Raw genomic sequence first — 57671 nt, forward strand, 5'->3', positions numbered from 1 at the left:
AATGGTGGAGTCAACCTAGCAACCGTGCTACAACGACTTAACCCAGTGCTTAGGGGATTTACTAACTACTTCAAAATAGCGAATATAAGCACTATATTGAAAAGATTAGCAACATGGATAAGACGAAGACTGCGAAGCGCACAACTTAACTTGTGGAAGAAGGCAACAAAGCTACATCGCCGACTAAAACAACTTAAGTATGAGCCTCCTTTTAAGTTTATTGACTTGAGTTCATGGCGCAATAGCGCCAGTCCTCTTGCAAGTTATGCCATGCCAAACTGCTGGTTCGACGAAATAGGGTTATAACCCGTAGGCGAAGTGAAAACAGGTGTTCTTGCTTCTAATTACTAGAAATAGTAGATTGCATGAGCCGTATACGAGGTCCGTATGTGCGGTTCTGTGAGAGGGATGAGGCATAAGCCTCACCCTACTCGATTTGCGTGCTATCTATATACGAGAAAAATAGGGTATTACGTCTTTACAACGCCAACGCTGTTTTGATGTCAGCGACAAAATCGTCATTATCTGGTTTTGTAAATGCACTATATGACTCAACTACATTGCCGTTTTTATCCATCAAATACTTATAAAAATTCCATTTTGGCGCTGTACCTGCTTTCTTTGCCAACATTACATAGAGCGGATCTGCATCGTCGCCACGAACAGAAATTGATTCAAACATGGGGAAATTAACGCCGTATGTAAGTTCGCATAATTCTGCAGTTTCTTTCTCAGTCCCAAATTCTTGATTGAAGTCATTTGAAGGGAAACCTAAAACAACTAAACCTGCGTCTTTAAATTCAGTATATAACGCTTCTAGGCCTTCGAATTGAGGCGTAAAACCGCATTTACTCGCTGTGTTCACGAAAAGGACGGTTTTACCTTCATACGCTTCACACATATTTACAACCTCTTGTGAGTTAAGTTTTCTTTTCGCAAATTTTAGTAAATCAGGGCATTCAGAGGCTATCGCTACTTGGCTGCTTACCATCATTGCCATGAGTAGTACCAAGGAAATTACTTTTTTCATTTTTGGTAGTCCTTTTCACATCGTTATAGATTGTGCTTATTTTGATCAAATTTAGGGCGCTTTTGTATCGTAAAATACTAGTTCAGTCACTGTAAGCATTAGGTTAACATGTTAACCTTTAGGTTATTCAGTCTCAGCGGGAAACAAATTTGTCCCTTACCAGCGTAATATAACGTGATAACTACTTTTAAAGAACACTAATAATGACAACATATAAAAAAATAGTTTATACAAGTGTAGGTCTAGCTTTACTTAGTGCTTGTTCTGCAACGGAAACCTCTGTTTCTAGTTCGAGTAAAAATCCAGTTGCTAATTTCCCAATAGAGACGGTTTCTCAAGCAAAAAATACGATAACAACAAGTGGTAAAATTCAACTTAATCTGAAGCAAATTATGTCGGATCCAGATTGGTTAGGCCGTAGTCCCGAAGATGCATTCTGGAGTGCTGATGGTGCTTCAATTGGCTATTATCGCAAGCAAGAAGGTAATCCAATCCGGGACTTGTGGTTAACTGCGCCAAGTAGTAAAGCTAATAGTACTGAAAATAGTACTGAAAATGGTACTGAAAATAGTACTGAAAATAGTACTGAAAATAGTACTGAAAATAGTACTGAAAATAGTACTGAAGATGGTACTGATAGTAGCAACGCCGGAAATGGTCACAAGGTCAGTTTGGCCGATATTCATCAGTATGAGTATGATGAAATTATCAGTGATAAAGACATGGACTTTGTCGCTTGGCTGTTTGAAGGAAATATCTTCGTTCAATCTAAAACTGATAAATCAGTGCGTCAGTTAACTAAAAGTATAGATGGCGCGAGTAATCTTCAGTTTTACAAGCAAGATGGGGTTTCTTTTCAGCGTAATGATAGTTTTTACACCGTCGATGTTAGAACCGGTATGCAGCAACAAACATTGTCGTGGCACTTTGATGATGAATATGAACCGGTTAGTGAGCCAGAAGACTATATTGCTGAAGAACAAATTAAGTTAATTGATTATGTAAAACTGCAACGCAAAAACAGAATGCTACGCCATGATAACGATAATAGCTTAAGAGAAAAAAATAGCAGCCTGATGACATCGTCATTTTATTTTGATGCCGAACATAGAACAGTGCTAGCAAGCTTATCCCCCAATGGCAAGTGGGCTATTGTAGTAACCACTGAAAATAAGCCGAGTAGTGATGATAATGACATTATGCCGGATTACATTGAAGAAAATGGGCGTATTAAGGCGCAAAGCGTGCGTCAGAGAGTTGCTGATGCAGAGCCAATTCAACATGATGTTTGGCTACTTGAAGTGCAGTCAGGTGATAAAACCAAGTTAGACTATAAAGCCTTGCCCGGGTATAACGAAGACGTATTAGCCGCGGTAAAGCGCGAAAATGCAGAAGCCAAAGGCAATACCTATAAAGAGAACCGATTACCTCGCGATATTGGCCTGCTGTTTGATTGGTATGCAACCGAGCCGCCGATTAAGTGGCATGATAACAGCGATAAAGTTGCTGTAATGTTGGAAGCTTGGGATAACAAGGATCGTTGGATAGCAACAATCGATGTTGATGATAAAGTGTTTAAAACCCAGCATCGTATGCATGACCCTGCTTGGGTGAACTACCGATTTAATCAGTTTGGTTGGTTTGATGAGGCTGAAACACTTTACCTTTTATCTGAAGAATCTGGCTATTCGCAGTTATATACAAAACCAGTAAACGGCAAGTTAACTTCAGTAACGCAAGGAAACTTTGTTGTTGATAATGTTGTTCTTACGCAAGACGACAATTACTTTTATTATAAAGCCAATAAGAAGCATCCGGGTATTTACGAAATATATCGTGTGCCTACCGATTCAATGAATTCGAAAGCATTGACCGATTTAAATGGAATGACAGATTACCAATTGTCTCCCGATGAGTCATCGTTATTGCTCACACACTCAAAATTAGTCAGTCCGCCTGAATTGTATTCAATGGATTTGCGTATTGAAAATGATGTACCAGTAAAAATTACAAGTACAATAAGCGATGATTTTCTTAGTATTGATTGGACTTCACCCTCTATTGTTGCGGTTGAGTCGAGTCATACCGGGCAACCGATTTATTCACGTGTCTATGCGCCCCAAGGTCCGGTTAGTAAAAAACACCGAGCCGTCATGTTTAATCATGGTGCGGGTTACTTGCAAAACTCACACTTGGGCTGGTCAGGGTATTTTCGTGAATTTATGTTTCATAGCTTTTTAGTATCACAAGGTTATGTGGTTATGGATATGGACTATCGTGCGTCGGCAGGTTATGGGCGTGATTGGAGAACCGCAATATACCGTCAAATGGGCACGCCAGAGATCCAAGACCTAAAAGACGGAGTTGAGTGGTTAGTGCAAAATGCGAATGTCGATCGCAATAGAATTGGTACTTATGGGGGCTCGTACGGTGGCTTTATGACCTTTATGGCATTGTTCACTGAACCTGATTTATTCCAAGCAGGTGCAGCGCTGCGTCCTGTTTCCGATTGGGCGCATTACAATGATCCATATACTTCTAATATCCTAAATAGACCGGATGTTGATCCTATTGCTTATGAGCGTAGTTCTCCCATTTATTTCGTTGACGGCTTAACAAAACCGCTGTTGATTAACGCCCCAATGGTTGATGACAATGTGTTCTTTGTTGATGTCGTTAGATTAGTACAAGTTCTCATTGAAAAAGAAAAAGAGAATTTTGAAACAGCTATTTATCCGGTAGAGCCACACGGTTTTGTGCAGCCGAGTTCATGGTTGGATGAATATCGCCGCATCTATAAGCTATTTGAAGAAAATCTGTAATGTACGTTTAGCGCAGATACGCATCGCTTCTCAGATTCGGTTGTTTGCAGTGATAGAAGAAAAGATGAAAAGGTGCGACTGATAAGGTTTGCACCTTTTTATCTTTCCCCGAGTGGCAACAGATTATATACATTTTGTATCCAAATCTAAGAGGACAAATCCACCTATTGGTTCAAAAGCATAAGCAGAGTAAGTTAAAAATGTTTGCTCATCAGTTAGATTTTTTACACTGACATAAACTGTATAAACGCCGTCAACTTTATAGCTTGTGTTTAAACAGTGTAACTATACTGCATTCAATCTACATTACGAAAAGGCATTTTGAAGCAATTTGAATTATCAACAAACACCTCGGTGGTTGCAGATCCGATGACTGATGCTCTAGCAAATGGTAATAATTATTTAACAAATCAAGCATGTATTGATCTTTTAAAAGAATCTGAAAGATTGAGATTGGAAGCTTATGAAGGGCCTGGAATGGCAGAACCTTGGTTAATAGGGTACGGACATAAAACCACGGCTCGCTTGGGAATGACAATAACCGAATCTGAAGCAGAACTATTACTCAAGAATGATTTAGTCAGGGTTGAAAGTGCAATACAACGGCTGGTTACGGTTGATCTGAATAATAATCAATTCAGCGCTCTTGCATGTTTTGCATACAACATGGGGACGGGGAATTTCGCAACATCAACGCTGTTAAAAAATCTTAACTGAGGTGATTATGAGAGTGCCGCTGACGAATTTTGGAAGTGGAGGAAAATAGGCTCTACTATCAGTCAGCACTTAGTCGCAAGACGAGAAAAAGAAAAAGCATTATTTAATAGTCAATAAACGTAGTTTTTGGATCGTAGCTGATGTGCGAACACGAATGCTACCAATTGACTGGGCTTGTGCAGTTGATAGTGATTTATTCCAAAGTCCTTAACTGTATTGGCGTCTGGTGCTGGCGATGGAATATGTAGATAACGTGAGTAACAATTCGGTACTAACTTGAAAATAACAATCTAAGCATGTAAAAATTCACTTTGCTGATATTCTATAATGTGTCAAAGTAACGCTAGTGTTTGTCTACTCAAATACGTGCCGGTGCGCGAACGTAAGCTGTTGAGTAATGAGGGAGTTTGATGAGTTTAACCACTGAAGAAATTGCTAATATTAATTATTTAGTCATTATTTTAATAATGAATTTAATTGGTGTTTTTTATTTTTATTTTTCGCCTGCTCGCCGTGCTATCGAACTCAAGCCTTCTGTAGATTGCTTTATGATTATGTTTGCATTAATTGCAGCCGCTTTTGTTATGTTTGCAGCGCGTATTTTCATTCCTGATTGGTTATCGTTAACGCTTGCAAATGGTCTATTTCTTTTATCAGCCTATTATGCCAGAAGGGGTTTTATCTATCGTTCTGGCGGATCACAACCGACTCTCGAAAAAAGTAAGATAATTTGGATAAACATTGTCCTGTTAACTATTGTAAATACAGGCATCTTTTATCTGTATATCGACAACTTTGCTATCCGAGCAACGATTACCAGTGTGAATATAGCGATCGTTTTTTATAGCTGCATTGCCAAAATTCCTAAAAATTTGATACTTAAAACAGATGGCGAAAAAGTCGTGCAATTTGCGGTATACACAACTGTTCTGTTCACGCCTGCTAGTGCCATTTTTTATTGGTTTGAACAATCGTTTTTTGTTTATATGTCGACCTTAATGTTTACTCAAGCGATCGCGGTTACTGGGCTAATAGGTGCTTTTTTAACCTTGTTAATGTCTGACCTAATTGAAGAGCATTATCATAAATCAGTTATTGACCCTTTAACAGGCGTCTATAATCGACGGTTTTTTGAAGAAAAAGCCCTCAAAGTGATTGGGTTCACTCAAAAAAGCCAACATGGAATTATTATGGTGGATATCGATAATTTTAAAGATATTAACGATACTTTTGGTCATGCAGTAGGTGATGAAGTGTTAGTGAAATTTGCTAAAATAGTATCAACAATTGTGAGGGATTCAGATATTGTCACTAGATTCGGTGGTGAAGAATTTGTTATTTTGCAAGCTTCTGCATCGATAATAGAGACTCAGAAGTTAGCTGAAAGGTTATGCGATGAAGTATCTAAATGTTCAATACAAACTCAAGCTGGAAATTTAACAATTACAGCCAGTTTCGGAGTGAGTTCTTTGTCTGGTCCCAGTCAACTAAAAACCAGTTTAAAAATGGCTGATGACGCCATGTATGATGCAAAAAAGGGGGGCAAAAATAGAGTTGTTGTGCGTGATCTTTAACAGCTGATGGCGTGTGAAAGTAGTAGTAAATTTTTTTCTATGTGCAGTATTATGTTCACCCTTAATTTCCAACAAACATTAATTTAAGCCAGCGTATATCTTCTGGCCCTAATCGTGCCGCTTCATGTTTTTTGACGTCTTCGACTACGTCTCTGTATACATTAAAAACTGCTTTTTCCGTGAGGTGTCGCCAACTTTTATCGCCCAATTGAGGGATAGTTCTGGGTGACAGATTAGGATCTAACAGCGGATCATACTGCATCTCAGTTGTTTTAAGGGCATATTCTAGTTGATGTAATATCGGATTAGTTACCTTAAGCGTATTGGCTTCTGAAAACTGTTGAAGTACCTTCTGTTCTGCATCTCTTACTTGGTCCTCTAACTGAGATTGGGTGAGTTTTTCACCTAAGGACCGCAAACCATAGTTCGATAAGAGTCCAGCAACACCCGGAAAAACTGCCTTTACCGCAATGGCACCGCCCACCAAAGGATTAAAAATTGCCGCTATGCCACCAATAATTAATATTCCATAGGTGAGTTTGGAATCTAAAGCGTCTATTTTATTAGCTAACATTTCTAACGAGCTTACATTTTTTCCCCGCTACCATAGGCAATATCTTTAACCGTATTAACCATGTGGACACGCAAGGTTGCCTCGTAGTGCTCATTAGGAAAGTGAAACACTCCTCTTTTTGGCAAATCATTAATTTCGGGGACATGAGCGGGCAGAGACCGCATAGTATGGAGTGAGAAGCCTGCTTCGCATGAGTAAAGTGGAATGATGAAATAATGCTTTTCATCGTATTCTAATTTGAGATCTTTTAATCGTTCTAATGAGACAAAAATAGGCAGGCCATTAACTACGTCCTTTACCATATTCATTCCTGAATCGACTTCACGTGTTAGTTTAATTGCTGCTGTATCAAATATTTTTTACCTTTCTCGAATAATTTCTTCATAATTTAATTCGACACTTCTAGTCTGGTTAGGTAGCAAAACAAAAAATAACTGCCTCATCGGAACCAACCATACACTATCGCAGGTTAGTGATTTTTTCATTGAGCTCATATTTTTTGTCGGACACAATTGCTTCGAATACTTGAATTCTATTGTTATTGATTAACGTTATAATTCTAATAGGAAAAGCAATACGTGAATTAAGAAAATTTCTATATTATTCATAAGTTTAAGAGGATTTAAAAAATACAGTGACAACGTTAGCGAATATTTAGCAATGTCAGCACATTTTTTTGATTTTACTGTGTGTTCCTACCTTCGCTGAAACTTCTGCGAAATTATCGGTAGCTATCTTGATGAAGTTTCATAAAGTAAGTATAGACCTAAATATAGATGGCGCTTAGCTATAAACGCCATTTATTGTTCGAAGTTAAAGGTATTAATTAAACCAAAAACCCGATTGCTTTGGTTGTCAGAAATCACATATGAAATAATATAAATACGGGCTTCAACATCATTATTTAATTCATAACCGATAAAGTTAAACTCTCCTGCCGTTAAATCACCGTCACTGATAGCTGCGCCAGTAGTTATGGGCGACTCAGGAAAGTCGACAAAAGTATCTCCATTATTGGGATCACGATAACCAATATTTATTTGTTCAATATTAAATACTCGATTAGTTAGGTTCCTGACCAGCACAAAGAAGACACTACCTTGTCGAAGCGTATTATTCTCATACACCCCATTTGATCTGCCAGTCGACGAAATGGCATCGGACAGACTATCAGTGCTTGATAGGCCAGACGTCACGGTATAATCACTACTGCTGGCCGACAAAGAAATAAATCCATCATATGAAGATTGCAGCGAATAACTCACTGCACCATTTGTGGTAACTAAGTCTACATTTCGATTCGTAGCACCTTCTGTAATAGTTAATGTTATGGGCGTGCCGTCCGCTATTACGCCACCATCCGCAGTTGGTACTAACACGAGATCAACTTGGGCTGCATCATTGTTATTATTAATTATGATATTGGGTTGAACCCGCATATTAATGGCTTTTGGTAAGTTGGTATTGAGGGTAATTTCGAGCGCAATAGGGGGCGAATCAATACCCGAATAAGACGCTGATATGTCCACAATTCCAACCGATAGTGCGTTGACAAGTCCTTTGTCTAATTCGGTATTACCTACAGATGCAATATTGACATTACTGCTCAACCAATTCACTTGGGATGACACGTCTTGAGTTGACGAATCAGAAAAGTGTCCAATTGCGGTTGCCCGTGCCGATGATTTTACATTTAATTGAGTGCTTACACTGCTGACTTGAATACTGCTTAGCACTGCATCTGTGACATCAATATTAACTCGATCAATGAGCGAACCCCAGCTTGCTGATACCGTTAATTGACCCGCACCAATGGCTCTTAATAAACCTGACTCCGCATTATTATTTGAAACAGTGGCTTTTAGAATATCATCACTCTGCCAGCTCACTTGCTGACTAATATCACGAGTCGAGTTATCGGAGTAAGTGCCGGTTGCAATGAGACGCTGGGTGATCCCGCTTGGCAGCGTTAATTGTGTTGGACTGATCGAAATACTCTGCAAGGTGGCATCAGTTACCGTGATATTCCCCACGCCAGTCAAACTCTCTAAAGTCGCGCTTATTAGTGCGGAGCCGGCCTTCAGTGTTTGCACGGTTCCGTTATTGGCGGAGAGTACATCTACTAAACTAGCATTTGATGAGCTCCATATTACTTTTGATGTTAAGTCAATTTTGGAACCATCCGTATAATAACCGAGTGCGCTAATTTGAGCAGGCGTGCCCTTAGCCACCGCTTGATCAGCAGGTTGAATTTCTATACTACTTAACACTGCATTTGTTATCGTCAAGGATGTATGTTGTTGAATATCGCCTAAAACAGCAGTGAGTGTAACACTGCCTGGGGCAATTGATTCTGCCAACCCGGCTAAAGATCCGGTGTTGCTTATTAATGCCAGATCTTCATCACTCGATAACCACGTTACCTCAGAGCTTACATCCTGAACGCTTGCATCGGTAAACGTTCCTTGAGCGGTGTAAAGCTGTGACCGGCCAAGAGGAATAGACGCGTTGACGGGAGACAGTGAAAGAGAAACAAGTTGAGCATCGGTTACGTTAATTAATAAGTCTGCTTGTTGACCCGAAAGATTAGCAGAAAGGGTTGTTGAACCGGCTAATAGCGCTATCACGGTGGACAAATTATCGCCAATAATTGCTATTTGGTCATTCGAATTAACCCAGTCAACCTGACTGCTTACATCTAACTTAGTGTTATCAGAAAAAATCGCAGTTACAGTCACCCGTTCACTTGAACCTGCCGCTAAGGTAATGTCAGAAGGTGTAATCGCTATGCCACTTACGGTAGCTTGAGTAACAGAAATGGATGCAGCATTGCTTAAACCCTCTTTCGTCGCAATAACCGAGACTGTGCCGGTCTCAAGTGCGGTTAACAAGCCTGTCTCTGGATCTATCGAAGCTATTGACTCGTCAGATACACTCCAGACAACTTGGTCACTTAATACTTGCTCTGTACCATCTGAGTAGAGTCCTTTAGCTGAAAATGGAGAGGTTAAGCCAGCGGCGAGTTGCGATACTGGGGTACTTACCACTATTGATTCAAGCGTTGCAGGGGATACTGTCACACTCAAATTTGTACTTACAGATCCAACACTGGCTGTAATAGAAGTAGTACCTGTTGTAATACCAAGTACTACCCCAGAATTTGAGATGCTCGCCACGTTTACATCTGTCGTTTGCCAAGTCACTGCGCTATCAAATGATTCTGCACTGTTATCGGTATATCGACCGGTTACCCTTAATTGCTCTGAAGACGCTATTGCTAGAGTCAGAGAGGTCGGTGAGATACTCAAATCGGCTAAGGCTTTCACCGAAATACTGCGTTCAACGGTCAGACCTTCATATGCCGCTGTTACCAAAGTTGTGCCGACCGACAAAGCGGAGACTAAGCCTTCACTTGATACGCTCAGTATTGATACGTCAACAACAGACCAAGTTGCTAATGAGGTTAAATTTTGTGTAGAAGCATCAGAATATGTTCCAGTCAACGTCAGTTGAAAAGTGTCGAATATTTTCAGATTTGGTATTACTTCCGTACTTGATAATGAGTCTAAATTTGGCAGTACGGTCACTTGTATGGCGTTACTTAAACCCTGCAAACTAACGGTAATCGTAATCGTGCCAGCAGAGATTGCAAGCACCGAGCCAGACGTTGTGATAGTAGCGATGTTAGGATCAGAAGATTGCCAAGCCACTAAACTATCAACAGCCTCAACACTGTCATCGGTATATTGACCGCTCACATTTAATTGCTGGGAAGAAGCAATTGTCAGAGTGACAGAGGTTGGTGAAATAAGTAATTCAAGCAAGCCTTTAACAGTAATGCTGCGTTCAACTGCTAAGCCTGCATAAGCAGCCGTTACCATGGTTGTACCTGAAGACAAGGCGGTGACTGAGCCTGCACTTGTTACCTTAAGTACTGATGTGTCGGCAACAGACCACGTCGCTGAGGCGGTTAAATTCTGAGTAGAAGCATCAGAATATGTGCCGGTTACAATTAGTTGGAATGTGTCGGACACCTTCAGATTTGACGAAACGTCGTTGATTGATAATGACACTAAATTTGGTAGAACTGTCACTTGTATTGCTTCACTTATTCCCTGCAAACTCGCGGTAACTGAAGTCGTACCAGCCGAGATCGCAATTACCAAACCAGACGTTGAGATAGTGGCAACGCTCGAGTCAGAAGATTGCCAAGTCACTAAACTATCGACATCTTCAACACTGTCATCAGTATATGTGCCGGTCACACTTAGTTGTTGTGACGAGGCAATTGCCAAGGTTAAAGAGGGTGGTGAAATACGCAAATCGACTAAGGCTTTAACTGCAATACTGCGTTCAACGATTAGGCCTTCATAAACAGCCGTTACGATGGTTGTACCTGCAGACAAGGCAGTTACTAAGCCTACACTTGATACATTAAGTATCGCAGCGTCGGCAACAGACCACGTGGCTGACGAGGTTAAATTCTGTGTAGAAGCATCAGAATATGTACCGGTTACAATTAGTTGGAATGTGTCTGACACCTTCAGACTTGACGAAATGTCGTTAATTGTCAATGAAACTAAGTCTGGTAGAATGGTCACTTGTATTGCTTTACTGACTCCCTGCAAACTAACGGTAACTGACATTGTTCCAGCAGAAACAGCAAGAACTACCCCTGATGTTGAGATGCTAGCGACGTTCGGTGCAGAAGATTCCCATGTCACTGAACTATCAACGCCTTCAACGCTGTCATCGGTATATGTGCCGGTCACACTTAATTGCTGAGAAGAGGCAATAGCCAGCGTTACTGAGGTCGGTAGAATACGTAAATCGACCAGCGCTTTGACTGAGATACTGCGTTCAACAGTTAGGCCTTCATAAGCAGCCGTTACTCTGGTTGTGCCTGCAGACAAGGCGGTAACTAGGCCTGTACTTGATATGTTGAGTACCGATGTGTCGGCAACAGACCATGTTGCCAACGAGGTTAAATTCTGTGAAGTAGAATTAGAATAGGTTCCGGTAACAGTGAGTTGCAAGGTCGCTGCTACTTTAAGGCTTGATTCGACAGGATTGACCGCTAAGGAAACTAAAGAAATGACGGGATTAGCACCTTCGCCACCACTGTCGCCACCACCGCCACATCCAGAGAGAAAAAGGGCGAACAAAAAATAGATGGAAAATGAATAGGTAGAACTATTACTTCTTAATGCAGGCATGGTGTAGCGTTCCTATTTTGAATACTAACTCCACGTTAATATTCTTGCTAATAAACCCTATGTTGATAAGCGGTTACTGTGCGGCTTTAATCAGCTTTGTAAACTTATCGATAACATTTGAGTGTAAATCGAGCCTTTATAATTAGCGTATTTGAATAGCATCTAAAAGACATTATTCGGCTAAGGTCTTCTGAAATACGGCTCGACCAGTTGATCTAGAAAAGTAGTCTTATACTAACGCCTACAATATTGCGTTTGCTGCAAAGCAAGTTTATCAATGTTTCCTCCATGTATACCGAGTGAGTAGAGCCTTGACGTCTTTATCCTTGTAGCCTTTAAATTGATTCAGGTCAACTCTATCATTAGAAATACGTATATTTTGTCATCAGTATGCAAGTTACCAAGCCACTAAACTGCCGTTTTATGAATCAATAAGTGGCGTCTCAGCAAGCTAAAAATACCTATCAATAGGCCAATAATGGCACCATATAGATGACTATCTACGGCTACATTAGCATCAATTAGATCAGGCATTAAACTACCCGCACCATTTAGTTGTTCATTTCCTACTTTTAGTGCAAGACCAATCAATAGAAGCCATCCACTGAATAGCTTGTTTTCTAAATCTCTAATACAACCCCAAGCGAATACGCCATGAATTGCGCCTGACAGACCGACGTACCAGGTGATACCTTCAGAAAAGAAGTATAAACAAAGTGAAAGAGCAACACTAATAAGAAGAAATTTTCCCAAATAGGAAACGGCTTTGTAATCGTCGCCATGCAGTGCCCATAATAATAGTAAGCCCAACAGATTAAATAAAATGTGAATGAAATTGGTGTGCAGAAAATGCCCGGTCACTACCTGATAGTAATTTTCTTGTGCCCACCAACTGCGTTCAAGTGCAAAATAGTCTGAACTCATGGGCTCGAACAAAAAGGCGACGACACTAATTAACCCGATGATCAGCGGACCTAAGTATTGATTTGGACGAGTAGGGAATTGGATCATGTGTAGATTGCTTAACTGCGTATAGATTATTTTAATGCTATCTTATCATTAGAAAACAACAATGCGCTCACATAATCTGTTAAATTAATGACAGAGTAAAATTTATGATAAACAGTGGTAAAGCATGATAAACGTTAGTCAAAAAAATGCAGTTTTAACAATTGAAATTGATAGACCTCATAAAAAGAACGCACTGGTCCCTCAGATGTATATGGATATGGCAAAAGCCATTGAATCTGCTAGCGAAAGTGATATAAGAGTGGTCCTGATTCAAGGCTCCCACGGTTGTTTTACTGCAGGTAATGACATCGCTGATTTTATGTCAAAAAGTAATGATCAGGAAGTGAATGAAACTTATCGCTTCATGATGGCTCTGGTTAATTGTCCAGTGCCTGTTGTTGCTAAAGTGGAGGGTTTGGCCATTGGGATTGGAACAACATTGCTATTGCACTGTGACTTTGTTTACTGTGCCGACAACACTAAATTCGCAATGCCGTTTATCAACTTGGGCTTAGTACCTGAATACGCGTCGAGTTATATTCTTCCTCGGATTTCAGGCAATTTGCAAGCCGCTGAATTGCTGTTGTTAGGAGAGACCTTTAGCGCTCAAAAAGCCTTTGAATGTGGTATCGTTTCCAAAGTCGTAAATGAAGAGGCATTACCAGATTTAGTTGCTCAGACCCTAGCAAAATTAATCTCTAAACCTAAAACGGCACTGGTACAATCGAAAGCGCTTTTGCGCAATCAGAATGCTGAAATTGAACAGCATATTATTACTGAATTAGCGGCGTTTGCAGAAGCAATGGTGAGTGAACCTGCGAAAGAAGCGTTTTCTGCTTTTATAGAAAAAAGACCGGTAAATAGATTGATATACAAGTAGCTTGTCAATTAACACAAATATTGTTATCGAAACAGGTAAAAAATGAAAAAATTAGTTTTCGCTATATTAACAATGTTCGCTTCTTCATCCTTTGCTCAAGCAGCAAATCAGGTACGAGAGGATCGCGAACCAGAAGCTGATACAGGAAAAACGCTCAAGCAAGCACATGAATCAAAGGAATATATGGTTGTGGCAGCCAATCCTTATGCCGCTTGGGCGGGTAAAAATATACTTGAAAAAGGCGGATCGGCAATTGATGCCGCTGTTGCGATACAAGCAATGTTAACATTAGTTGAACCGCAATCGTCGGGTATAGGTGGTGGAGCTTTTATTCTATACTGGGATAACAAAAATAAAAAACTGCATACGTTTGATGGTCGCGAAACAGCCCCTCAAAAAGCAACACCTTATATCTTTCTAGAAGAAGGCGAACCTATGCGCTGGATTGACGCAGTGGTTGGTGGCAAAGCAATCGGTGTACCGGGTGTGCTGAAAGCCCTTGAAATGGCACATAAGGAATTTGGCAAATTAAAATGGAGAGATTTATTTGAAGATGCTATTACAACCTCAAGGCAGGGATTTATAGTATCACCTCGATTAGACTCGTTATTAAAATTAGATATACACCCGGGTCTAAATAACTTTGTCGCTTCACAAAACTATTTCAAACCAAATGGTAAACCGCTCGGAGAGGGCGCGCTACAAAAAAATCAACTGCTCGCAAATACCTTACTAAACATTGCTCATCACGGTACAGATTATTTTTATAAAGGTGAGTTAGCAGAGAAGATTGCTGAGGCGGCTCGCACAACGATAATTAATCCTGGCTTTATGACAGCTGACGATCTAGCCCTATATGAGGCCAAGAAACGCGCACCGATATGCGGGAACTATAGAGGTAAGAAAATTTGTGGTATGGCGCCGCCAAGTTCCGGTGGAATATCAGTATATCAAATTTTGAAAATGCTAGAACAATTCGAACTAAAAAAGTACGGGCCAGGTAGTAAAGAATTTATTCACTTGTTTTCGCAGTCTAGTGCGCTCGCATATGCTGACAGAGATCAGTACATTGCGGATACTGACTTTACCAACCTACCAGCAGTATCGCTTATTAATTCAGCCTACTTGTCGCAACGAGCTGAGCTTGTTGGGCTAAATAAACCGTTAACAAAAGCTGAGGCAGGTAAGCCATACATGAACGTAATGGTGGGCGATGATCAGACGCCGGAGTTACCAAGTACCAGTCATTTTTCTATTGTAGATAAGGACGGAAATGCGATTTCAATGACGACCAGCATCGAATTTATGTTCGGTTCGGGTGTTATGGTTGAAGGCTTTTTATTAAATAATCAGCTAACAGACTTTTCATTAGCGCCGTCAAAAAACGGCTATCAAGCATTAAATAGAGTCGAGCCTAACAAACGTCCTCGCAGTTCAATGAGTCCAACGATGCTGTTTAACGAAAAAGGAGAATTAGAATTGATTATTGGCTCGCCAGGGGGAAGTCGTATTATAAATTACGTTGCGCAGACTATTATTAATGTCGTCGATTTTGACATGGATATTCAACAGGCAATAAATGCGCCTAGAATAACTAACCGTAATGATTATACCGCACTTGAGAAAGGAACCGTGCTTACCGAGCTAAAAGCTGACTTAGAAAAACAAGGCCATGATGTACGTGTACTTGACCTAAACAGCGGTTTGCATGGTATCCAGTTGATCGATGGTAAATTAATTGGTGGCGCGGATCCCAGAAGGGAAGGTGTTGCTGTCGGGCGATAATCTGGTGAAAAAAGAATCAGTCTCTTTTCTAAGGGACTGTATTTGATACATCAACGATTTTCCAATCCCCTGATTGTTTAATCATAGAAATTGTTTTTAATTCGGTAATTTTTCTATTGTTGTAAGTGCCAATGATTTTGACATCAACTGTCGCTTCTTTTTTGAATTCTGTCATACCTTCAAAACCACCTGAAACAGGTTCTACCGTCATTTTAGTTAATCGTAAATTCAATATATGGCGCTGAACCCCACTGTTTGTGTGATATGATTTTAGCAGTCCTGCAAATTTATCAGTCGATAATTTAAGTGCATTGTCCAAATTATCATCTTCGTAAATTGCCATTATAAATACGAGCGCTGCATATTGTGGCGTTTCGTCACTCATCATGCCGTAGCGACCCGCCTTTATTTCTCTTTCTGACTTATGACAAGCTGTCATCGTCAATGCAACCAAACATAATAAAATAACTTTGCTAATTTTGTTCATATACTATCGCTGCCGTAATAATTTATCGCGTGTAGACAAGCTTGCTTATTAAGTAAAAGTGTCTATTTGAATCTTAAAATAGACAATATCCGAGTGCTAGTTTGTTTCTTTATAGGCAAAAAGTAAAGAGACTGTAAAGTCCCTTTAAGTTAACAATCGAAATAAAGCGATGTCGATTGTTTGTGCAAGTACATATAGCAGGGTATATGTACTTGCTTAATTTACTATTGAATTTCTTCCAAATCAGAGAATTCACCAGAAAATAATGGGCTACTCAAGTAACGCTCTGTGCCACTTGCTAGTAATACAACAACTATTTTATCCTTATTTTCAGGACGCTCTGCATAACGTTTAGCGGCAACAACCGCAGCCCCAGAAGAAATACCAGCTAAAATGCCTTCTTCTTTCATGAGTCGGTTTGCCATCGCCATTGTTTCTTCGTTGCTTACTTGTTCTACTTCATCAATCAGGTCGATATCTAGGTTACCAGGAATGAAGCCTGCACCAATACCCTGTATCTTATGTGGCCCCGGAGTTAATGCCAAACCGGCTTTAGCTTGAGTAATAACAGGACTGTCGGTTGGTTCAACCGCTATTACCGTAATTGCTTTACCCGCTGTATTTTTAATATAACGGCTCACGCCAGTAATTGTGCCGCCCGTGCCGACACCTGCAACAAATGCATCAACTTTGCCTTCAGTATCTTCCCAAATTTCAGGACCTGTTGTTTTCTCATGAATTTCTGGGTTTGCAGGGTTATCAAACTGATTCAGTGGCACATAACGGCCTGGATCTGCATCCATAATTTCTTGCACTTTAGACAATGCGCCTTTCATGCCTTTCGGTGCATCGGTAAGTATTAAGTTTGCGCCTAGCGCTCTTAACAATTTTCTGCGCTCTAAACTCATGCTACTAGGCATGGTGAGCGTCAATTTATAGCCACGAGACGCTGCAACAAAAGCAAGTGCGATACCCGTATTGCCGCTTGTCGCCTCAATAAGTTCTTTACCTTCAGTCAGCAAACCTTTCTTTTCAGCATCCCAAATCATATTGGCACCAATGCGGCACTTGATACTGAAACTTGGGTTGCGAGATTCAATTTTTGCGTATACGTTACCACCCGTAACTCTATTGAGTTTGACTAGTGGTGTGCGGCCAATGGCGAGTGAATGGTCGTCAAATGTCTTCATTATTGTTCCTCTGTTTAACAATCATCGCGAGTTAACTTATTATTATTGGTTGTTATCAAAAAAAACAACTATCACCGAGAGTTACGTATCGCTATTATTAATCGTTAGTGTTCAGTTAGTCGTAAAAATTTTACAGTGATAAGAGTATGCGCAAACTAAAAAAAACACAGTGCTTTTTTAGCTATATGTTATTTTTATTTAACTTAATCAATAAAAACAAAAGTTGAGGGATCCCATGGGGTTTACTGGTACCAAGAATTATATTGCGAGTAAAGAGCTACAGCTGGCAGTAAATGCAGCAATTACACTAGAAAAGCCGCTTCTCATTAAAGGTGAGCCGGGCACGGGTAAAACAATGTTGGCCGAAGAGTTATCTGCTTCACTGGGCGCAGATTTATTGCAATGGCACATAAAATCAACAACTAAGGCGCAGCAGGGATTGTACGAATATGATGCAGTGTCACGTTTACGTGATTCGCAGTTAGGCGATGCGCGCGTTCATAATATCGGCAATTACATTGTTAAAGGTAAATTATGGCAAGCGTTCACAGCAGAAAAACGTCCTGTACTGTTAATTGATGAAATTGATAAAGCGGATATTGAGTTTCCAAATGATTTGTTACTAGAACTCGATAAAATGGAATTCTTTGTATATGAAACACAAGAAAGAATTGTGGCTAAGCAGCGTCCGATTGTCATAATTACCTCCAACAACGAGAAAGAATTACCTGACGCATTCCTTCGCCGTTGTTTCTTTCATTATATTCAATTTCCTGAAAGAGAAGAGATGACCCAGATCCTTGATGTGCATTTCCCTAATATTAAGAAAGACTTGCTTGAAAAAGCGCTGACATCATTTTTCCAAATTAGGGATGTTGGTGGTATCAAGAAGAAACCGTCTACATCAGAGTTAATTGATTGGTTAAAATTATTAGTAGCTGACGATATTCCTGCTTCGGTATTACAAGACAACGATGCAAAGAATGCTCTACCTCCGCTATACGGTGCCTTGTTGAAAAATGAGCAAGATATACACCTATTTGAAAAGCTTATGTTTATGGCCCGACGTTAATGTTAATCGAATTCTTCTTTAAATTACGTGAATATCGATTAAAGACGAGTATTACTGAATGGTTAGATTTAGTGAATGCGCTTGACCATGATGTTGTACATGCGGATATTGAAGGTTTCTACTTTTTAGCACGCACCGTATTAGTGAAAGACGAAAATCAATACGACAAATTTGATAAAGCCTTTGCCGATTATTTTAAGGGCGTGCAATCGATTAATTTGTTCGATAAAGAAATTCCAGAGGATTGGTTGCGATCCGAAATGGAGAAGTTCTTAAGCGATGAAGAGAAGAAAAAAATTGAGGCACTTGGTGGCCTTGATAAGTTAATGGAAACCTTGCAGGAGCGCTTAAAAGAACAAGAAAAACGACACCAAGGCGGCAGTAAGTGGATTGGTACAGGAGGCACATCACCCTTTGGGGCGAATGGCCATAACCCCGAAGGTGTGCGGATTGGTCAAGATAAAAACCGTAACTTTTCCGCCGTTAAGGTGTGGGATAAACGCCAATTCAAAAATCTGTCTAGTGACGTTGAAATAGGTACGCGTAACATTAAAGTTGCGCTTCGTCGATTACGCAAGTTTGCTCGTACGGGCGCAAGTGAAGAGCTAGATATAAAAGACACTATTAGTTCGACAGCCCGAAATGCGGGTTACTTAGACTTGAAGATGGCACCTGAACGTCACAATGCTATTAAACTTTTGTTATTCTTTGATGTGGGTGGCTCGATGGACGCGCACATTAAGCGTTGTGAAGAGCTCTTTTCAGCGGTGCACACGGAGTTTAAGCATATTGAGTTTTTCTATTTTCATAATTGTATTTATGAAGGTGTATGGAAAGATAATCAAAGGCGAGGACAGCAAACCATGGATGTTTATCAAATAATTCATAAATATGGTACTGACTACAAAGCTATATTCGTGGGTGATGCGACCATGGGGCCATATGAAATTACCTATCCTGGAGGCAGTGTCGAACATTGGAATGAAGAAACAGGTGCGGTATGGATGGAGCGTCTTTTAAATCATTTTGAGCATGCTGTTTGGTTAAATCCACAACCCAAACCATATTGGCATTATCACGCTTCATTGCAGATTATGCAGGAGCTGATGAAAAACCGAATGTACCCACTAACGGTAGATGGTTTAACTGAGTCAATAAAAACCTTGTTGAAAAAGGCGTAAGTTACCTGCTATTCGTTGCATACTGGCGGGTTAAGCTTGTATCATTAGGCGCACTTAATACAGGAAAGCCAAATGTTAAAACGTCTTAATAAATATATCAGTGACTCTGGTTTTTGTTCACGCCGTGAAGCGGATGCCTTAATTGAAAAAGGCAGTGTTGAAGTTAATGGCGTAGTGCCTGAATTAGGAACCAAAGTAAGTTTAGATGACAAAGTAACGGTTAATGGCAAATTGATTGAAGCGGTTGCTGAAGATAAAACGGATCGTGTTTATCTTGCTTACAACAAGCCAGTAGGGATAACGTGCACTACTGAACGCAAAGTGCAAGGTAACATCATCGATGCTATTGGCTTTGCGACCAGAATATTCCCGATTGGTCGTTTGGATAAACCGTCGGAAGGCTTGATATTGCTGACTAGTGATGGGGACATCGTAAACAAGATTTTGCGTGCTGAAAACGCGCATGAAAAACATTATCGTGTGATTGTAAATAGAGTCGTTTCAGATGATTTTATTAGCAAAATGTCATCTGGTATACCCATATTGGATACTGTCACAAAACCCTGTGAACTAAGGCGAGCCGGGAAATTTGGTTTCGATATTATCTTAACGCAAGGTCTAAATCGTCAAATCCGTCGCATGTGTGAATACTTAGGCTATGAGGTTACACGCTTGACTCGCAAGCGTATTATGCACGTGAGTTTAAGCGGAATTAAGCCAGGTCAATATCGACATCTAACGGAGGCGGAAATGACCCAGATGAATATAGCATTGGAATGCTCTACTAAGACGTTTACTCAGGCTCAATAATAGCGGCCTTAAGCAAACGCTTTAACATCATTCGCTACGCGTTTTTGGATAACGCTTACGCGCCAATACATTAATATTGCAGCGCAACTTAGGCCAGAAATAAAGCCTATCCAAAAGCCTTTAGCCGCCATTGCAGGAAACAACCAATCGGTTAGACCAAGCACAACACCAACGGGCAGTCCGACTAACCAATACGACACAAAACTCAATATCAACATGGCTTTTGTGTCTTTGTATCCGCGTAATGCGTTAGCGGAGACAACCTGAATGCCATCGCTGAGCTGAAATAAAGCAGCGAAGAATAAGAGACTAGACGCCATTAGAATGACATCTGTATTCTCAGTATATAGCGCCGATATTCTAGCACCCAAAATTACGGTCATCGTTGCCGTAAATAAGGCAATAAAAATTGCGCATACAAGGGCACAATACACCGATATTTTAGCCTTTAGCGCATCTTCCTTACCCACGGTATAGCCAATACGAATAGCTAGCGCCATGCCAATACTCATAGGTAACATAAACATCAATGAAGAAAAATTCAGGGCGATTTGATGTGAGGCAACAACCTCAGCGCCAAAACGAGCAAGTAACAAGGCAACGACGCCAAATAGAGAGACTTCAAACACAATAGTGAAGGCGATGGGTAAGCCAATTTTTAACTGGGTCAACTGTAAGTCGAGTTTTGGCCAATGAAACTTGGTGAACAACTCATATTTTTTTAATTTCTTGGCCACCATCATATACAGCAATGTTACAAACGCCATTATGTAAATAACAAGTAAAGTGGCAATACCACATCCAGCACCACCCATTTGGGGAACGCCAAACAAGCCGTTAATGAAAATGTAATTTGCCGGAATGTTAACCAGTAAACCAGCAAACATGATGATCATAGTGGGGCGTGTACTGGATAAACCCTCACAACAGTTGCGTAAACTTTGATACAGCGCAAACCCGGGAGCGGCGAGCAAAATATAGATAATATAGTCGACCGTTATGGACCTTACATCGCTCTCCATTTCAATATTTGCTAACAGTGGCGATATAACAAAAACAAACAGCAACGCCAATACGCTTAGCATGAGTGATAACCAAATACATTGATGAAGTGCGTTTGCCACTTTGTTGGTTTGATTGCTCCCTTGTAAACGGCTTATTATCGGCGACAGTCCCAATGTGACGCCTTGAATAAACATTAATATAGGCATAGTAATACTGAATCCAATAGCAACGGCTGCCATATCAGTATAGCTATATCGGCCAGCCATGATGGTGTCTGATACGCCCATTAATGTCTGTGTGACTTGTGCTATCAGCAAAGGCCACGCCAGAGTAAACAGCGATTTCATTTCTGTAAGGAAGGCTTGTTTGGTAATTGTTTGGCTCAAGATGACGTGTCAGTTAGAATTTTCGCCAATGCTACCACATTATTTAGGCAAAAAAAGAGCCACGACATAGTGACTCTTTACTTTACTCCTGGTTCAACGTAATAAGCCACCATCGCGTTAGTGGTTATTTTTGTTATCTAGGCTAAACAGCCTTCTAACCAACAAGATAGGAATTAATAAAAATACCAGTGTTCCCATCGAGCCTCCACCGCTGCTAGAAGACGGCACTGCTGTTACGGTTATACTGACTGCTTGGCTAACCTGATTAATGCCATCCGAAGCAACCACATCAAATCGCAATGTGGTTGGGCTTGATGGTGCGTTGCGAGTCAATACTGTGCCCCTTTGGCCATCAATAGTCACGCTAACGCTATCGTTTTCCGGATCACTGCTGGTTACGCTCACCGTGTAGCTTTGTCCAGCTGTGACTGATGTGGGCGCCGACACAGTAATTGCAGGTGCTTCATTGTTGCCAATGCTCACTGCCACCCTTGCAGTATCAATATTACCTTGTGGGTCCTGCACGCTTACTTCGAGTGTAGCGACTTGGGGTTCCTCAACAGATGGCGCAGTAAAACCAACTGTCGCAGATGTCGTATTGGTTAGTGTGCCACTCGGACCGTCAACTTGACGCCAAGTAAAGGTTATCGCTTCATCATTAGGTTCGACCGCAACAGCTGTGATATTGATCGTTTGCGTTTCAATCACAGCAGCAGTTGCGTTGTTAGAACCATCAATAGTGACAGTCGGTGGAGCGTCGAGTTGAATAACGCTAGATAACATGGATGTTTCGACTTGTGCAGCCTGAATATTCGTAACATCGGACGTAATTGAAAAGCGTAGGTCTTGATCAGTGATGCTTGATGTTGGAATGAGTTCAAAAGTAATGATCTGATTTCCAACCTCAGCAGCCTGTTTGGTAATATTCCAATTTACCTCATTACCGGAAAAAGCACCACCTTGCCCCACAGAGTTTGCATCCAAACTAAAGCCAGAAGGTATTGGCAGGGTAATATCATAATTACGGTTTTCTGGTGAAGATGTGCCTTTGACCAGAATATGAAACTCAGTGTTCTCACCAATATTAATAAAACTAGCAGCGGAGCGTAGTTCAACGTCTTGGCCGCCTTTGGTCAAATTAACCAGACTAACACCAGAGTCATCTGGAGCCCCTGCATTTCCAAACGCAACAATGCCATAAAACTTATCCTCTGTTTGTGCATCACCTAAGTCCCAATTTGCCCGCATATCAAAAGCATTACCAGCAGACACGCTGGAGGGGGCTGAGAACGAAAGGGATGTGTCATCTGTACTCTGATTAACAGCCGCATAAAACAGATTATAGGTGTCTGCTTGCCCTGCAATTCCAGCTTCATAGTTTTGTACCATTACCCAGTATTTTCCAAGCGATAACTCTGTCGTGTCAATGTATTCAATAGAACCACTTGTTGTGCTACGAATAACGACTTCGACTTCCTCAGGAATACCATTACCGTTGGCATCAAAAACTAAATAAAGGTCGATATCAGTGGCGCTGCTTTGAGTAATTTGCGCAACAATCCTTTGATGACTCGAATCGACATCAAATTCAAACAAATTAACCCCTTGTTGAACATCGTCAAAGGCGGCTGCGGGTGTCGAATCTTGCAATATCTGGCCATTTACTTCATTCGCTTTGGTAAACCCAAGCGTTGTCGCTCTGAAGCTATTTTGTGTTTTACTTTTAATGTTTTTGACTAAATACGAATCAGCTAAGCGACCCGCAACTATGCTTAACAACTCGGGTATTGAACCCGCAGTCGGAAATACTGATACAGGTAGATGTAAATCGGGCTGACCATTAGCTGTCATTGTAACAGCACCAAACAGCCAATCTGCACTACTTGCATTGGTTACATCAATAGTGGTGGTAATGATCTGTGTTTCGCCTGCGTTTAAACTAAAAGATGCCGGTGTGCTCGTAATTTGAATGTTAGGTGAAAGAGTCTCGCTATTTACATTCCATGTACCTGATTTAGCTGCAGTAAACGTTCGACTCCAAACACAGGTATTAGCGCATTGGTTATCCGTAATGCTCGGTAAATTAAGTGCACGCGGTTCGCCTCCAATATTGGGATCAGCCGCTGCATAGTTTGCTGCGGTCTCATCCATAATAAGTCCAGCCTCGACAGCCTTATCAACTTGCACTCGACCAGAGCCTGAATCAAACCAATCAGCGTTGGTCACAGCATCTTCTTTTTTTACTGTTCTTGAAGCTGTCATACTTAAAGCTGAACGGATATTGTCTGGTGTCCACGCTGGCCGAGCAGCTTTAACTAAGGCCGCAGAACCAGCGACATGTGGACTAGACATTGAAGTTCCTGACAAATAATTGAAATCACCTGCCGATGGCTCGTGTCCATCATGCCCGAATTGTTGGTCAGCCCAAGCAGCATAAATTTGCACACCGGGACCACCGATCGCGGGTGCTAGTGTGCTAATACTGTTATTCGGACCTTTTGAAGAAAACCCGGCCAACACATCTTGTCGTTGCGGATTAATAACAATGTTGCCAGATGAAGCTGTTATTGTTGCAACATGATTACTGCCAAAAGCTAACCAATTTCGCAACAACGATGCTTGTGCAGATTGAAGATGGATGCCGGCAACAACATACTGATCGTTCGCTAAGTTGTCTGAACCACCAACCACGTTTCCTAATACATAGCCGCCAGCACCGCCATCTCTGACATTCACTGCTTTTTGCACGCGTGCTATTTCGCCTCGGTCACAAACCACAATTTGCCCACTAAAAGTACCTGCAGGAAACGCCTCTAAACATTGTGCTGGATCATTGTTAGGATCATTTGGGTTACTAAAATCACCAGCATAGACAATAGGTGCAGTAATCCCCGGCGAATTACTGGTACCGGTCAATGAACCTAGATTTGTATTACCACCCGAAAAATTAGTTAACTGTTTTTGATAACTAATTGAGCGCCCATGCTCAGAGGCAGCCACAGCGGTATACCATGGTGCATGTTTTACCGTAGAGCCCGCACTTGGACCGCTATTACCTGCAGATGTAGCTACAAAAATACCTGCATTTTGTGCAGCAAGAAAGGCCACTTCGGTAGAGCTATTCCAAGGTTGACCGCCACCACTAATTGAGTAGTTGATGATATCAACTTGATCTTGGATCGCATCTTCTATGGCTGCATTAATTGCCGCACCGGAACAATCTCCATAAGTGTCTCCTGCATCTTCCCGTCCGCCCCAGCATACTTGGTAACTAATGATGTTGGCACGGGGCGCAACACCCGATATTCTATCAAACACAAAGCCAGTTGCTATACCATCGCTCTCTATAGCCCCAAGTTCGGGCAAAGATTCGGGTGTATTAAACAGTATATTACCTGCTACAGTGCTCGCTACATGCGAACCATGACCACCATAATCTTCACCATTACGTGGCAAACCAATACCAAAAACATCGGTGTCTGCATATTCATCTGTGATCACGGTATAGCTATAAACACCAATGAGTTTACTGTTACATAAATTACTAAAGTTACCTGCACAGTCACCTAAATATACCTCCGAACCGAAGGGGTTAATATGCAGGTATCCGTCTCCCGCGACGGCTGAAAATGATGGGTGGTCAGTATTAATACCTGAGTCAATAATACCCACTACAACACCTTCACCATAAGTACCAACACCGCTTTCTTGTGCTGCACCACTCCAAACTGCGGGGGCACCGATAAGACTCGGACCTGTATCGGTGTCAAGCGTGTAAATACGGTCTTTGACTACCTTTAATACACCCGGGAGTTGCGATATTGCACTTGCTTGGTCTTGACTTACCTTTATTGCAAAACCATTAAATGCAAGTTTATAGACTAAAGTGGGCTCAACGTTGACTACTTGTTTTTTTAACAATGCTAAAAATTGGTCATGCTTCGATGTTAGATAGCGGGAATAGGATTCAACTGCGGGGGTATCCAACTGTAATTTTCGGTTGTTTGGTTTTGTCGCCGCGTAGTTTTCTGTGCCACCCTCATACAATGCTATCGGCGCGTCAGCCAAATGCACTAGGTAAAGATGTCGACCTGTCGTATCCTGCGGATTGTGAATAAATGAGGCTGCTGTTAAGTAGCTGGGCGCTGTTTGTTTTTGCACAGACTGCCCATCTTTGTCGTTAAAACCATGCGCCATGAAAGGGCTTGTCGAGATAGCAGCTAAGATTATTAACGTGAATTTATTGTTCAAACGAACCTCCGAGGATACTGATTTGACGAAAATTAAATTCATCGCCGCTTATTTTGTAACGTAGTTCACTACTTATTTTGTGACTTTTTTTCTAACGTTAAGTTATAAATTTTATTTTATAACTTTATTTTAGAGAGAAGTGTAAGCGTTTTATACATTTAACATTTTCATCCTAGCAACATTAGTTTACAAACAAACATATTCGTAGTGCTTTGTTATTTTTTGCGACAACTAAGTGGCTGCGCATCTAAATCGCTGTGTAATGACTAAATACGGAACCATGAATAGAATAAAAATACAGTGATAGTTTTCACGTTTCCGGCTTTATTAAAAGTGTATCGGCAGCACAATATGACGTCTACAGTTTTTATTTTTAGTCCCAAACAGGAACAAAATCCGACGCAAGAGTCTACCCACATGTTGACGTTATATTGCTTGCATTATTTTACGCAAATTTAGCAAATTTTTAACAAATAGGATAATTCATTCAAAAAGTCTCCAAAAATAGGGGTTTTATAATTAGTCGTTTGCAAAATACGAAAGAAATAGCAAAAAAGAAGATCCCACTATTAACTAACATAGAGCCTGATTATAGAATCTAATGGATGTTGAATATGCAAGACAGAAATCACCTTTCTGATGTACAACCAACAAACAGCGTTTGCTTGATTGAAAACGGTCTGATAGAAATACCAATGTTACAACTGCTTGATGAAAACGGACACGAAACTAATAAAGAACAAAGTCCTGAAATTGATGAAGCAACAGCTAAGAGAATCGCAGCCACCATGCAATACATTCGTTTACTAGATGAGCGTATGGTTGGTGCACAGCGCCAAGGTAGAATTAGTTTTTATCTCGCCTGCACAGGCGAAGAAGCGTCGACGGTGGCGAGCGCTGCTGCGTTGTCATCTGATGACATGATTATGTCGCAATACAGAGAGCAGGGCGCATTAGCTTATCGTGGGTACACCACCGAGCAGTTCATGAATCAAATGTTTAGTAATGAGTTAGACCCTAATAAGGGACGCCAAATGCCTATCCATTACGGTGACAAGACACTGAACTTTATGACTATTTCATCACCATTAGGTACGCAGATACCACAAGCTGCTGGTTATGCCTATGGACAAAAAATGTCGGGCAAACCAGCCTTGACGATTTGTTATTTCGGCGAAGGTGCGGCTTCTGAAGGTGACTTTCATGCAGGTGTTAACATGGCTGCCGTATTAAATTGCCCAGTAATATTCTTTTGTCGCAACAACGGTTACGCAATTTCTACACCGGTGGAAGAACAGTTTAAAGGTGATGGTATTGCGTCACGCGGCATTGGTTACGGTGTTAAAACGATTCGTGTTGATGGCAACGATGTGCTGGCGGTTTTTGCAGCTACTAAAAAAGCAAGAGAAGTTGCCCTAGCTCATAATTGCCCTGTATTAATTGAAGCGATGACTTATCGCTTAGCTGCTCACTCTACTTCAGATGACCCTAGCGGGTATCGGTCTAAAAGCGAAGAAGAAAAATGGCATGCTAAAGATCCTGTCGAACGATTTAATAAATGGTTAGATGGCAAAGGTTGGTTTGATAAGAAGGCAACTGACGCTTATCTAGAAAAGTCGAGAGCTGAAATTCTTGCAGCAGTCAAAAAAGCTGAAAAAGTACCTGTTGCATATATCGACGACATTGTTGAAGATGTTTACGATACGCCACCGTGGCACTTAAAAAAACAGCTTGTTGAGTTAAAAGCACATATCGCAAAATACCCTGAGCATTATCCTAAAACATCAGGGAGGGTAAAATAATGGCGCAAATGAACTTATTACAGGCGATTAACAACGCGCTTATTACGGCAATGACCGACGATGAAAAAGTCATGGTGTTTGGCGAAGATGTCGGCCATTTTGGTGGCGTTTTTAGAGCCACAAGTAACCTGCAAGAAAAGTTTGGTAAAGGACGTTGTTTTAACACGCCGTTGACCGAGCAGGGTATTATTGGGTTTGCAAATGGACTCGCATCACAAGGGTCAGTGCCTGTTGCCGAAATACAATTTAGTGACTATATTTTCCCAGCCTTTGACCAAATTGTGAATGAAACTGCAAAATGGCGTTATCGTTCAGGTGGCCAGTTTACCTGCGGCACACTAACCATCAGAACGCCTTATGGTGGGGGAATAGCCGGCGGCCTTTATCATTCTCAATCCCCGGAAGCGTTTTTTGCGCATATACCAGGTATGAAAGTGGTTATTCCGCGTAACCCACGTCAGGCTAAGGGGTTGCTGCTAGCGTCTATCAGAGACGATAATCCCGTATTATTCATGGAACCGAAAAAACTTTACAGAGCCTCTGTAGGCGACGTACCCGACACCGACTACGAATTACCATTAGGCAAAGCTGATATGGTAAAAGAAGGCACTGACATCACCTTATTAGCATGGGGTGCTCAGGTAGAGATCATTGAAAAAGCAGCAGCAATGGCACAAGAGATAGGAGTGTCTTGCGAAGTGATTGACTTACAAAGTATATTGCCTTGGGATGTTGAAACAATTTGTGGATCGGTTTGTAAAACAGGCAGATTATTAATTAATCATGAAGCCCCGTTAACGGGTGGTTTCGCCAGTGAAATTGCTGCAACGGTTCAGGAAAGATGTTTCTTATACCTTGAATCGCCAATAGCACGGGTTTGTGGCCTTGATACGCCATTTCCCTTAGCACACGAAAAGGAATATATGCCTGATCATTTAAAAACTTTCGAAGCTATTAAGCGAACAATGGACTACTAGGAGGCAATAATGAACGAATTTATATTGCCTGATATAGGCGAAGGTATTGTTGAATGCGAGCTGCTTGAATGGCTAGTAAAAGAAGGTGATGTCATTGTTGAAGACCAACCTGTTGCTGAAGTCATGACCGACAAAGCAACAGTTCAGATCCCGGCGATGCACAATGGCGTTGTGCGCAAACTTCATTATAAGGAAGGTGACATCGCAAAAGTACATGCTCCTTTATTTGCGATGGATATCGATGACGAGGCAAGCAATGACACGTCAGTTGAAGAGCTTACTCCTTCACTAAGTGATAGTCCTGCTAGTCAGATGATAATACCCCCTCCAGCGCCAGTTGCAGAAGTAAACGCAGAAAAAATCGAAGCGTTTATTTTACCTGATATTGGCGAAGGTATTGTTGAATGTGAAATTGTAAAATGGTGCATTCAAGAAGGTGACCTGGTCACAGAAGATCAGGTTGTTGTTGAGGTTATGACCGATAAAGCCGTTGTTGAGATACCAGCAAAATATCAAGGCAAAGTGGTGAAGCTGCACTATCAACAGGGAGATATTGCACAAGTACATACGCCGTTATTTGATCAGTTGATTCAATCGGATGATTTTGTTGCGCCTGCGTCTTCGAGCGAATTAACAGTCTCGCCTACTACAGAAATACAAGCCGCTACGGCCAAAAATGTGGAAGAGAGCGAGCTTGAGTCAGTGCGAAATAATCGAGCTAAAGCATTGGCTAGTCCTGCAGTAAGGCGCATAGCAAGAGAGCATCAGATTAATATTGCTCTGGTGTCTGGCTCAGGTAAAAAAGGGCGTGTATTGAAACAGGACATTGAGGCTCACATGCAGAGTCAAAATGGGATACCACAAATTGCGGATCAAGGTACTACAACGCATCAGGCAAATACCACAATTACCAGTGCCAACGGCAATAAGCTAACGGATTCTAGTAATGCAGGCACGCAGTCAGAAGTAAGTAAGGTAATACCAATGCGGGGCATTAAAGCTGCGATGGCTAAACAAATGATGGCGAGTGTGAGCACAATTCCACACTTTACGGTTTCTGATGAATTGATTATGGATAATCTGATTGCGTTGCGAAGTCAGTTAAAACCTGAGTTTCAAAAACAGGGTGTTAAATTAAGTTTCATGCCGTTTTTCATCAAGTCATTATCGTTGGCTTTAAAGTCGTTTCCTGAAATTAACTCGCGTTTAAGCAAAGACGAGTCAGAGCTACATTATTTGTTATCGCATAATATTGGTATGGCAATTGACTCAAAAATTGGACTACTTGTAGCCAATATAAAGAATGTACAAAATCTGTCATTATTTGAAGTTGCTCAAGAATGTGACCGTATTATCAATGCTGCGCGCGAGGGTAAGTTGTCAAATGCGGACTTAAGTAATGGTACAATCAGTATCTCAAATATTGGTGCTTTAGGTGGAACGACCGCAACGCCGGTGATTAATAAACCTGAAGTTGCTATCGTTGCACTGGGTAAAACTCAGAAGTTACCTCGTTTCAATGACAATGGTGAGGTGATTGCGCAAAGTATTATGATGCTAAATTGGTCAGGCGATCACCGCGTTATTGACGGTGCAACGATGGTTCGTTTTAACAATCTATGGGTGAGTTACTTACAGCATCCTGAAAAAATGTTGGTTCATCTTAAGTAAGCATTTTTAACTTAGCGTGTATCATTGTAATATACAGGTATCGTAGTGTTATATTAGCCCGCATTAGCGGGCTTTTTTATTTTAAGAGTGAGAGTTGTAGTGCTCAGTTATCAACATTCGTTTCATGCTGGAAACCATGCAGATGTGCTTAAGCATCTGACTTTAGTAGCAGTGCTTGAACGTCTGAATTTAAAGACAAAACCGTATTTTTTTTTGGACACACATGCCGGTGACGGGATATACAACCTGAACTCGGAACACGCTTTACAAAATTCAGAAGCTAAAACAGGTATTTTGCAACTAAAGCTTAATCGTCAGTTAGATAATGGTGAAAATAATAGCGTTAAAGGTAATTATGCACTGTTTGATTCTTATTTAAACATCGTAGATCAATACATTGGAGACCAACAGTATCCGGGGTCTCCCATGGTAGCCTCTGCATTGCTGCGCAATGGAGACAACGCCTTTGCTGCTGAACTACACCCACAAGCATTTAAATCACTGCAACAAAGCTGTCGCCGAACGGTTATTAAAGCGCAGCATCGAGATGGCTATGAAGTACTGAATGCAGTTTTACCACCCACGCCAAATAGAGGAGCAGTGCTAATTGACCCTCCTTATGAGCAGATGAGTGAATATCAACAGGTTGTTGATGCAGTTACCAAAGCTGTAAAGCGCTGGCCGATTGGTATTTATATGATTTGGTACCCGTTACTTTCTAATACTAGAGAGGATAGAGAAACTAAGAAGATTGTTAATAATCCTAAATCAGCGTTAAGTGAAAAAATGTTATCTCAATTCTCCGGAATTAACGTAAAGTCGGTGCTAAATGTACAATTTTGTTCACTACAGCCCTCAGAGAAAGTAGGTATGTATGGTTCTGGCATGTGTATTTTAAATCCACCTTGGCACTTAGATAATGACTTGCAAGAAATTCTTGTGACGTTGCAAAAAAAAATGCCAGGTGACAACAATAAACTATCAAAAGTGGAATGGTTAAAAACTGAATAATGCAGCAGCCACAGCTTAAACATTTCTATATTCCTGATGACCAATCAGTTTATTTGCTATCGCACAAAGACGCAAAAAAGCTTAAAAACTGGTTTGGTTTGTGCATCTCACAACTTAAGAAATTAGGTTATACGGATATAGAAATGATTGGTAAGGGTGCATTTGGATTTGCTTTTGCAGGTACCGATAAGAAAGGCCGAGAATTGGTGTTTAAATTCTCCAGAATCACCTTGCCACAGCATATTCAAGACAGACTCGAAGAAGAAGCCTTTATGCAAGGCTTAGTTGAGCATCGTAATGTACCGAAGTTGATTGAGTTTCAGCAAATTAAGCGGCAATCAATTTTAGTCATGGACCGCGCTCTGGGAATTGATTTAGAAAAATATTCATTGCGTGTCGGCCCCTTACCACCGAGGATTGTCCTTAAAATAACTGTACAAATTTGTGAAATTTTGCACTTCTTAAGAGAGTTTCAGCAAAATGGCGTGTTTCGTCCTGTCGTTCATGGCGATATCAAACCCTCCAATTTAGTTTGGGATGAGCAAGCAGAACAAGTCAGTCTAATTGACTGGGGTTCATGCGTGTTTGCGCAAATCGATCCATCAGGACAGACGATTACCACTAATGTGATGGACTTGATGTCATCCGATTTACAGCAAACCAATGCAAGACTCGGTGATGTTTACTTTATTGGGGATGATCAACTGGATGGTAAGTTATCAAGTCCTCGTTTTGATGAACAAGGCTTAGCAAGTACAATTTATGCGTTAGCGTCAGGTCAAGGTTCGCGATACGGTAGAAAAGCTATTCCACCTGACTCGCTTGGTTTACCGTTAGAATTTGCTAAGGTACTTGCAGCATTAATGAGTAATGACCCTATTGAACGTCACTCGGGTGGCGATTATTTGTTACAACAATACTCTAGATTTCGTCACTTTGTATTTGCTGAAGACCGCTACCAAGATCAAGTTTGCTTAGTACCAACTTGGGGGCATCATGAAATAAAAGACATAGAAACGGTTGTGTATAGTTCAAGGAAGTCATATTTAAGACAGCAAGAAGGTATTGATATAGCCGAATTAAATTATATTGACGATGCTCAGTTTGAGCGTTATTACAAAAATTACTTGCAAGGAATGGGTGAAACAGAAAAAGGATTTATTGCAGCGGTAAGCCGCTTAGGGAAATATCCTGTTGTCGGCGGGTTAGCAATTAGATGGGAGGACGAAGGTATTTTTGTTGATTCTAGTCTAAACTTATACAATCCTAGCTTACAATTATCATTTGATCGAAGCGTCGATAATGTGATTAATTTAGCGCGTTCTATTGTCCGAAAAGGCGTTTTTAAAAGTTGTATGTTTAATGCAAAAAACACATTGCATGTTGAACGAGTGACTGAAAAGAAACCTTTTATACCACACCCAAAAATGCAGATACCATATGAATTGAGTAAAACCTCGTTAGCAGAAAATGAAAGTCGTATGCATTCTTATTTTGAAGATGGAGAGGATCCTGATGAGTTGTTGAAATTGCCAGAAGTATTAATGTCAAAAATTAAAAGCTTGAACGCAATTCACCACACCGGGTGTATTATTTTTGAAGCACTTCCGAAACATTTGAAAGTGCATAATTATTATACCTTACTCGATCACTCGATGGAGCTCGAGTTTAAAAGCCTACTAAAAGAAATTATTGATTTAATTCCAAAAATTAATGGTTTAGGTATTTCAGGCTTCATGAAGTTACCCTATAAAGACACACGATTTTTTAAGCATCAGGTAAAAATGACACAAAAGTTTTACCCAAGAAACCCTAAGCAAATAAGTACTTAGTAGTGAATTAACTACTTGTCAAAGTGAGGTTACATTGTTAGATGTTAGATTAGAGTCGTTGTTCGCGATGGAAAAAATAGAACAAGGTTTATATCGGGGTCAAAGTTGGGACTTAGGTTTTAGAGCGTTGTTTGGTGGGCAAGTTTTAGGTCAATCTATTGCTGCAGCCTATAAAACAGTTGAAGAGGGACGTATCATTCATTCTCTACATTCATATTTTTTATTACCCGGCGATGCTCAAAAACCAGTCATTTATGACATAGAAAATGTGCGTGATGGCCGCAGTTTTTCATCAAGACGGGTAAAGGCGATTCAAAATGGGCGTACTATATTTGTGATGACCGCGTCGTTTCAAACTCCTGAGCCAGGGTTGAGTCATCAGTATGCTGAGATACCAAAAGTACCACCTCCGGAGGAGGTGACTCCAGATATTCGTTTTTACGAGGACAAATATGACCAATTATCAGAAAGGATAAAGGAATCGTTGAGTTATCACCGGCCGGTCGACATTCGTACTGTCGATTCAGCCAATTCTTATACTGCTGAAAAACGCGAACCAAAGCGATCAATATGGTTAAAGGGAAGGGATAAACTGGATGGCCCTCTGCAAGTGCATCAAGCGTCACTAGCCTATGCGTCGGACTATCACTTTTTAAGTACATCTTTACAACCGCATGGTTTGGCAGTGCATGATAAATCACTTAGATTAGCCACAATTGATCATGCAATATGGTTTCATAAGCCATTTAAATTTGATGATTGGTTATTGTATGAAATGGAAAGTCCTTTTAGTGGAACTGGTCGTGGATTAGTGCAGGGTAAAGTCTTTGATAAACAGGGGACGCTTGTTGCGACGACAGTTCAAGAAGGGCTAATGCGCCAAGTTTAGGGTTAATAAGGAAAAACACATGATATATCAGATAGGTTCAGACAAAGTGACATTAGGGCGCAATACTTATGTGGCCCCAGGTGCGCATGTTATGGGTAAAGTGACATTGCATGATAACGCAAGTGTTTGGTTTAATGCAGTATTGCGTGGTGATTGTGATCGAATAGAAGTAGGCGAAGGCAGCAATATTCAAGACGGTGCGATTTTACATACTGACTATGGTTTTCCAATGCGTATTGGCAGAGGGGTAACCATTGGCCACAAGGTAATGCTGCATGGTTGTGAGGTTGGCGATTATTCCTTGATTGGTATAAATGCAGTTGTTTTAAACGGGGCTAAAATAGGGCATCACTGTGTTATCGGTGCAAACGCGCTAGTCACTGAGGGCATGGAAATTCCCGATTATTCGGTGGTAATGGGATCGCCGGGTAAAGTAGTAAAAACGATTAAAACAGGACAAGCCGAGATGCTCGAAAAGTCGGCAAAACATTATCAGAAAAATGCTGAATATTTTAAAAATGAATTAAAAGAGCAACCGCTGTAATCTACCGCGTGTGTATTTATAAGCATGGCATGGTTGCATGATATCAGGGCAACTCAACAATGTTATAACGAGCGAAAATTACACATTATTAATCCCCAGAAATAAAAAGGCCCGGAACATCGTTCCAGGCTTAGGGGAATGGCCCATTTCTGAGCCTTGCGCTAACTTTTACTGCCGATACCGTGTTTAAGGTTCTAAATATACACTTAATATATAGTACAATGTCCGCATCAGGGAGATGATTATTACACATTTGATGGACGTTAATAGTAAATCAAATTTGCTTAAAATATAAACTATCTCGACGTCGACTGACCCACATATTGTATAAACAACATAACACAAAAAAATATAAACACCTAAAAATTTTTAAAGTCAATGACTTAGTTTTAAATTTTTACACAGCTCACACTCAATAAATACACAAGTTATCCACAGGTTTAACCACAGATAGACCTTGGATCAATCAATTATGTGGAAATTTAATGGGCTGAGCTTAAAAATCACTGAGTTTGCTGTTGTATTGTGTTAATTTTAACAATATAGATTGTGAAAATAGATTGATGTCGTTAATTAATAGCGCACATCTACTAGCGCATATCGCAAAACAAGCTATCAAAAAAGCCTAATAAATAATGCTAATAAGCGTTAGCTCATAAGAATATAGGGTAACAATGCTCCACAGAATTTGGTTGTTTTTTATTGTCAGTGCATTTGTTGCTACTTGTTGGAAAGTTGCCGTTACAGGCGACTTAGGTGGTTTTGAAGAAGTCATGAATGCGGTGACTTCAATGGCGAAAACCAGCGTTGATATTGCGTTGGGTTTGGTAGGCTTATTGGCGTTTTGGCTCGGTATATTTAAAGTTGCAGAGAACGCTGGTTTAATTGCTAAATTTTCCAAAATACTTGAACCTTTGTTATGCCGCATTATGCCAGATATTCCTCGCGGCCATCCAGCACTGGGAAGTATTACCATGAACATGTCTGCCAACGTACTGGGGTTGGATAATGCAGCAACGCCGTTTGGCATAAAGGCGATGCAAGACATGCAAACACTATCACCAGTAAAAGATACACTGACTAATTCTCAGATTTTATTTTTAGTTTTAAACACCTCATCGGTTACTTTATTTCCAATTGCTGTTTTTCTATATCGAGCCGAACAGGGCGCTGCGCAGCCAACGGACGTATTCATTCCTATTTTATTAGCCACCAGTGCATCCACTTTATTTGGGTTATTTGTCACTTGTGCAATACAAAAAGTTAACTTGTTTAATCGGGTTGTAATGACTTATTTGGTCGGTGTTTTTAGTTTGCTTACCGCTGTCATTCTTTATTTTTCTAAGTTGGCTACTGATCAACTCGCGGCCCAATCATCATTAATTGCCAACTTTCTATTGCTATTATTTATTGTCGTTGTATTAGTGCAGGGATGGAGAAAAAAACAAAATACTTATGAGCAATTTGTAGATGGGGCAAAGCAGGGCTTTGAAGTTGCGATCACCATTATTCCATTCCTGTTAGCAATGCTTTTTGCCATTGGCATGTTAAGAGCTAGTGGCTTACTAGAATTGGTCATGAATGGGTTTTCCTATGTATTTGGCAGTATTGGTATGGACACTCGCTTTGTTGATGCCATTCCTAACGCGCTAATGAAACCGCTCAGTGGCAGTGGAGCTCGAGCATTAATGATAGAAACCATGCAACACCATGGTGCTGATTCTTTTGCAGGTCGACTTGCGTCGGTGATGCAGGGTTCTACCGAAACTACGTTTTATGTACTGGCTGTGTACCTAGGTGCTGTTGGTATTAAACACAGCCGCTATGCCGTTGGGTGTTGTTTAGCCGCAGACTTTGCCGGTATTTTTGCTGCTATTTGTGTGAGTTATTGGTTTTTTGGTTAATTCTGGGGCTTTTTTCATTTTTGCGCGTATACAGCTTTAAACTTGCAAATAACACCTTTCTAATACGCTAACTTGGTCCTTACAGGTGTTTTTTTGTTAGGAGATAGCTTACTGTCGACACATGCAGAAACAATTTAGTAAACTTTAAATGTGTAAATAAGGTGAAAGCCCTTCTAATGAGCTTTCACTGAGTGTTATTATCTTAGAATGTAATTTAAAAACTTTTAATTGAGCGATTCCTGGTAACAATGAGCAACAAAAATAAGCAATACAAATTAATCAATGCGCAAGTTCAGGCGTTAATATCTGATGAGTCTGACATGATAGCTAACATGGCAAATATTTCGGCGCTTTTGTTTAACAATTTAGAACAAATTAACTGGGCCGGTTTTTACTTATTTAAACAAGATCAGCTGGTGCTCGGGCCGTTTCAGGGGCAACCTGCTTGCATTCGAATACCCATGGGGAAGGGCGTATGCGGCACATCAGCTGCAACACGACAAACCGTTATTGTTAAGGACGTGCATGAATTTGCGGGTCATATAGCTTGTGATGTTGCGTCTAATTCCGAAATAGTGATACCAATTGTATTTAATCAACAGTTAATAGGCGTTTTGGATATCGACAGCCCAGTAACAGCACGCTTTGATGATGACGACCGCCAGGGATTAGAGACCTTGGTAATTACTTTACAGGAAACATTAACTTCTTTGGAAACAGTACAGTGAAGGATTTCGTTGATATACATGTATTATTGAGTACGCCTGATGATATGGAGGACGTGCATGACGATCCGTATGAGGCATCAGAGAAACTAAACACTATCCTGCATTTAGTCTTTGACCATATAAGTGAAGATGAAGAAGTTGAAACAATTCATAGAATAATTGAAAAAACATGGGAACATTGGCACCTCGAGAGCTATTTATTAGAGATTGAGGTTGACGACTTGGTTGATTGGGTGGATCATCTGCTCTCAACTTGGGATGATTCCGAAGAAAGCATAAACAACACAAATGACGAAATAAATTAATGGACGAACAACAAAAGTTAGCAAATAGTAAAGAAGTCTTAGCCTTTCTTGCTACCGAATTTCCGAAGTGCTTTTCGCTTCAATCTGAAGCTAAACCGCTTAAAATTGGCATTTTTCACGATTTGTCTCAACGCTTAGAGAATGATGCCAGATTAAGTAAACGGCTGTTGAGAATGTCATTAAGACATTACACCAGTAGTTGGAAGTATCTTGCGTCTGTTAAAGAAGGTGCGCATCGCATTGATCTCGACGGGGTAGACGGTGATGAAGTCGAAAAAGAGCATGCTGATCACGCTGCTACTCAATTAAAAGAGAGTAAAGCGAAAGCGGCCGAAAAACGTCAAGAGCTGAAGAAACAAACTCAAGATAAAAAATCACCTAAAAGTAGAGTCAATATACCTGGTAAGGCAGACGTGTCGGTAAAAAAGCCGCCAGAACGTAAAGCAAAACAGGCAGCACCAAAAGTAAAAGTTCGCGAGTTAGTGGACGATGACATGAAAGTCGGTGTACAAGTTTCAGTCAAGGTAGGTAGCTCTCCCATGCCTGCAACAATCACTGAGGTTGCAAAGGACGGCATTCAAGTGCAACTAAATTCGGGCATGACGGTCAAAGTTCAACGGGCGCAGTTGCGCCTTACTATATAAAGTAAATATATAACGTCAAGCAAAAATAGAAAGGTAGGTAATATGCAGTTAAATTTGGGTAAATCTTTTAAAAAACAATTGATATGGATTTCTGTCGCGAGTGCATTGGTTGTTGGCGTTAGCATTGCGGGACCGACGGCAGAAACTGTTGATTCCATTCCTGAGCTGGCGCAAGAATCCCAACATAGCAAAGCTGCGAAACGTATTACCGACCACTTCACGCGCTCACATTACAAAAAAATCAAAATAGATGACGAGTTATCAGAAAAAGTATTTGATCGTTATTTACGCTCAATGGATGTTAATAGAAATTTTTTCTTAGCCTCCGATATTGCGAATTTTGAAAAGTCGAAAGATTCATTTGACGATGCTATCCGTCAGGGTCAATTAGACATTGCCTACGATATTTATATGGTTAATTTAAAGCGCAGAGCGGAACGCTTTAATTATGCGTTAACTTTGCTTGATAAACCATTTGACTATGAAGTCGAAAACGACAAGTACTACTACGATAGAGAGAAAGCAGCGTGGGCTGAGACAACGGCTGATTTAGACGAAGTTTGGCGTCAGCGTGTTAAGTACGATGCATTGAATTTAAAAATGGCCGATAAAACATGGGAAGAGACGCAAGATATTCTTACCAAGCGTTATCAACGTGCCATTAAACGATTGAGTCAGACCAACAGTGAAGATGTTTTTCAAACTGTTATGAATTCATTTGCACGCAGCATTGAAGCACATACTAGCTATCTTTCACCTCGCAACACTGAACGTTTCCAAATGGAAATGAACCTTTCGTTAGAAGGAATTGGTGCTGTGTTGCGCAGCGAAGACGACCACACTGTAATTGTAAGTCTCGTGGCTGGGGGTCCTGCGGATAAGTCTGCCAAAATAAAACCTGAAGATAAAATAATTGCAGTCGCCCAAGAAGGAGAGGAGTTTGTTGATGTTGTCGGCTGGCGCTTAGACGAAGTCGTTGAATTAATAAAGGGTCCCAAAGGCAGCATAGTTAAACTTCAAGTGCTGAAAGGAAGCAGTGAGAGTAAGAAAATTGCTGAGATACAAATTACGCGCGATAAGGTAAAGCTTGAAGACAGAGCGGCTAAATCTGAGGTATATATTCCAGATTCAGGTCCTCATAAAGGCCAAAAGCTAGGCATTATTAATATTCCGAGCTTCTACCATAATTTGCATGTCGATGTTTTGAAAGAGTTAGACAAGCTCAAAGAAGAAAACGTTGAAGGCGTTATTGTTGATCTTCGTGGCAACGGTGGTGGTTCACTACCAGAGTCAGTATTATTAAGTGGGTTATTTATTGATAAAGGACCTGTTGTTCAGGTTCGCTATGAAAATGGTCGTATTAGCGTTGACCGCGATACTGATGGTGTTGTGCATTACAGCGGGCCACTAACAGTAATGGTCGATCGCTACAGTGCATCAGCAAGTGAAATTTTTGCTGCAGCAATGCAAGATTATAACCGTGCCATCATTATTGGTGAACAAACGTTTGGTAAAGGGACAGTTCAGCAACATAGAGGATTAAGTCGTATATATGACCTAGATAAAAAGCTAGGTGCTGTGCAATTTACGATAGCTAAGTTTTACCGCATCAGCGGTGGCAGTACCCAACATAAAGGTGTGTTGCCAGACATTCTTTTACCATCACCAGTTGATCCAGCAGAATGGGGCGAGAGCAAAGAAGAAAACGCGCTTCCATATGACAGTATTCAGAAAGCAAACTACGCTCAGTTAGGCCGTTATGAAGGCGTAATTGATGAATTAGCTGCCAAGCATAATGAGCGGGTGATGAAGGATCCTGAGTTTGCCTATATTTTTAGCGATATTGAGGAATATAATAAAAACAAAGATAAGGATTACATCAGCTTAGTTGAGTCTGAAAGACTGAAAACCAAAAAAGAAAATGAAGACAAACAGCTGAGTAGGATTAATGAGCGTCTGCAAAGAATGGGATTAGAGAAGGTTGTGTCTTTGGAAGATGATTTACCTGAATCCCTAGATAAAATAGACCCATTTTTAGACGAAGCTGCGAATATTACTTTTGATATGGTCAGTTCTGGAAGTTACGCACTAAACTTAAAAAAATAGATTTAACTTAAAAATCAATAGAATAAAAGGCAGCGATAAAGCTGCCTTTATTTGCTTAAACATATACCACTAATAAAAAAAATATAATGGGGTAATTATGAGTGCACGCGGTGAGTTTTCTTCGCGAATGGGTTTCGTGTTGGCTGCGGCAGGTTCTGCTGTGGGTTTAGGTAACATTTGGGGTTTCCCAACAAAAGTTGCTGAAAACGGCGGTGCTGCTTTCGTTTTAATGTATCTGGTAATGGCATTTTTATTAGCTTACCCAGTACTTATGGCAGAACTCATCATTGGTCGTGCAAAGCGAGCCAATATGATTGACGCTCTGGGTTCCCTCTCTAAAAACCCGAAGGCTAGGGTTGCAGGCATAGTAACTGGGTCTATAGGCCTTTTAACCGTTGTATTTATTCTTGCTTTTTATAGTATTGTCGCGGGCTGGATGATTGCCTTCTTTGTTGATGCAGCAAGCAATATGCTTGGACTAAGCATTCCGTGGTTAACACAATTTTCAGTGTCTAGAAACGCGATATTTATGGCTTTGTTTCTGTTTTTAACCGGTTTTGTTGTTAGTGGCGGAGTAAGTAACGGTATCGAACGGTGGTCTGTTAGGCTGATGCCTACATTGTTTGCCATTATTATCATTTTAATCGTTTATGTTAGTTTTCAGGAAGGTGCTATAGAAGGTTGGAAAGCTTACTTAGTGCCAGATTTTAGCCGCCTATTAGATTCTGGATTGTTAATCGACGCAATGGGGCAAGCATTCTTTTCTATGTCTCTTGGTGTTGGCACGATGTTGGTATATGGCTCGTATATTCAACAAAATGAGAATTTGCCTAAGTTAGGTGCGTCTGTAGCCTTGGTTGATATCGGCGTGGCTGTATTTGCCGGTATGCTAATTATTCCTGCAATGTATGTGGCTGCAAACAATGGCGTTCAGATATTCACTGATTCAGGCGCGCTTATTCAAGGCGACAGTCTAATATTTAATGTTTTACCTGCTCTATTCGCCACAATTGATGTCGTTGGTTGGGTCGTTGCGACTGCATTTTTCGCATTAATGGTGATTGCAGCCTTGACTTCGTCAATTTCTATGTTGGAAGTACCGGTAGCATACTTAGTTGATAATAAGGGTATTAAAAGACAAAAGGCCTCAGCTTTACTGAGTGCGGTTGTGTTAGTCATATCTGGTTTTATCATTCTTAATTTTGATGCCTTGTTTGGTTTAGTGATTTCGCTAACTACCCAATATAGTCAACCATTACTTGGTTTTGTTCTATGTCTATTCGCCGGTTGGGTTTGGAATAGAAATGAAATACTGACAGAATTAAAACATGGGCAGGGTAGCGCTGAACAAAGCTTATTCTGGAGAATTTGGCCGTGGTATATAAAATTCGTATGTCCTGTTGTCATTGCATTTATGTTTTATCGCTCATTGACTGCGTAAGGAAATTGAATGACTAATCAAGCACGAATAAAAGAACCGACGCTTACTGATGCGCTTATTCCTATTATACTTCTGATTTTCTTTATGGGCAGTGCGGTTTTTTTGTACGGTGAGGATTCATCTTATGGACCTAATCAAATAGCCTTGTTGCTAGCGATGGGAGTTGCCGCTCTCGTTGGTATAAAAAACGGCCATCGCTGGAAATCAATTGAAGAAGGATTAGTTAAAGGTATCTCAATGTCATTGGGTGCCTGCATGATTTTATTTGTAGTCGGTTCGTTAATCGGTACATGGATGTTAGCTGGCACTGTTCCCACTCTTATTTACTACGGATTAAACTTACTCAATCCGACTTTTTTTTACGCTGCTGCTTCCATTATTTGTGCGGTAGTCGCCATGAGTATTGGTAGTTCATGGACAACCGCTGCAACCGTCGGTGTTGCATTAATTGGTGTCGCCACCGGTATGCAAATGTCATTAGCTATTACCGCTGGTGCGGTTGTGTCAGGCGCTTATTTTGGAGACAAACTGTCGCCGTTATCTGAAACTACAAACTTGGCGCCTGCCATTGCTGGGACCGATTTATTTGAACACATTAAATATATGTTATGGACAACCATTCCTAGTTTTCTTATTACGCTAGTTCTGTTCGTTATTCTTGGATTAACCGAAGACACCAGTCAGGTAAGCGGTAGTATTGTAAAAATGCAAGAAACAATAGCAAGTCAGTTTGAACTTGGCGTACACCTTCTGATCCCCTTAGTTGTGCTGTTAACCCTAGCAATTAAAAAGATGCCAGCTTTCCCCGCCATAGCTATTGGCGCCTTATTGGGTGCTGTATGGGCCTTGTTATTTCAAGATGACTTGGTTTCTTCATTTGCCGACAATATCAAGGTTACTGCACCAGATGCTATTCATTGGTTATTCAAAGAAATTCCTGAATGGGTGAAACATATTATGGTGACTTGGACTGCATTATTTGATGGAGTCAGTTTTAATACCGGCGACGAAGGATTGGATAAGCTACTAAGTCGCGGCGGAATGGCCAGTATGCTCAATACCGTATGGTTAATTATTTGTGCTATGAGTTTTGGTGCGGTATTGGAAAAAGTAGGGCTGCTAAAAGCGGTTGTTGCTACTTTATTAAAAGGCGCTGAAACCGCGGGTGCCATGATTAGTAGAACGATCCTAACGTGTATTGGTACTAACATAATTACTGCAGACCAGTATATTAGTATTGTGATGCCTGGTCGGATGTACAAAGAAGAATTTGAAAAGCGCGGTTTAGACCAGCTTAATTTATCTAGAAGCTTAGAAGATGGTGGTACGTTAACCTCGCCGCTTATCCCTTGGAATACTTGTGGAGCCTATATGTCAGGCGTACTAGGCGTGTCGGTTTATGACTATTTTGTGTATGCATTTTTCAATCTCATTAATCCTGTTTTGGCTATAATTTACGCCTATCTAGGAATTAAAATACTACGTTTAACACCACCGCAAGTTAAGGTGGTAAATCAAGGAACCTAAATTTGTCTCAAATAATCGTTAAAAAGCGCTTGGATTATCAAGCGCCTAGTTATCTCATCAATGAAGTAGATTTGGTTATAGAACTTGATCCAACTGAAACTATTATCACTTCAACTTTGCAATTTGAAACTGCGTCTATTCCTATCGACACTGATCAGCACAAACCAGCTGCACGAGACCTAATTTTAGATGGTGAGAATATAAAGCTGATAAGCATTACGCTCAATGGTAATGCATTCACTCACTATCATATTGAAGATGGAAAGCTCACTATTGCGCAGGCTGAGCTCGCAAACCTCACCCATTTTACATTGGTTGTCAAAAATAGTATTGATCCAAGTAATAATGCAACATTGGAAGGGCTGTATCTATCGAACGCGGCCTATTGCACACAATGTGAAGCTGAAGGTTTTCGCAAAATCACTTACTTTTTAGACCGCCCAGATGTGTTGTCTATTTATACGGTGACGATTATAGCTGACAAAAGCGCATTTCCTCACGTTCTTTCAAATGGGAATTTACTTGAAGAGTATGATTTAAGTGATGAGAAAAAGTTAGTTAAATGGCATGACCCATTTAAAAAGCCTTGTTATTTGTTTGCACTAGTTGCAGGCGATTTTGACAAGCTAAGTGATTCATTTACAACAATGTCTGGTCGTAAGGTGAAACTAGAGTTGTTTGTGGATAAAGGCAAAAAATCTCAAGGTCATCATGCATTAGCGTCTTTGAAAAAGGCGATGAAGTGGGATGAGGATGTTTATGGACTGGAATACGATCTTGATATTTTTATGGTCGTGGCTGTCGATTTCTTCAACATGGGCGCAATGGAAAATAAGGGCTTAAATGTTTTTAATAGTAAATTCGTATTAGCCGATCCTAGCATTGCAACAGATAACGATTTCTTTAATATTGAATCGATCATTGGACACGAGTACTTTCATAATTGGACAGGAAATAGAGTAACCTGTAGAGACTGGTTTCAGTTAAGTTTAAAAGAAGGCTTAACTGTTTTTAGGGACCAACAGTTTTCTGCCGATATGTTTAGCTACTTAGCGACTCGTATTAGTCAAGTAAAGGTGATGCGAGAAAATCAATTTGCTGAAGATGCTAGCCCTATGAGCCATCCTATCAGACCAGATGAAGTTATACAGATGAATAACTTCTATACAGTAACTGTTTATAACAAAGGCGCTGAAGTAATAAGAATGCTGCATACGCTGCTGACTACTGACGGTTTTAGACGTGGCATGGATTTGTATTTTGAACGACATGATGGACAAGCAGTAACTTGCGATGATTTCGTGAATGCGATGCAAGATGCAAATGAGGTTAATCTTGACCACTTTAAGTTATGGTACTCACAGTCAGGTACACCAAGAGTTAAGGTGCAAAAAACATCGGAAAATGGCGCAGATAAGTTAACGTTTACTCAGCGAACTCTACCGACAACCGATCAGGCAGACAAACAAGCAGTTTACCTGCCAATAAAAATGGAATGCCTGCATAGGTCTGGAAGCAAGATTGACCTCAAATTAAGCAACGATACATTTGTACTGGACTCGGCAAGTGCAACACTAGCGGTAAGCAGTCAAGATTTCGTACCTGTGTTATTAAGCGATTTTTCTTCACCAGTTATGCTTGATTATCCCTATTCATTGGATGACTTATTGCTGATCATGACGCATGCTTCAAGTGATTATTCAAAATGGGATGCAAGCCAAGCCTTTTATTCGGCGCTAATACGTCAGCTGTATGACGATAAAGATACTGAGGTTTCAGCGCAGATATGGCGTAAGCTTGAAACCGCATTACAGCAAGCTCATGATAACTTCGAGCTATTAAATGAGATGCTAACAATACCTAGCATAGAAACATTAACCCAGGGCATTGAACAAACAGAGCCGCTTAAACTTTCTGTTGCTCGTTCTCACTTTCTTAACTATTTACAGCAAAATTTGCATGGATTTTTAAAAGGTATTGTTGCTAACATTGAGCAACAAAAATATGAATATACAAAAATGCAAGTAAATGAAAGGCGCTTAAGAAGTGCTGTTTTGCAGTTACTGAGCTATTCAAAGAGTGTTGATGTCAAGGACCAATTAGCACAGCAGTTTGCTACTGCAGACAACATGACTGATAAACTAAATACATTGAAAGCGGCTCAAATATACTCAGTTGAGTTATTTGAGAAATTGATGGTAGATTTTGAACAAGAGTACGCTGACAACGCAGTGGTCATGGATAAATGGTTCGCTCTGCATGCAACCACGAACAGCAGTGATATCCTTGCTAAATTAACGCTACTAGCAAGTCATCGACAATTCAATATTAAAAACCCAAATAAAGTCAGATCGCTAGTCGGTAGTTTTGCGGTTTACAATACCGAGGGTTTTCATGCGCTGGATGGCAGCGGATATCAATTCTTAACTGATTATTTGATTGAGCTTGATGTACTAAATCCGCAAATTGCAGCAAGACTAGTTACCCCGCTTATACAATACAAAAAGTTTGCGAAGATGCATCAAGACTTGATGACCATGCAATTAAAAAGATTGCTTAGTCGCCCTAATTTAAGTAAAGATTTATATGAAAAAGTAAGTAAAAGTTTAGCTCACTAGTAGAGTTCTTAAGTTTTATTTTTGAAAGAGTGATGTAAACGCAATGAAACGCTATTTGTTTACAATTAAGCTGTCGTATTTGGAATGCGAAAGTTTGTATTTAACAACGGTAACAACAGTGATTGTTACCGCAACTACAGGAGAAAGGGTGCGGCTCCCTTCAATTAGTTTGCGGCCATTTATTGAGCCAACTGGTATAAATGGTAGTTTTTGTTTAACCATAAACAAGGAGAATAAAATTCAATCATTTGAAAGAGTGAGTGGTTAAAAATGTAACATAATTGTTGTTTTTAAGTGCTTTTATTGCAAATTTTGTCAACTGGTACGATTTGTTCTTGCGATTGACTTAAAATGATGTAATGATTTTGTTAATAGTTTACGTATTACTAGAAAAGTATCGCATTAAGCGATAGTTCCGGAGAATGTAAGAACATGACAAACAAGCCTCGCATATTTAAAAAGTCTTCAATTGCCATGGGTGTTGCTGCGCTGTTAGCTGCAACATCTCAAGGCGCTAATGCTGCCAATTGGGATTTTGGTGATTTATCAGTAACGTTCGATTCAAATTTCACACTTGCTACCAGCATAAGAACCGAAGAACGTGACTTCAACCTTATTGGCCACAGTAACCAACCAAGTCTCAACTGGACTGGTTATAATGCGGCAACAAATGTTATTTATCCTTCGGCAGACGTTTGGGCATTGACTGATGGAGCTTATTCATCAAACGGTGACCTTGGTGACCTGTCTTACGATGAAGGCGACGCTTTTTCAACTCAATTTGTAGGTCTACACGAATTAGAAGTCGCTTATGGCGATTTTGGTTTTTTCGCTCGTGGCTACTATTTCTATGATTTTGAAAATTCAGATAATGATCGCGCATACTCGAATCCTATATCAGGCAACGTTGCTGATCCGTGCAGAGATAAGGAAGCATCTGACCAATTGTGTAAAGATTTTAGATTATTAGACGCATTTGTATATGCTGACTTCTATGTCGGTGAAATGCCGGTTTCTTTACGTCTTGGTGACCAAGTCGTAAGCTGGGGTGAAAGTACTTTTATTCAACATGGCATCAATACGACTAACCCAGTTGATGTAACTCGTGCCCGTGCACCCGGTGCTGAGCTGAAAGAAGTATTCATCCCGGTGGGCATGTTATTTGGTTCAGTTGGTTTGACTGATACAGTAAGCCTGTCAGCGTATTATCAATATGAATGGGAACGTTCATTACTCCCCGTTGCTGGCAGTTACTTTGCTGCTAACGATTTTGCGGGTGAGGGCGGTTCATTTAATAACATTCAGTTAGGTTTCACAGGTAACCCCGATATCGACGCTGAGACCTTAATTGAACAGTTAAATCTATTAGGTTCGGCGCTTCAATCGGGTGCAAACCCAGCCGCAATCGGTGCAGCTTACCTTGCGTATCCTACGAAGGTTGCAGTCAGAGACCAAGGTGATGCGGCGCATAATGATGCCGACGATCAAGGCCAATATGGCGTTAAAGTCTCGTGGTTCGCAAGTGACTTAAACGAAACTGAATTTAGTTTTTATCATATTAATTATCACAGCCAACGCCCACTAGTAGCGGGTGTGACGTCTGATTTTAGACCAGAGGCAATTGCTGCTGATCTAGCATTACTGGCGTCTCCGGGCGGTTTAACACGAGATAATCTGACTGATTTAAATGCATTTACAAAAGCACGTTTTGATTATCCTGAAGACATTAAATTATATGGTGTTAGTTTTAACACTACTGTTGGTGAAACTGCATTCGCCGGTGAGTTCGCTTACCGCGTTGATGAGCCTTTACAAATTGATGATGTTGAATTGCTTTACACTGGTATGCCTGAACAGTTAGCAAATGCAGGTTTAAGGCCAGATCTTGCGGGTATTTCTCAGTTAAACAATATAGGCAGAAACGTAGGTCCAGGTGAAACTGCAGCAGGTTTCTTATTGTCAGATACTTGGCAAGCACAAATGACTGCATCACATATTTTTGGTCCAAAGTTTGGTACCGATAACTTAATACTGTTGGGTGAAGCGGGTTACGTGAAAGTGCTGGACTTCCCAGACCCTAGCATTATAAGACTAAACGCTCCGGGCACAGCTAGAACAGCTTCTTTAGAACCTGTGTTGGACGGTGCTGGCAATATTATAAGCGACAGAGCCGGATTACATACAGGTTTGTCTGATGGACCAGAAACAAATCCATTCGCCTCTTCGGGTGCGTGGGGATATCGTTTATTAGCAGTAGCTGATTATAATAATATTTTTGCGGGTATTAATTTACGTACAAGAGCGACATTCTCGCATGACGTAAATGGTACAACGCCGGATCCATTATTTTTATTTTTGGAAGACAGAAAATCAGCAAACATAGGGTTTACGTTTGATTATTTAAGTAAGTGGTCTGCTACAGCCTCGTACAGTACTTTTTGGGGTGGAATAGGCACAACAAACGTGCTTTCAGACAGAGACTTCGTATCTTTCAATATTAAATACGCAATTTAAGGACGTAGTAATGATTAAAAAACTAGGTTTAATAACGGCAGGACTTGCTTTAGTCCTTTCTAGTCAAGTAGTTTTAGCAAAAGTATCTCAGGCTGAAGCTGACAAGCTAGGCAATGAATTAACGCCACTGGGTGGAGAAAGAGCGGGTAATGCTGACGGTTCGATTCCTGCTTGGACGGGTGGTATTACCGAATTACCAGAGGGCTACACGCCGGGTAGTTTTCATATCGACCCTTTTGCTAGCGACAAAGTGTTATTTACTATCACAGCCCAAAACTATAAAGAATATGCAGAATTTCTAAGTGACGGTCAGCAAAGGTTGTTCGAAACTTACCCTGATACTTACAAGATGCCAGTTTATCAGACTCGTCGCTCAGCAAGTAATCCTCAAAGTGTTTACGATGCAACTAAAGCAAATGCGATTCGAGCAGAATTACTTGATGGTGGTAATGGTATAAAGGGAGCTGCAGTGGGTGTTCCTTTTCCTATTCCTAAGAATGGTTTGGAAGCAATCTGGAACCATACATTGAGATATCGCGGTGAAGCGGTTCAACGAAATGGCGGACAAGCTGCAGTAACCGCTAGTGGTGCTTTTAATGTTATCGGTTTTGATGAGCAATTAATGATCAAATACTCCGAAAAAGGCACAACACCAGAGTCGTTGAGTGAAGAGAATATTCTATTTAAATTTAAGCAGAGCGTAACGAGCCCAGCTAGACTTGCTGGTACCGCATTACTAGTTCACGAAACTGTTGACCAGGTGAAAGAGCCACGTCAAGCATGGACTTATAACACCGGACAGCGTCGTGTTCGTCGTGCACCAAACATAGCATACGATGCACCAGGTACAGCAGCAGATGGCTTAAGAACGACAGATGATTTCGATATGTATAACGGTTCACCAAATCGTTACAATTGGGAATTAAAAGGTAAGAAAGAACTATATGTCGCTTATAATAACTATGCATTGCATAGTGATGCGGTTTCGTATGAGGATATTCTAAAGCCAGGCCATGTTAATCCTGATTTAACTCGTTTTGAAAAACACCGCGTTTGGGTAGTTGAAGCGACATTAAAGGAAGAGTATCGACACGTTTATCAGAAGCGTACTTTCTATTTAGATGAAGACAGCTGGCAAATTCAAGTTGCTGATATGTATGATAACCGTGGTGAATTATATCGTGTCGCTATTGCTCATGGTGTAAACTACTACGAGGTGCCAACTCACTGGTCTACATTAGATGTATATCATGATTTAAATTCTCGTCGTTATTTGGCGATCGGTTTGGATAATGAAGAACAAATGTATGACTTCAGTATCAAACCAGACGATCGCGCATTTACGCCACAAGCTCTAAGGCGAGAAGGCAAGAGATAAAACAAAAACAGACGGTTGGCTTAGCCAGCCGTTTTTTTTAATTACGGTGAATAAATGATTTCAAATTTTAAAAAGGCCTCTTTAGCAGGCCTTATGGTTTTCAGCGCAATAGTGTCTGCTAATAATTCATATCAGGCTCCGTTAGTTAAAGAGTCACTTCTACTTGATATCGCGATTGGCGATAATATTTTAATAGTAGGTGAAAGAGGGCATGTTTTAACGGGTACAACAGAGCAAAACTTAACACAGGTTATAGTTCCCACTAAAACGACGTTAACAGCGGTTACTTTGTTCGCTCAAAACGCTTGGGCTGTAGGTCATGATGCTAGTATTTTGCATTCATCTGACGCCGGACAAACTTGGCAATTGCAACTGAGCATGCCAGAATTGGACCGTCCATTTCTGGATGTGTTTTTTATGGATGAAAATACAGGTGTGGCTGTCGGTGCTTATGGTTTGTTTTATAGAACAATCGATGGCGGCACAACTTGGCAAAAAGAACTGCATGCATCAGTGCTCCCACAAGACGATATTGATTATTTAGACAGCATTAAAGACGAACCTGAATTTTACCAAGATGAACTGTCGTTTATTCTGCCGCATTTCAACCGACTTAGTTATGCTAACGGTAAGCTATACATGGCCGGTGAGGCTGGCTTATTAGCAGTAAGTACGGATTTTGGCCGTTCCTGGAAACGCTTTGACATAGCCTATAACGGCTCGTTTTTTGATATTCAAGAGACTAAAAATGGTCAACTTTTCGCGGTTGGTTTACGCGGAAATATATTCCTAGCAAATGATGATTCTAAAAAGTGGGACAAACTTCAAACGTGTGTTACCACTTCATTAAATTCGATTGTGCTTGGCAACGATAAGAATATTTATATTACAGGGAATAACGGCGTTTTATTGTCACTAGATCAAACTAAAGTATCCGTTAATGAATACCATCCAGCCAACGATGAAGGGTGTGCAATACACATTTCAATCAAAAAGTTGAAAAATAATTTAAGTGATTCCATATTAAATGGTCTGGTAATTAACGACGCTATGCTTGCTGTGACAGCGTCAGGCATAAAGCAAATTGAGTTAAAGTAATTAATATGACAAATTTCATCAACGCAATAGAAAAAGCAGTATTTCGTCACAGGATCGCAGTGATTGCTTTTTTCTCCTTAGTTACTCTATTTCTTCTATACAATGCTGCGCAGTTAAAACTAGACGCCGGATTTGAGAAAAACATTCCACTCAATCATGAGTACATGCAAACATACATGAAGCATCGTCAAGATTTTGGTGGTGCCAATAATGTGCTTGTCTCAGTGTGTGATAAGCAAGGTAACATTTTTAATCAAAACTTTTTTGACACGTTTAAAAATGTTCATGATCAAGTATTTTTCATTAATGGGGTTAATAGGTCACTAGTTACCTCTTTATTCTCGCCTTCAACACGTTTCACCGAAATTGTTGAAGGTGGTTTTTCTGGCGGACCTGTCATACCAGCAGATTTTAATTCTTCAGATCCCGCTGCATTGGATTTAGTTCGTAAGAATATTGATAAAGCGGGTATCCTAGGCAGACAAGTCTCTAGCGATTTTAGCTGTGCCATGATAACAGCACAGCTACTCGATATAGATCCTGAAACAGGATTACCATTAGACACATTAGCGATTGCTCAAGACCTCGAAACGCAACTTCGCGGCCTTTATGAAAATGAAGCAACGTCTGTGCACATCATTGGTTTTGCGAAAATGATAGGTGACGTAGCCGAAGGAGCAAAAGACGTTCTATTATTTTTTGCAATTGCTATCGCGATTACTGCCATCATGGTTTTCTTCTTTTCAAAGTCGATTATGCTCACGTTTTTGCCTTTATTTTGTTCTATAGTCGCCGTGATTTGGCAATTAGGTTTATTAACCTTACTTGGCTTTGGTTTAGATCCAATGTCTATTCTGGTTCCGTTCTTAGTATTTGCTATCGGCGTAAGTCACGGTGTGCAAATGATAAATGCGGTTGGAAAGAAAGTTTCTGCGGGCATGAATGTAAAGCTAGCATCGCAATTTGCGTTTCGAAGTCTACTCATCCCCGGTGGTATTGCATTGTTATCCGATACTGTTGGTTTTATGACCTTATTGGTTATCGATATTGGTATTATTAGGGAGCTCGCTATTACGGCCAGTATGGGTGTTGCCGTCATTATCTTAACCAATTTATTATTGTTACCGGTGTTGATGTCTTATGTGAAGGTATCCGATAAATATAAAGCTAAATTTGCTGAGGCAAGTGACAAACATGCAAAAACCTGGGAAATAGTTTCGAAATGCGCTAGTCCAAAAGTCGCAACCATTATTGTTGCAGTAACTGCAGTACTATTTGTTTTCGGTTTCATCCAGTCGCAAAAAATGAAAATTGGTGATTTACATGCTGGAGCACCGGCACTACATGAGGAGTCTCGCTACAATCAAGACACATTCTTAATTACTGATAAATTTGAAATTACGGTTGACTACATTTCGGTTATTGTCGAAACCAAAGTGGATGCTTGTACTGAGTTTGAGTACATGACAACAATGGATGAGTTTCAGTGGAAAATGGAGAATGTTGAGGGTGTGCAGTCTACTATTTCACTGGCGTCAGTAGCTAAGCAGGTAAATGCAGGTTATAACGAGGGAAATCCTAAATGGGAAGTATTGCCACGAAATCAGGCGACGATGGTACAGGCAATTTCTCGCATACCGACTTCAACAGGGCTATTAAATAGAAATTGTTCTGTTATGCCGATTATCTTGTTTATGCAAGACCACAAAGCTGAAACGATTGAACGAATTGTTTCAGCCGTTAAAGAAGTCAGTCAAGAATATGCAACAGACGATATGCAATTTAAACTTGCTTCTGGTCCTGTCGGCGTAATGGCGGCAACAAACGAAGCGGTAAAAGAGTCACAAGACCCAATGCTGTATTATGTCTTCGGAGCTGTGATTATATTATGTCTAATTAGTTTTAGATCATTGCGTGCTACGTTAGCGGTGGTTATCCCGTTATATGTTGTTTCGGTTTTAGCGCAGGCATTAATGACATATTTGGATATTGGTTTGACTGTGTCAACGTTGCCTGTTATTGCATTAGGTGTCGGTATTGGGGTTGATTACGGTATTTATATACTTTCCACCATGAATATAAAACTACGAGAGGGTCTTTCAGTTCAAGCTGCATACCTTGAGGCGTTGAAAGAACGTGGCAGTGCTGTATTGTTTACTGGTATCACACTGGCCATCGGCGTTAGCACTTGGGTGTTTTCAAGCCTCAAGTTCCAAATGGACATGGGTATATTGTTAACCTTTATGTTTATTGTAAACATGTTAGGTGCAATCATTGTACTTCCGGCAATTGCTAGACTATTGTGGTTCAGATCGGTAGAAAAATAATTTTGAGTAATTATCTAAAAAAAGGCCGTAAGGCCTTTTTTTATGCATGAAATGAACATGCTTATGCATTTTGTAAATTAAAGGTTAAATATTGCTTTCAAAACCTTAGTATTTTCGCGAGAATACCGATAATAAGAGAGATAGATAAGGTTAATCAAATCTGATGGCTCAATATTTGTTATCGAAAAACGAGTAGTAGCATCGGTTAACTTGCCTTAAATCAAACACACAAAAGACAACCTAACGAGAACGTAAATGTCGGTAACAACCCTTCAACATTCTGTTTTACTTGAACGTGTATTTTCCCTCATAGATGAAAAAGTGGACAACGGTGATGCCACGTTAATTCAAAAATTTGGACAATTGTTATACAAAAATATGTCGTTTGAAGACATTAATGGACGCAGTGATAGTGATCTGTATGGCGCAACATTAAGCTTATGGCAGCTGACACAGACATTCAAAGCGGATAGTCCGTGTATAAAAGTATTTAATCCTGAAATTTCTAAACATGGCTGGCAGTCATCTCATACAATCATAGAAATTATCGTTAAGGATATGCCTTTTTTGGTCGACTCAGTTCGCATGGCGATTAATAGATTTGGCTTTGCAGCGCATCTTTTACTGCATTCTCCAATGCACGTAACTCGTAATAAGGATAATAAAGTTACAGGCTTTGTCGATAGTAAGTCAAAGTCGACTAAAGACTCGTCAGAGACTGTTATTTTTATCGAAATAGATCGACAAGCGAAAAGGTCAGATATCGACAAACTACGAACTGAATTATTATCCGTAGTCGATGAGGTTTCTCTTTCTGTTTCTGATTGGCTGCCAATGAGAGAGAAGTTGGCTGAAATTACCAAAAACTTCGAAAAATCAAAATCAGTAGCCTCTTCAGCAATTAAGTCGCAAGGCAAGACATTCTTAAACTGGTTAAATGATCACAACTTCACCTTAATGGGCTATCGTTATTATCAAGTGAAAGCGATTGAGGGTGATCATCGTTGGATACCAGAGAATGATTCAAGCCTTGGATTAATGAAAAACTCGATAAACGACCGTCAACGAGTATTATCTAATTTGCCAACAACCGCAAGAGATGCAGCGTTAAGTGATAATCCGTTAATTCTAACCAAAACAAACAGCCGTGCGCGTGTCCACCGTCCAGCTTATATGGATTACGTTGGAATTAAAGAGTTTGATACCGAAGGGCATGTGACTGGCGAGCATCGGTTTTTAGGTTTGTATTCAGCTTCGTTTTACAATAGCAGTGCAACAGACTTACCTATGTTGCGTGAAAAAATTGACCGGATGTGTGAAATATCAGGTTTTGATAAAGGAACTCACGCGTATAAAGCATTTGTAAATATTGTTGAAACGTACCCGCGTGATGAACTTTTACAAACCTCAGATGAAGAACTTGCGCAAATTATAAAAGGCATTTTTCAAATGCAAGAACGAGGAATTTCTCGTTTATTTGTGCGTAAGGACGCTTTTGGTCGTTACTACTCTTGTTTAGTCTATGTGCCTAGAGAGCGCTACAATACTCTGTTACGAGAGGAAACTCAGGCATTGCTTAAGCGCTCGTTTAGGTCGGACGAGGAAGTTGAATTTAATACCTATTTCTCTGAATCAGTGTACGCACGTACGCATTACATCGTCCGCGTAAAAAATAATAATATGGAGTTTGATGTGAAAGAGATTGAAGATAATTTGATTGAGCTAACGAAGTCATGGCAAGACAAGTTAGCGGCTAAAATCACATCTGCATACGGTGAAGCTAAAGGTAAAGCAATCCAGAAAAAATATGTCAATGCATTTAATCGTAGCTATGCAGAATATAGCTTGCCAAGTGCTGCATTGGTCGATATTGAACGAATTGAATTATTATCTGACGACAACAAGCTGGATATGCTTTTTTACCGTCCTCAGGAACAAAGCGTCGAGAGTAACATTGTTAAACTCAAACTTTACCACGGACACGTGCCCATTCATTTGAGTGATGTGCTACCAATGTTAGAAAACTTTGGACTACGGGTCATCGATGAAAGTCCTTTTCGGGTAACGAATGATGAGGGTAAAGTCAGTTGGATAATGGACTTTACAATGCTGCATAAGAACGGTCAAAACTTCCATATGGAAAAAGTCCAAGAGCTTTTTCAAGATGCATTTACTAAAACGTGGAATAAGAGTCTTGAGGACGATGGTTTTAACCGATTGATCCTAAGCGCCGGCATTAGAGGTCGCAATGTCACTATATTGCGGGCATACGCAAAATATATGCGCCAAATTGGGACCTCATTTAGTATCGATTATATGGCTAATACACTCTCTAACTATCCGGATATTGCAACCGACGTAGTGAGTTTGTTTAGACTACTATTTTGTCCAACTATCAAGCGAATGCCAAAAAAAGTAGAAGCGTTGAAAACTGAAATTTTGGCTAAGCTTGATAACGTATCGAACCTAGATGATGACCGCATAATCCGTCGCTATTTAGAGTTATTAAATGCCACAGTACGTACCAATTTCTATCAAAACGACAATGAAGGAAATGAGAAATCGTATATTTCATTTAAATTGTTGCCGAGCCAAATTAACGATATGCCACTACCAGTACCAAAATTTGAAATTTTTGTATATTCGCCGAGGGTAGAGGGCGTGCATTTGCGCGGGGGCAAAGTCGCCAGAGGTGGCTTACGTTGGTCAGATAGACAAGAAGATTTCAGAACTGAAATTTTGGGTTTAGTTAAAGCACAACAAGTAAAAAATACGGTCATCGTGCCTGTAGGCGCGAAGGGTGGATTTGTATGTAAAGCAATGCCCACTGAGGCCGACAGACCTACGATACAAGCAGAGGGGCAGGCGTGTTACAAAATATTTGTCCGCAGTTTACTAGATATCACTGATAATATTATTGAGGGTGTCGTTATCCCGCCAAAAGACGTTATAAGACTAGATGAGGATGACCCTTATTTGGTGGTTGCGGCTGATAAAGGAACAGCAACTTTTTCTGATATTGCAAATGGAATTTCAGATGAATTTAGATTCTGGCTGGGAGATGCTTTCGCATCAGGCGGAAGTGTTGGTTACGATCATAAGAAGATGGGTATTACAGCTCGCGGCGCTTGGGAATCAGTTAAACGTCATTTCCGTGAAATTGGTATTGATTGTCAAACCACTCCTTTCACCGTTGTGGGTGTTGGTGACATGGCCGGTGATGTTTTTGGAAATGGCATGCTGTTATCTGAAAAAACGCAAATTGTATGTGCGTTTAACCATCTGCATATATTCTTTGATCCAAACCCAGATGAAAAAGCCAGTTACAAAGAACGGCTTCGCTTGTTTGAAGATCCATCGCTGAGCTGGGATGATTACAACAGAAAGCTGATTTCAAAAGGTGGTGGTATATTCAAACGCTCTGTAAAAGCGATTCCGTTGTCATCGGAGATGAAAAAGTGCTTGGGTACTCGCCAAACTACGATGACGCCAAATGAATTGATCCGCAACACCTTAAAAATGCCGGTTGATCTTATCTGGAATGGCGGAATTGGTACTTACGTCAAAAGTTCAAAAGAGTCACATACCGACGTTGGCGACAGAGCGAACGATACTACACGCGTCGACGGCAAAGATGTGAAAGCTAAAATTATAGGTGAGGGCGGTAATTTAGGTTTAACTCAACTCGGTCGTATTGAATTAGCAGCAAATGGTGTTTTGGTTAACACTGACTTTATTGACAATGTGGGCGGTGTAGATTGCTCGGATAATGAAGTTAACATTAAGATTTTATTAAATACCTTAGTCAATGCTGGCGATTTAACATTAAAACAGCGAAACGCATTGTTATATGAGATGACCGATGACGTCTCCGAAATTGTTATTCAAGATTGCTACCGCCAAACACAGTCAATTTCAATTACTCATTTGGCCGGTGTAAAACAACTCAAAGAACAACTACGCTTCATTCACGGTTTAGAGAAAGAAGGGCTGCTCAACAGAGAACTCGAGTTCATCCCTTCAGATGACGAAATTTCAGACCGAGTGATAACAGGACAAGGTCTCACAAGACCCGAACTTAGCGTACTAATCGCGTATGGTAAAATGGTATTAAAAGATAAGTTCAATATCCCACAAATTACCAACAATCCATATTACGATAAGTTGTTAGTTAATGCTTTCCCTCCGGTATTACGAGAGAAGTATCATGCCCAAATGCAGGAGCATCCTCTTCGCAGTGAGATTATTGCGACTAAATTAACCAATGAAATGGTTAACGACATGGGCTTAAATTTTGTTTATCGTTTACAAGAAGAGACGGGGGCCCTTGTTGAACAAGTTGCAGAAGCATACACAGTAGTAAA

At 40.5% G+C, this 57671-nt stretch carries 39 protein-coding genes (1 of these 39 running past the window's edge); 30 read left to right on the forward strand and 9 right to left on the reverse strand.

The window, feature by feature from the left end; all coding sequences use genetic code 11:
- Positions 1 to 306, forward strand: a 306-nt coding sequence (locus tag G399_RS20500) for a group II intron maturase-specific domain-containing protein (RefSeq protein WP_034896817.1), incomplete at its 5' end; no start/stop codon positions are given.
- A 172-nt stretch (positions 307 to 478) separates the two neighbouring features.
- Here G399_RS20500 and G399_RS0110025 read toward each other — a convergent pair.
- The gene (locus tag G399_RS0110025; protein ID WP_006009487.1) at positions 479 to 1030 is read right to left on the reverse strand and encodes a glutathione peroxidase; all 552 of its coding nucleotides are present in this window, start codon (positions 1028 to 1030) and stop codon (positions 479 to 481) included.
- Between the two features lie 203 nt (positions 1031 to 1233).
- Between G399_RS0110025 and G399_RS0110030 the strand changes: the two genes are divergently transcribed.
- The 3 genes from G399_RS0110030 (at position 1234) to G399_RS0110040 (ending at position 6143) form a co-directional block, all read left to right on the forward strand.
- Positions 1234 to 3852, forward strand: coding sequence for a S9 family peptidase (locus tag G399_RS0110030; protein WP_006009486.1), 2619 nt, complete (start codon positions 1234 to 1236; stop codon positions 3850 to 3852).
- A 321-nt stretch (positions 3853 to 4173) separates the two neighbouring features.
- Entirely contained in the window at positions 4174 to 4569 is a 396-nt protein-coding gene (locus G399_RS20505) for a lysozyme (protein ID WP_006009485.1), read from the forward strand.
- Between the two features lie 410 nt (positions 4570 to 4979).
- Positions 4980 to 6143, forward strand: coding sequence for a GGDEF domain-containing protein (locus G399_RS0110040; RefSeq protein WP_006009484.1), 1164 nt, complete (start codon positions 4980 to 4982; stop codon positions 6141 to 6143).
- 61 nt (positions 6144 to 6204) lie between these two features.
- Here G399_RS0110040 and G399_RS0110045 read toward each other — a convergent pair whose 3' ends face one another.
- The 4 genes from G399_RS0110045 to rrtA all read right to left on the reverse strand — a co-directional run bounded on the left by G399_RS0110045 (position 6205) and on the right by rrtA (position 12944).
- Positions 6205 to 6717: a DUF1269 domain-containing protein gene (locus tag G399_RS0110045; protein WP_006009483.1), complete on the reverse strand. Its 513-nt coding sequence runs from the start codon at positions 6715 to 6717 to the stop codon at positions 6205 to 6207.
- An 11-nt stretch (positions 6718 to 6728) separates the two neighbouring features.
- On the reverse strand, positions 6729 to 7019 hold the full coding sequence (locus tag G399_RS0110050; RefSeq protein ID WP_006009482.1) for a hypothetical protein: 291 nt from the start codon (positions 7017 to 7019) through the stop codon (positions 6729 to 6731).
- Positions 7020 to 7517: 498 nt separating this feature from the next.
- Positions 7518 to 11933, reverse strand: a complete 4416-nt coding sequence (locus G399_RS21255) for a beta strand repeat-containing protein (RefSeq protein ID WP_006009481.1) — start codon at positions 11931 to 11933, stop codon at positions 7518 to 7520.
- 408 nt (positions 11934 to 12341) lie between these two features.
- On the reverse strand, positions 12342 to 12944 hold the full coding sequence (gene rrtA / locus G399_RS0110060; RefSeq protein ID WP_006009480.1) for a rhombosortase: 603 nt from the start codon (positions 12942 to 12944) through the stop codon (positions 12342 to 12344).
- Positions 12945 to 13068: 124 nt separating this feature from the next.
- Between rrtA and G399_RS0110065 the strand changes: the two genes are divergently transcribed.
- Together G399_RS0110065 and ggt are read left to right on the forward strand one after the other, a co-directional pair.
- Positions 13069 to 13824, forward strand: coding sequence for an enoyl-CoA hydratase-related protein (locus tag G399_RS0110065; RefSeq protein WP_006009479.1), 756 nt, complete (start codon positions 13069 to 13071; stop codon positions 13822 to 13824).
- A gap of 42 nt (positions 13825 to 13866) precedes the next feature.
- Positions 13867 to 15609, forward strand: coding sequence for a gamma-glutamyltransferase (gene ggt, locus G399_RS0110070; RefSeq protein WP_006009478.1), 1743 nt, complete (start codon positions 13867 to 13869; stop codon positions 15607 to 15609).
- A gap of 28 nt (positions 15610 to 15637) precedes the next feature.
- Here the strand turns inward: ggt and G399_RS0110075 are convergent, their stop codons facing one another.
- On the reverse strand, positions 15638 to 16096 hold the full coding sequence (locus tag G399_RS0110075) for a hypothetical protein (RefSeq protein WP_006009477.1): 459 nt from the start codon (positions 16094 to 16096) through the stop codon (positions 15638 to 15640).
- A 224-nt stretch (positions 16097 to 16320) separates the two neighbouring features.
- Entirely contained in the window at positions 16321 to 17286 is a 966-nt protein-coding gene (gene cysK, locus G399_RS0110080) for a cysteine synthase A (RefSeq protein WP_006009476.1), read from the reverse strand.
- 235 nt (positions 17287 to 17521) lie between these two features.
- Between cysK and G399_RS0110085 the strand changes: the two genes are divergently transcribed.
- The 3 genes from G399_RS0110085 (at position 17522) to G399_RS0110095 (ending at position 20349) form a co-directional block, all read left to right on the forward strand.
- Entirely contained in the window at positions 17522 to 18358 is an 837-nt protein-coding gene (locus tag G399_RS0110085) for an AAA family ATPase (RefSeq protein WP_006009474.1), read from the forward strand.
- Positions 18358 to 19539: a vWA domain-containing protein gene (locus G399_RS0110090; RefSeq protein WP_006009473.1), complete on the forward strand. Its 1182-nt coding sequence runs from the start codon at positions 18358 to 18360 to the stop codon at positions 19537 to 19539. The genes G399_RS0110085 and G399_RS0110090 overlap by 1 nt, the downstream gene beginning before the upstream one ends.
- Before the next feature lie 72 nt (positions 19540 to 19611).
- Positions 19612 to 20349: a pseudouridine synthase gene (locus G399_RS0110095; protein WP_006009472.1), complete on the forward strand. Its 738-nt coding sequence runs from the start codon at positions 19612 to 19614 to the stop codon at positions 20347 to 20349.
- 8 nt (positions 20350 to 20357) lie between these two features.
- On the opposite strand, the gene G399_RS0110100 is transcribed toward G399_RS0110095, so the two are convergent.
- Positions 20358 to 21740 carry an MATE family efflux transporter gene (locus G399_RS0110100; RefSeq protein ID WP_425304081.1) on the reverse strand — a complete coding sequence of 461 codons (1383 nt, stop codon included), beginning with the start codon at positions 21738 to 21740 and terminating at the stop codon, positions 20358 to 20360.
- Between the two features lie 117 nt (positions 21741 to 21857).
- Positions 21858 to 25991 (reverse strand): S8 family serine peptidase, encoded by a 4134-nt coding sequence (locus G399_RS20520; protein ID WP_051288534.1) that lies wholly within the window; start codon positions 25989 to 25991, stop codon positions 21858 to 21860.
- Positions 25992 to 26605: 614 nt separating this feature from the next.
- On the opposite strand from G399_RS20520, the gene G399_RS0110110 reads away from it, so the two are divergent.
- The 21 genes from G399_RS0110110 to G399_RS0110210 form a co-directional block, all read left to right on the forward strand.
- A complete protein-coding gene (locus G399_RS0110110; RefSeq protein WP_006009467.1) occupies positions 26606 to 27793 on the forward strand; it encodes a thiamine pyrophosphate-dependent dehydrogenase E1 component subunit alpha in 1188 nt (395 codons plus the stop codon).
- A complete protein-coding gene (locus G399_RS0110115) occupies positions 27793 to 28770 on the forward strand; it encodes an alpha-ketoacid dehydrogenase subunit beta (RefSeq protein WP_006009465.1) in 978 nt (325 codons plus the stop codon). Before G399_RS0110110 ends, G399_RS0110115 begins: the two co-directional genes overlap by 1 nt.
- A gap of 9 nt (positions 28771 to 28779) precedes the next feature.
- Positions 28780 to 30441 (forward strand): dihydrolipoyllysine-residue acetyltransferase, encoded by a 1662-nt coding sequence (locus G399_RS0110120; RefSeq protein ID WP_006009464.1) that lies wholly within the window; start codon positions 28780 to 28782, stop codon positions 30439 to 30441.
- A 99-nt stretch (positions 30442 to 30540) separates the two neighbouring features.
- Positions 30541 to 31452, forward strand: a complete 912-nt coding sequence (locus tag G399_RS0110125; protein ID WP_006009463.1) for a 23S rRNA (adenine(2030)-N(6))-methyltransferase RlmJ — start codon at positions 30541 to 30543, stop codon at positions 31450 to 31452.
- The gene (locus G399_RS0110130; RefSeq protein WP_006009462.1) at positions 31452 to 33284 is read left to right on the forward strand and encodes a protein kinase domain-containing protein; all 1833 of its coding nucleotides are present in this window, start codon (positions 31452 to 31454) and stop codon (positions 33282 to 33284) included. Before G399_RS0110125 ends, G399_RS0110130 begins: the two co-directional genes overlap by 1 nt.
- 34 nt (positions 33285 to 33318) lie before the next feature.
- Positions 33319 to 34173, forward strand: coding sequence for an acyl-CoA thioesterase (locus G399_RS0110135; protein ID WP_006009461.1), 855 nt, complete (start codon positions 33319 to 33321; stop codon positions 34171 to 34173).
- Between the two features lie 19 nt (positions 34174 to 34192).
- Entirely contained in the window at positions 34193 to 34717 is a 525-nt protein-coding gene (locus G399_RS0110140) for a gamma carbonic anhydrase family protein (protein WP_006009460.1), read from the forward strand.
- Between the two features lie 674 nt (positions 34718 to 35391).
- Positions 35392 to 36621, forward strand: a complete 1230-nt coding sequence (locus G399_RS0110145; RefSeq protein WP_006009458.1) for a nucleoside recognition domain-containing protein — start codon at positions 35392 to 35394, stop codon at positions 36619 to 36621.
- 248 nt (positions 36622 to 36869) lie between these two features.
- On the forward strand, positions 36870 to 37349 hold the full coding sequence (locus G399_RS0110150; RefSeq protein ID WP_006009457.1) for a GAF domain-containing protein: 480 nt from the start codon (positions 36870 to 36872) through the stop codon (positions 37347 to 37349).
- On the forward strand, positions 37346 to 37654 hold the full coding sequence (locus G399_RS0110155) for a hypothetical protein (protein WP_006009455.1): 309 nt from the start codon (positions 37346 to 37348) through the stop codon (positions 37652 to 37654). Before G399_RS0110150 ends, G399_RS0110155 begins: the two co-directional genes overlap by 4 nt.
- The gene (proQ, locus tag G399_RS0110160; protein WP_006009454.1) at positions 37654 to 38298 is read left to right on the forward strand and encodes an RNA chaperone ProQ; all 645 of its coding nucleotides are present in this window, start codon (positions 37654 to 37656) and stop codon (positions 38296 to 38298) included. Before G399_RS0110155 ends, proQ begins: the two co-directional genes overlap by 1 nt.
- Positions 38299 to 38340: 42 nt before the next feature.
- Positions 38341 to 40404 (forward strand): carboxy terminal-processing peptidase, encoded by a 2064-nt coding sequence (gene prc, locus G399_RS0110165; RefSeq protein WP_006009453.1) that lies wholly within the window; start codon positions 38341 to 38343, stop codon positions 40402 to 40404.
- Between the two features lie 97 nt (positions 40405 to 40501).
- Positions 40502 to 41845 carry a sodium-dependent transporter gene (locus tag G399_RS0110170; protein WP_006009452.1) on the forward strand — a complete coding sequence of 448 codons (1344 nt, stop codon included), beginning with the start codon at positions 40502 to 40504 and terminating at the stop codon, positions 41843 to 41845.
- 9 nt (positions 41846 to 41854) lie between these two features.
- On the forward strand, positions 41855 to 43372 hold the full coding sequence (locus G399_RS0110175; protein WP_006009451.1) for a Na+/H+ antiporter NhaC family protein: 1518 nt from the start codon (positions 41855 to 41857) through the stop codon (positions 43370 to 43372).
- 2 nt (positions 43373 to 43374) lie between these two features.
- The gene (pepN, locus tag G399_RS0110180; RefSeq protein ID WP_006009450.1) at positions 43375 to 45990 is read left to right on the forward strand and encodes an aminopeptidase N; all 2616 of its coding nucleotides are present in this window, start codon (positions 43375 to 43377) and stop codon (positions 45988 to 45990) included.
- Positions 45991 to 46033: 43 nt separating this feature from the next.
- Entirely contained in the window at positions 46034 to 46258 is a 225-nt protein-coding gene (locus G399_RS0110185) for a DUF2835 family protein (protein WP_026843635.1), read from the forward strand.
- 164 nt (positions 46259 to 46422) lie between these two features.
- Positions 46423 to 48504, forward strand: a complete 2082-nt coding sequence (locus G399_RS0110190) for a DUF1302 domain-containing protein (RefSeq protein WP_006009448.1) — start codon at positions 46423 to 46425, stop codon at positions 48502 to 48504.
- A 10-nt stretch (positions 48505 to 48514) separates the two neighbouring features.
- Entirely contained in the window at positions 48515 to 49882 is a 1368-nt protein-coding gene (locus G399_RS0110195; RefSeq protein ID WP_006009447.1) for a DUF1329 domain-containing protein, read from the forward strand.
- Between the two features lie 54 nt (positions 49883 to 49936).
- A complete protein-coding gene (locus G399_RS0110200) occupies positions 49937 to 50980 on the forward strand; it encodes a WD40/YVTN/BNR-like repeat-containing protein (protein ID WP_006009445.1) in 1044 nt (347 codons plus the stop codon).
- Positions 50981 to 50985: 5 nt separating this feature from the next.
- Positions 50986 to 53307 carry an efflux RND transporter permease subunit gene (locus G399_RS0110205; protein WP_006009443.1) on the forward strand — a complete coding sequence of 774 codons (2322 nt, stop codon included), beginning with the start codon at positions 50986 to 50988 and terminating at the stop codon, positions 53305 to 53307.
- A 255-nt stretch (positions 53308 to 53562) separates the two neighbouring features.
- Positions 53563 to 57671, forward strand: partial view of an NAD-glutamate dehydrogenase gene (locus G399_RS0110210; protein ID WP_006009442.1) — the 5' portion only. 730 nt of this gene lie beyond the right edge of the window; 4109 of the gene's 4839 nt are visible here — the first part of the coding sequence; it begins with the start codon at positions 53563 to 53565; the stop codon falls past the right edge of the window.

The organism is Brumicola pallidula DSM 14239 = ACAM 615, from assembly GCF_000428905.1.
GTDB lineage: Bacteria > Pseudomonadota > Gammaproteobacteria > Enterobacterales > Alteromonadaceae > Glaciecola > Glaciecola pallidula.

Bases quoted from the DNA above. Each gene is read 5' to 3' on its own strand.
- G399_RS0110025 (WP_006009487.1), bottom strand. From the start codon at position 1,030: ATGAAAAAAGTAATTTCCTTGGTACTACTCATGGCAATGATGGTAAGC.
- G399_RS0110045 (WP_006009483.1), bottom strand. From the start codon at position 6,717: ATGTTAGCTAATAAAATAGACGCTTTAGATTCCAAACTCACCTATGGA.
- G399_RS0110030 (WP_006009486.1), top strand. From the start codon at position 1,234: ATGACAACATATAAAAAAATAGTTTATACAAGTGTAGGTCTAGCTTTA.
- prc (WP_006009453.1), top strand. From the start codon at position 38,341: ATGCAGTTAAATTTGGGTAAATCTTTTAAAAAACAATTGATATGGATT.
- G399_RS0110145 (WP_006009458.1), top strand. From the start codon at position 35,392: ATGCTCCACAGAATTTGGTTGTTTTTTATTGTCAGTGCATTTGTTGCT.
- G399_RS0110050 (WP_006009482.1), bottom strand. From the start codon at position 7,019: ATGGTAAAGGACGTAGTTAATGGCCTGCCTATTTTTGTCTCATTAGAA.
- G399_RS21255 (WP_006009481.1), bottom strand. From the start codon at position 11,933: ATGCCTGCATTAAGAAGTAATAGTTCTACCTATTCATTTTCCATCTAT.
- G399_RS0110130 (WP_006009462.1), top strand. From the start codon at position 31,452: ATGCAGCAGCCACAGCTTAAACATTTCTATATTCCTGATGACCAATCA.
- rrtA (WP_006009480.1), bottom strand. From the start codon at position 12,944: ATGATCCAATTCCCTACTCGTCCAAATCAATACTTAGGTCCGCTGATC.
- G399_RS0110115 (WP_006009465.1), top strand. From the start codon at position 27,793: ATGGCGCAAATGAACTTATTACAGGCGATTAACAACGCGCTTATTACG.
- G399_RS0110110 (WP_006009467.1), top strand. From the start codon at position 26,606: ATGCAAGACAGAAATCACCTTTCTGATGTACAACCAACAAACAGCGTT.
- G399_RS0110065 (WP_006009479.1), top strand. From the start codon at position 13,069: ATGATAAACGTTAGTCAAAAAAATGCAGTTTTAACAATTGAAATTGAT.
- G399_RS0110170 (WP_006009452.1), top strand. From the start codon at position 40,502: ATGAGTGCACGCGGTGAGTTTTCTTCGCGAATGGGTTTCGTGTTGGCT.
- G399_RS0110150 (WP_006009457.1), top strand. From the start codon at position 36,870: ATGAGCAACAAAAATAAGCAATACAAATTAATCAATGCGCAAGTTCAG.
- G399_RS0110200 (WP_006009445.1), top strand. From the start codon at position 49,937: ATGATTTCAAATTTTAAAAAGGCCTCTTTAGCAGGCCTTATGGTTTTC.
- G399_RS0110040 (WP_006009484.1), top strand. From the start codon at position 4,980: ATGAGTTTAACCACTGAAGAAATTGCTAATATTAATTATTTAGTCATT.
- cysK (WP_006009476.1), bottom strand. From the start codon at position 17,286: ATGAAGACATTTGACGACCATTCACTCGCCATTGGCCGCACACCACTA.
- G399_RS0110095 (WP_006009472.1), top strand. From the start codon at position 19,612: ATGTTAAAACGTCTTAATAAATATATCAGTGACTCTGGTTTTTGTTCA.
- G399_RS0110085 (WP_006009474.1), top strand. From the start codon at position 17,522: ATGGGGTTTACTGGTACCAAGAATTATATTGCGAGTAAAGAGCTACAG.
- G399_RS0110075 (WP_006009477.1), bottom strand. From the start codon at position 16,096: ATGAACAAAATTAGCAAAGTTATTTTATTATGTTTGGTTGCATTGACG.
- G399_RS0110120 (WP_006009464.1), top strand. From the start codon at position 28,780: ATGAACGAATTTATATTGCCTGATATAGGCGAAGGTATTGTTGAATGC.
- G399_RS0110140 (WP_006009460.1), top strand. From the start codon at position 34,193: ATGATATATCAGATAGGTTCAGACAAAGTGACATTAGGGCGCAATACT.
- ggt (WP_006009478.1), top strand. From the start codon at position 13,867: ATGAAAAAATTAGTTTTCGCTATATTAACAATGTTCGCTTCTTCATCC.
- G399_RS0110195 (WP_006009447.1), top strand. From the start codon at position 48,515: ATGATTAAAAAACTAGGTTTAATAACGGCAGGACTTGCTTTAGTCCTT.
- G399_RS0110185 (WP_026843635.1), top strand. From the start codon at position 46,034: ATGAAACGCTATTTGTTTACAATTAAGCTGTCGTATTTGGAATGCGAA.
- G399_RS0110090 (WP_006009473.1), top strand. From the start codon at position 18,358: ATGTTAATCGAATTCTTCTTTAAATTACGTGAATATCGATTAAAGACG.
- G399_RS0110205 (WP_006009443.1), top strand. From the start codon at position 50,986: ATGACAAATTTCATCAACGCAATAGAAAAAGCAGTATTTCGTCACAGG.
- proQ (WP_006009454.1), top strand. From the start codon at position 37,654: ATGGACGAACAACAAAAGTTAGCAAATAGTAAAGAAGTCTTAGCCTTT.
- G399_RS0110175 (WP_006009451.1), top strand. From the start codon at position 41,855: ATGACTAATCAAGCACGAATAAAAGAACCGACGCTTACTGATGCGCTT.
- G399_RS0110190 (WP_006009448.1), top strand. From the start codon at position 46,423: ATGACAAACAAGCCTCGCATATTTAAAAAGTCTTCAATTGCCATGGGT.